The sequence below is a fragment of the Streptomyces sp. NPDC002825 genome (assembly GCF_040295385.1).
In the GTDB taxonomy this organism is placed as follows: domain Bacteria; phylum Actinomycetota; class Actinomycetes; order Streptomycetales; family Streptomycetaceae; genus Streptomyces.
This window is the reverse complement of sequence record NZ_JBEOVH010000032.1, coordinates 1-54,843: the sequence shown is the minus strand read 5'-3', so window position 1 is coordinate 54,843 and position 54,843 is coordinate 1. Positions and strand designations below refer to the sequence as shown.

At 71.2% G+C, this 54,843-nt stretch carries 59 protein-coding genes, 1 pseudogene and 1 riboswitch (1 of these 61 only partly in view); of the genes and pseudogenes, 31 read left to right on the top strand and 29 right to left on the bottom strand.

The annotated features are described in order from the left end of the window. The 4 genes from ABT041_RS31510 to ABT041_RS31495 all read right to left on the bottom strand — a co-directional run. A protein-coding gene (locus tag ABT041_RS31510) for an ABC-2 membrane transporter-related protein (RefSeq protein WP_351190888.1) crosses the window boundary here: on the bottom strand, nt 1–110 show its 5' end (the start). It extends 781 nt beyond the left edge of the window; the window shows 110 of its 891 coding nt (coding positions 1–110); it begins with the start codon at nt 108–110; its stop codon lies beyond the left edge, outside the window. Then, nucleotides 107–1,003 (bottom strand): ABC transporter ATP-binding protein, encoded by an 897-nt coding sequence (locus tag ABT041_RS31505; protein WP_351190886.1) that lies wholly within the window; start codon nt 1,001–1,003, stop codon nt 107–109. The genes ABT041_RS31510 and ABT041_RS31505 overlap by 4 nt, the downstream gene beginning before the upstream one ends. Further along, entirely contained in the window at nt 1,000–1,404 is a 405-nt protein-coding gene (locus ABT041_RS31500; protein WP_351190884.1) for a GntR family transcriptional regulator, read from the bottom strand. The genes ABT041_RS31505 and ABT041_RS31500 overlap by 4 nt, the downstream gene beginning before the upstream one ends. Nucleotides 1,405–1,546: 142 nt before the next feature. Then, nucleotides 1,547–3,844, bottom strand: coding sequence for an FUSC family protein (locus ABT041_RS31495; protein ID WP_351190882.1), 2,298 nt, complete (start codon nt 3,842–3,844; stop codon nt 1,547–1,549). 156 nt (nt 3,845–4,000) lie between these two features. Between ABT041_RS31495 and ABT041_RS31490 the strand changes: the two genes are divergently transcribed. The 3 genes from ABT041_RS31490 to ABT041_RS31480 all read left to right on the top strand — a co-directional run bounded on the left by ABT041_RS31490 (nt 4,001) and on the right by ABT041_RS31480 (nt 6,878). Then, nucleotides 4,001–5,497, top strand: a complete 1,497-nt coding sequence (locus tag ABT041_RS31490; protein ID WP_351190880.1) for an MFS transporter — start codon at nt 4,001–4,003, stop codon at nt 5,495–5,497. After that, a complete protein-coding gene (locus ABT041_RS31485; RefSeq protein WP_351190878.1) occupies nt 5,494–6,111 on the top strand; it encodes a TetR/AcrR family transcriptional regulator in 618 nt (205 codons plus the stop codon). The genes ABT041_RS31490 and ABT041_RS31485 overlap by 4 nt, the downstream gene beginning before the upstream one ends. 110 nt (nt 6,112–6,221) lie before the next feature. Then, entirely contained in the window at nt 6,222–6,878 is a 657-nt protein-coding gene (locus ABT041_RS31480; RefSeq protein WP_351190876.1) for a maleylpyruvate isomerase N-terminal domain-containing protein, read from the top strand. Between the two features lie 190 nt (nt 6,879–7,068). Here ABT041_RS31480 and ABT041_RS31475 read toward each other — a convergent pair whose 3' ends face one another. The 3 genes from ABT041_RS31475 to ABT041_RS31465 all read right to left on the bottom strand — a co-directional run bounded on the left by ABT041_RS31475 (nt 7,069) and on the right by ABT041_RS31465 (nt 10,743). Then, nucleotides 7,069–7,551 carry a DedA family protein gene (locus ABT041_RS31475; protein ID WP_351190874.1) on the bottom strand — a complete coding sequence of 161 codons (483 nt, stop codon included), beginning with the start codon at nt 7,549–7,551 and terminating at the stop codon, nt 7,069–7,071. Between the two features lie 241 nt (nt 7,552–7,792). Next, entirely contained in the window at nt 7,793–8,260 is a 468-nt protein-coding gene (locus tag ABT041_RS31470; RefSeq protein WP_351190872.1) for a hypothetical protein, read from the bottom strand. Continuing rightward, nucleotides 8,257–10,743 carry a molybdopterin oxidoreductase family protein gene (locus ABT041_RS31465; protein WP_351190870.1) on the bottom strand — a complete coding sequence of 829 codons (2,487 nt, stop codon included), beginning with the start codon at nt 10,741–10,743 and terminating at the stop codon, nt 8,257–8,259. The genes ABT041_RS31470 and ABT041_RS31465 overlap by 4 nt, the downstream gene beginning before the upstream one ends. 584 nt (nt 10,744–11,327) lie before the next feature. On the opposite strand from ABT041_RS31465, the gene ABT041_RS31460 reads away from it, so the two are divergent. Both ABT041_RS31460 and ABT041_RS31455 read left to right on the top strand, forming a co-directional pair. Beyond that, entirely contained in the window at nt 11,328–12,101 is a 774-nt protein-coding gene (locus tag ABT041_RS31460) for an IclR family transcriptional regulator (protein WP_351190868.1), read from the top strand. After that, the gene (locus ABT041_RS31455; protein WP_351190865.1) at nt 12,098–12,943 is read left to right on the top strand and encodes an SMP-30/gluconolactonase/LRE family protein; all 846 of its coding nucleotides are present in this window, start codon (nt 12,098–12,100) and stop codon (nt 12,941–12,943) included. The genes ABT041_RS31460 and ABT041_RS31455 overlap by 4 nt, the downstream gene beginning before the upstream one ends. A 209-nt stretch (nt 12,944–13,152) precedes the next feature. Here the strand turns inward: ABT041_RS31455 and mmsB are convergent, their stop codons facing one another. From mmsB to ABT041_RS31425, 6 genes are all read right to left on the bottom strand, one after another. Beyond that, complete coding sequence (gene mmsB, locus ABT041_RS31450; protein WP_351190863.1) at nt 13,153–14,373, bottom strand: multiple monosaccharide ABC transporter permease; 1,221 nt, start codon at nt 14,371–14,373, stop codon at nt 13,153–13,155. Continuing rightward, the gene (gene mmsA, locus ABT041_RS31445) at nt 14,363–15,997 is read right to left on the bottom strand and encodes a multiple monosaccharide ABC transporter ATP-binding protein (protein WP_351190861.1); all 1,635 of its coding nucleotides are present in this window, start codon (nt 15,995–15,997) and stop codon (nt 14,363–14,365) included. Before mmsA ends, mmsB begins: the two co-directional genes overlap by 11 nt. 16 nt (nt 15,998–16,013) lie before the next feature. Next, a complete protein-coding gene (gene chvE / locus ABT041_RS31440) occupies nt 16,014–17,123 on the bottom strand; it encodes a multiple monosaccharide ABC transporter substrate-binding protein (protein ID WP_351190859.1) in 1,110 nt (369 codons plus the stop codon). A 5-nt stretch (nt 17,124–17,128) separates the two neighbouring features. Beyond that, nucleotides 17,129–18,112, bottom strand: coding sequence for a hypothetical protein (locus ABT041_RS31435; RefSeq protein ID WP_351190857.1), 984 nt, complete (start codon nt 18,110–18,112; stop codon nt 17,129–17,131). A 128-nt stretch (nt 18,113–18,240) separates the two neighbouring features. After that, nucleotides 18,241–19,269: a zinc-dependent alcohol dehydrogenase gene (locus ABT041_RS31430; RefSeq protein ID WP_351190855.1), complete on the bottom strand. Its 1,029-nt coding sequence runs from the start codon at nt 19,267–19,269 to the stop codon at nt 18,241–18,243. Then, entirely contained in the window at nt 19,266–20,429 is a 1,164-nt protein-coding gene (locus ABT041_RS31425; protein ID WP_351190853.1) for a mandelate racemase/muconate lactonizing enzyme family protein, read from the bottom strand. Before ABT041_RS31425 ends, ABT041_RS31430 begins: the two co-directional genes overlap by 4 nt. Before the next feature lie 515 nt (nt 20,430–20,944). On the opposite strand from ABT041_RS31425, the gene ABT041_RS31420 reads away from it, so the two are divergent. Beyond that, nucleotides 20,945–22,042: a baeRF2 domain-containing protein gene (locus ABT041_RS31420; RefSeq protein ID WP_351190851.1), complete on the top strand. Its 1,098-nt coding sequence runs from the start codon at nt 20,945–20,947 to the stop codon at nt 22,040–22,042. Between the two features lie 156 nt (nt 22,043–22,198). On the opposite strand, the gene ABT041_RS31415 is transcribed toward ABT041_RS31420, so the two are convergent. Next, a complete protein-coding gene (locus ABT041_RS31415; RefSeq protein ID WP_351190849.1) occupies nt 22,199–22,651 on the bottom strand; it encodes a YbhB/YbcL family Raf kinase inhibitor-like protein in 453 nt (150 codons plus the stop codon). Between ABT041_RS31415 and ABT041_RS31410 the strand changes: the two genes are divergently transcribed. The 4 genes and pseudogenes from ABT041_RS31410 (at nt 22,626) to ABT041_RS31395 (ending at nt 26,123) form a co-directional block, all read left to right on the top strand. Next, nucleotides 22,626–23,279, top strand: a complete 654-nt coding sequence (locus tag ABT041_RS31410) for a nucleoside-triphosphatase (RefSeq protein WP_351190847.1) — start codon at nt 22,626–22,628, stop codon at nt 23,277–23,279. The two genes, ABT041_RS31415 and ABT041_RS31410, sit on opposite strands and share 26 nt — an antisense overlap. A 261-nt stretch (nt 23,280–23,540) precedes the next feature. Next, nucleotides 23,541–23,653 (top strand): annotated as a pseudogene (locus ABT041_RS31405) (transposase); the annotation flags it as partial. A 169-nt stretch (nt 23,654–23,822) separates the two neighbouring features. After that, nucleotides 23,823–24,326 carry a DUF2716 domain-containing protein gene (locus tag ABT041_RS31400; RefSeq protein ID WP_351190845.1) on the top strand — a complete coding sequence of 168 codons (504 nt, stop codon included), beginning with the start codon at nt 23,823–23,825 and terminating at the stop codon, nt 24,324–24,326. Between the two features lie 1,026 nt (nt 24,327–25,352). Further along, nucleotides 25,353–26,123, top strand: coding sequence for a hypothetical protein (locus tag ABT041_RS31395; protein ID WP_351190843.1), 771 nt, complete (start codon nt 25,353–25,355; stop codon nt 26,121–26,123). Nucleotides 26,124–26,309: 186 nt separating this feature from the next. Here ABT041_RS31395 and ABT041_RS31390 read toward each other — a convergent pair whose 3' ends face one another. Then, nucleotides 26,310–26,999: a TetR/AcrR family transcriptional regulator gene (locus tag ABT041_RS31390; RefSeq protein ID WP_351190841.1), complete on the bottom strand. Its 690-nt coding sequence runs from the start codon at nt 26,997–26,999 to the stop codon at nt 26,310–26,312. A 99-nt stretch (nt 27,000–27,098) separates the two neighbouring features. Between ABT041_RS31390 and ABT041_RS31385 the strand changes: the two genes are divergently transcribed. The 3 genes from ABT041_RS31385 (at nt 27,099) to ABT041_RS31375 (ending at nt 30,126) form a co-directional block, all read left to right on the top strand. Beyond that, on the top strand, nt 27,099–27,722 hold the full coding sequence (locus ABT041_RS31385; RefSeq protein ID WP_351190839.1) for a hypothetical protein: 624 nt from the start codon (nt 27,099–27,101) through the stop codon (nt 27,720–27,722). Further along, a complete protein-coding gene (locus tag ABT041_RS31380; RefSeq protein WP_351190837.1) occupies nt 27,719–28,678 on the top strand; it encodes an NAD-dependent epimerase/dehydratase family protein in 960 nt (319 codons plus the stop codon). Before ABT041_RS31385 ends, ABT041_RS31380 begins: the two co-directional genes overlap by 4 nt. Before the next feature lie 77 nt (nt 28,679–28,755). Continuing rightward, complete coding sequence (locus ABT041_RS31375; RefSeq protein ID WP_351190835.1) at nt 28,756–30,126, top strand: HEAT repeat domain-containing protein; 1,371 nt, start codon at nt 28,756–28,758, stop codon at nt 30,124–30,126. 934 nt (nt 30,127–31,060) lie between these two features. Here ABT041_RS31375 and ABT041_RS31370 read toward each other — a convergent pair. Further along, nucleotides 31,061–31,891 (bottom strand): barstar family protein, encoded by an 831-nt coding sequence (locus tag ABT041_RS31370; protein ID WP_351190833.1) that lies wholly within the window; start codon nt 31,889–31,891, stop codon nt 31,061–31,063. Between the two features lie 172 nt (nt 31,892–32,063). Further along, nucleotides 32,064–32,267 carry a cold-shock protein gene (locus ABT041_RS31365; RefSeq protein WP_147981444.1) on the bottom strand — a complete coding sequence of 68 codons (204 nt, stop codon included), beginning with the start codon at nt 32,265–32,267 and terminating at the stop codon, nt 32,064–32,066. Nucleotides 32,268–32,609: 342 nt separating this feature from the next. Between ABT041_RS31365 and ABT041_RS31360 the strand changes: the two genes are divergently transcribed. Together ABT041_RS31360 and ABT041_RS31355 are read left to right on the top strand one after the other, a co-directional pair. Beyond that, on the top strand, nt 32,610–33,020 hold the full coding sequence (locus ABT041_RS31360) for a hypothetical protein (protein ID WP_351190830.1): 411 nt from the start codon (nt 32,610–32,612) through the stop codon (nt 33,018–33,020). Further along, nucleotides 33,017–33,718, top strand: a complete 702-nt coding sequence (locus ABT041_RS31355) for a hypothetical protein (protein WP_351190828.1) — start codon at nt 33,017–33,019, stop codon at nt 33,716–33,718. The genes ABT041_RS31360 and ABT041_RS31355 overlap by 4 nt, the downstream gene beginning before the upstream one ends. A gap of 93 nt (nt 33,719–33,811) precedes the next feature. Here the strand turns inward: ABT041_RS31355 and ABT041_RS31350 are convergent, their stop codons facing one another. After that, nucleotides 33,812–34,264, bottom strand: a complete 453-nt coding sequence (locus ABT041_RS31350; RefSeq protein WP_351190826.1) for a hypothetical protein — start codon at nt 34,262–34,264, stop codon at nt 33,812–33,814. A gap of 86 nt (nt 34,265–34,350) precedes the next feature. Then, on the bottom strand, nt 34,351–34,827 hold the full coding sequence (locus tag ABT041_RS31345) for a hypothetical protein (RefSeq protein WP_351190824.1): 477 nt from the start codon (nt 34,825–34,827) through the stop codon (nt 34,351–34,353). 1,036 nt (nt 34,828–35,863) lie between these two features. On the opposite strand from ABT041_RS31345, the gene ABT041_RS31340 reads away from it, so the two are divergent. After that, entirely contained in the window at nt 35,864–36,193 is a 330-nt protein-coding gene (locus ABT041_RS31340; protein ID WP_351190981.1) for a hypothetical protein, read from the top strand. 203 nt (nt 36,194–36,396) lie between these two features. Here the strand turns inward: ABT041_RS31340 and ABT041_RS31335 are convergent, their stop codons facing one another. Together ABT041_RS31335 and ABT041_RS31330 are read right to left on the bottom strand one after the other, a co-directional pair. Continuing rightward, nucleotides 36,397–36,789: a hypothetical protein gene (locus ABT041_RS31335; RefSeq protein ID WP_351190822.1), complete on the bottom strand. Its 393-nt coding sequence runs from the start codon at nt 36,787–36,789 to the stop codon at nt 36,397–36,399. Between the two features lie 281 nt (nt 36,790–37,070). Further along, nucleotides 37,071–37,367 carry a hypothetical protein gene (locus ABT041_RS31330; protein ID WP_351190820.1) on the bottom strand — a complete coding sequence of 99 codons (297 nt, stop codon included), beginning with the start codon at nt 37,365–37,367 and terminating at the stop codon, nt 37,071–37,073. 360 nt (nt 37,368–37,727) lie between these two features. Between ABT041_RS31330 and ABT041_RS31325 the strand changes: the two genes are divergently transcribed. Further along, on the top strand, nt 37,728–38,495 hold the full coding sequence (locus ABT041_RS31325; RefSeq protein WP_351190818.1) for an SDR family NAD(P)-dependent oxidoreductase: 768 nt from the start codon (nt 37,728–37,730) through the stop codon (nt 38,493–38,495). An 86-nt stretch (nt 38,496–38,581) separates the two neighbouring features. Here the strand turns inward: ABT041_RS31325 and ABT041_RS31320 are convergent, their stop codons facing one another. Further along, on the bottom strand, nt 38,582–39,700 hold the full coding sequence (locus ABT041_RS31320) for an alkene reductase (RefSeq protein WP_351190816.1): 1,119 nt from the start codon (nt 39,698–39,700) through the stop codon (nt 38,582–38,584). A 69-nt stretch (nt 39,701–39,769) separates the two neighbouring features. Between ABT041_RS31320 and ABT041_RS31315 the strand changes: the two genes are divergently transcribed. The 6 genes from ABT041_RS31315 (at nt 39,770) to ABT041_RS31290 (ending at nt 44,153) form a co-directional block, all read left to right on the top strand. After that, nucleotides 39,770–40,132, top strand: a complete 363-nt coding sequence (locus tag ABT041_RS31315) for a MerR family transcriptional regulator (protein WP_351190814.1) — start codon at nt 39,770–39,772, stop codon at nt 40,130–40,132. 430 nt (nt 40,133–40,562) lie between these two features. Next, a complete protein-coding gene (locus tag ABT041_RS31310) occupies nt 40,563–41,831 on the top strand; it encodes a Cmx/CmrA family chloramphenicol efflux MFS transporter (protein WP_351190812.1) in 1,269 nt (422 codons plus the stop codon). Next, entirely contained in the window at nt 41,800–42,555 is a 756-nt protein-coding gene (locus ABT041_RS31305; protein ID WP_351190810.1) for a S1 RNA-binding domain-containing protein, read from the top strand. Before ABT041_RS31310 ends, ABT041_RS31305 begins: the two co-directional genes overlap by 32 nt. Nucleotide 42,556: 1 nt before the next feature. Next, nucleotides 42,557–42,694 (top strand): hypothetical protein, encoded by a 138-nt coding sequence (locus tag ABT041_RS31300; protein WP_351190979.1) that lies wholly within the window; start codon nt 42,557–42,559, stop codon nt 42,692–42,694. Between the two features lie 185 nt (nt 42,695–42,879). Then, nucleotides 42,880–43,314: a hypothetical protein gene (locus tag ABT041_RS31295; RefSeq protein ID WP_351190808.1), complete on the top strand. Its 435-nt coding sequence runs from the start codon at nt 42,880–42,882 to the stop codon at nt 43,312–43,314. A 566-nt stretch (nt 43,315–43,880) separates the two neighbouring features. After that, nucleotides 43,881–44,153 carry a hypothetical protein gene (locus ABT041_RS31290; RefSeq protein ID WP_351190806.1) on the top strand — a complete coding sequence of 91 codons (273 nt, stop codon included), beginning with the start codon at nt 43,881–43,883 and terminating at the stop codon, nt 44,151–44,153. A 90-nt stretch (nt 44,154–44,243) separates the two neighbouring features. Here the strand turns inward: ABT041_RS31290 and ABT041_RS31285 are convergent, their stop codons facing one another. Then, complete coding sequence (locus tag ABT041_RS31285) at nt 44,244–44,873, bottom strand: hypothetical protein (protein WP_351190804.1); 630 nt, start codon at nt 44,871–44,873, stop codon at nt 44,244–44,246. A gap of 180 nt (nt 44,874–45,053) precedes the next feature. Here ABT041_RS31285 and ABT041_RS31280 point away from each other — a divergent pair, with 180 nt between their 5' ends. The 3 genes from ABT041_RS31280 to ABT041_RS31270 all read left to right on the top strand — a co-directional run bounded on the left by ABT041_RS31280 (nt 45,054) and on the right by ABT041_RS31270 (nt 47,747). Continuing rightward, on the top strand, nt 45,054–45,881 hold the full coding sequence (locus ABT041_RS31280; RefSeq protein ID WP_351190802.1) for an alpha/beta fold hydrolase: 828 nt from the start codon (nt 45,054–45,056) through the stop codon (nt 45,879–45,881). 290 nt (nt 45,882–46,171) lie between these two features. Then, complete coding sequence (locus tag ABT041_RS31275) at nt 46,172–46,672, top strand: hypothetical protein (RefSeq protein WP_351190800.1); 501 nt, start codon at nt 46,172–46,174, stop codon at nt 46,670–46,672. 25 nt (nt 46,673–46,697) lie between these two features. Then, nucleotides 46,698–47,747 carry a hypothetical protein gene (locus ABT041_RS31270; protein WP_351190798.1) on the top strand — a complete coding sequence of 350 codons (1,050 nt, stop codon included), beginning with the start codon at nt 46,698–46,700 and terminating at the stop codon, nt 47,745–47,747. Nucleotides 47,748–47,892: 145 nt separating this feature from the next. Here ABT041_RS31270 and ABT041_RS31265 read toward each other — a convergent pair whose 3' ends face one another. The 3 genes from ABT041_RS31265 to ABT041_RS31255 form a co-directional block, all read right to left on the bottom strand. Continuing rightward, nucleotides 47,893–48,327: a protein-tyrosine phosphatase family protein gene (locus ABT041_RS31265; protein ID WP_351190796.1), complete on the bottom strand. Its 435-nt coding sequence runs from the start codon at nt 48,325–48,327 to the stop codon at nt 47,893–47,895. A 146-nt stretch (nt 48,328–48,473) separates the two neighbouring features. Next, entirely contained in the window at nt 48,474–48,932 is a 459-nt protein-coding gene (locus tag ABT041_RS31260) for a hypothetical protein (protein ID WP_351190794.1), read from the bottom strand. Continuing rightward, on the bottom strand, nt 48,922–49,413 hold the full coding sequence (locus ABT041_RS31255) for a plastocyanin/azurin family copper-binding protein (protein ID WP_351190792.1): 492 nt from the start codon (nt 49,411–49,413) through the stop codon (nt 48,922–48,924). Before ABT041_RS31255 ends, ABT041_RS31260 begins: the two co-directional genes overlap by 11 nt. 155 nt (nt 49,414–49,568) lie before the next feature. Here ABT041_RS31255 and ABT041_RS31250 point away from each other — a divergent pair, with 155 nt between their 5' ends. Together ABT041_RS31250 and ABT041_RS31245 are read left to right on the top strand one after the other, a co-directional pair. Next, complete coding sequence (locus ABT041_RS31250) at nt 49,569–50,135, top strand: RNA polymerase sigma factor (RefSeq protein ID WP_351190790.1); 567 nt, start codon at nt 49,569–49,571, stop codon at nt 50,133–50,135. A 470-nt stretch (nt 50,136–50,605) separates the two neighbouring features. Then, on the top strand, nt 50,606–51,085 hold the full coding sequence (locus tag ABT041_RS31245) for a hypothetical protein (protein WP_351190788.1): 480 nt from the start codon (nt 50,606–50,608) through the stop codon (nt 51,083–51,085). A gap of 13 nt (nt 51,086–51,098) precedes the next feature. On the opposite strand, the gene ABT041_RS31240 is transcribed toward ABT041_RS31245, so the two are convergent. Continuing rightward, entirely contained in the window at nt 51,099–51,479 is a 381-nt protein-coding gene (locus ABT041_RS31240) for a hypothetical protein (protein ID WP_351190786.1), read from the bottom strand. A 92-nt stretch (nt 51,480–51,571) separates the two neighbouring features. Between ABT041_RS31240 and ABT041_RS31235 the strand changes: the two genes are divergently transcribed. Then, nucleotides 51,572–52,228 carry a YdcF family protein gene (locus ABT041_RS31235; protein WP_502976627.1) on the top strand — a complete coding sequence of 219 codons (657 nt, stop codon included), beginning with the start codon at nt 51,572–51,574 and terminating at the stop codon, nt 52,226–52,228. On the opposite strand, the gene ABT041_RS31230 is transcribed toward ABT041_RS31235, so the two are convergent. After that, complete coding sequence (locus ABT041_RS31230) at nt 52,192–52,779, bottom strand: SMI1/KNR4 family protein (RefSeq protein WP_351190782.1); 588 nt, start codon at nt 52,777–52,779, stop codon at nt 52,192–52,194. The genes ABT041_RS31235 and ABT041_RS31230 overlap by 37 nt on opposite strands. Before the next feature lie 159 nt (nt 52,780–52,938). Then, nucleotides 52,939–53,080, top strand: a riboswitch (SAM riboswitch). A gap of 210 nt (nt 53,081–53,290) precedes the next feature. Between ABT041_RS31230 and ABT041_RS31225 the strand changes: the two genes are divergently transcribed. Continuing rightward, nucleotides 53,291–54,013, top strand: a complete 723-nt coding sequence (locus tag ABT041_RS31225; protein ID WP_351190780.1) for an IclR family transcriptional regulator — start codon at nt 53,291–53,293, stop codon at nt 54,011–54,013. A 113-nt stretch (nt 54,014–54,126) separates the two neighbouring features. Further along, entirely contained in the window at nt 54,127–54,522 is a 396-nt protein-coding gene (locus ABT041_RS31220; RefSeq protein WP_351190778.1) for a thiol-disulfide oxidoreductase DCC family protein, read from the top strand. Between the two features lie 87 nt (nt 54,523–54,609). Here ABT041_RS31220 and ABT041_RS31215 read toward each other — a convergent pair. Beyond that, the coding region (locus ABT041_RS31215; RefSeq protein ID WP_351190776.1) for a substrate-binding domain-containing protein at nt 54,610–54,843 on the bottom strand (234 nt) is incomplete at its 5' end.

Here is a 54,843-nt window from a genome sequence, read left to right as displayed (position 1 = left end):
AGCTCGGCCAGCTGCGGACCGGTGGCCCCGAGGGTGGCGGCGAGCACAGCCACGACGGCGAACACCACGGCCGCCTGGGTACGGAACTGACGCCAGCTCAGCCAGATCATCGGAGTACCTCCAGTGCGGGGCGGGTGTCACGTGCCGCGTCGGCGGGCCGGGCCATGTAGGCCAGGACGATGTCTTCGAGACCGAGCGGGCCGACGGTCCAGGACGGATCGTGGACCGCGGTGTCGGTGCGTACCAGGAGGGTGGTCTGCCGTTGGGTGTGGCTGGCGGTGATGACGTGCTGGCCGGCAGGAAGCGTGTCCGGGTCCCGGCGTGGTCCGGTCAGCCGGTGGTGGCAGGCGACCAGGTCGTCGATCTCGCCGGCCACCTGGACCCGGGAGTCGACCAGGACGATGACGTAGTCGCAGGTCCGCTCCACGTCGGAGACCAGGTGGGAGGAGAGGAGGACGCTCAGCTCGTGCTCGGCGACGGCCTCCATCAGATCCTGCATGAACTCCCGGCGGGCGAGCGGGTCCAGAGCCGCGACCGGCTCGTCCAGGATCAGCAGCTCCGGGCGCTTCGCGATGCCCAGGGTGAGAGCGAGCTGTGCCCGCTGACCGCCGGACAGCTTGCCTGCCCGCTGCTTCGGGTTCAGACCGAGGCGACGGATCCGGTCGCGCGCCACGGCGTCGTCCCAGTTCGGGTTGAGGCGCTTGCCGAAGTCGAGGTGGTCGGCGACGCTCAGCGAGGAGTAGACCGGGGTGTCCTGGGCGACGAAACCGACCTTGGCCAGCTGTTCCGCACCCTCGGCAGGACGGCCACCACACACCTCGATGCTGCCGGCCGTCGGGGTCAGCATGCCGGAGGCCAGTTTCAACAAGGTCGACTTGCCGGCGCCGTTAGGGCCGACCAGGCCCACCACCCGGCCGGCGGGGACGTCCAGGTCGCAGTTCTGCAGCGCCCAGCGCTGCTTGTACCTCTTGCCCAGACCCCCGGCTCGCAACACAGCGCTCACGCGACGTCCTCTCCTGCGGCGTTACGGAACGTGCTCACGAACAGCGCCTCGATGCTCTCGTCGTCGAGGCCGGCCAGGCGGGCCTTGGTCAGCCAGCGCTGCAGGTCCTTGCGCAGCGGCCCCTGGGCGGCGAGCGTGCCGTCGGCCAGCGTCCGGGTCACGAACGTCCCCACGCCGGGACGGGCGGCCACCAGACCGTCGTGCTCCAGCTCCCGGTACGCCTTGAGGACCGTGTTCGGGTTGACCGCCGTCTGCTTCGCCACCTCCTTGACCGTCGGCAGCCTGTCCCCCTCCTTCAGCAGTCCCAGGCGCAGTGCGTGCCGAACCTGCTGGACCAGCTGTTGGTACGGGGACAGGCCGGACTGGCTGCTCAGGTGGAACTCAATCACCGGTTCCTCCATTTATCTAGTTGCCTAGCACTATAGCTCTCTAGGTCACCCAGCCGGCAAGGTGCGCGCTCGCCCGATGCGGAAGTGCCGGGCGCCGGCATGCACGTCGAGGTCTCGGCGAACTCCGCGCCCCGGAAGGCGAATCCGATGAGCCTCAGGCTCTTCTGTGACGCGGACGATCGAGCCCGGGCTCCTCGTTGCCGCCCTCGTCGCCACCGCCACCCCCGTCGCCGTCGCTCTCGCCCGCCAGCCGTGCCAGGTCCGTCGTCAGCGAGGTCAGCCAGGAGACGGCCGCGTAGTACGCACGCGGCGCGCCGGGGGGGTCGTCGGTGCTGCCGGCGGAGGCTCTCGGGGCGCGCAGCGGTGCCGCCGTGTCCATCGGGTCCCCGAGGGGATCCGTCCAGGCGGAGGTCAGCAGCATCCGCGCCGCGACCCGCTCACCCTGGCGCATGACGGACTCCGCCGCCTCTCGCCCGAGCGGCGGAGCCACGACCGGCTCGGGAGGTACGAGCAGCCGGTCGGCGCCCCACAGTGTGTGGTGCCCGGCGATCAGCGCGGCCTGCCAGTCCTGACCGACCGGCGCCGGCACAAGCCCCTTGGGTTCGCTCTGGTACTGGGCGTACGCCGACTCCGCCAGGACCAGGGCGTGCTGCAGCGACCGGTGGCCCGGCGCGGTGGCCGACGGCACGCGCCGTCCGCCCGCCCCGATCTGCCCCGTCGTGGCCACGACGATCTCCGCGGCGATCCGCAGCAACACCGCGACCGACCGCCGCAACTCGTCATGGGCGCCCCGCGGCCAGGCCAGCAGTCCGAACACCGCCCCGATCACGCTGCCGGTCAGCACGTCGAGCAGCCGGAACTCGGCGAGCTGCCAGGTGGCCGGTGCCAGTTGCGCGAAGACCAGGGCGACCACCACCGTGAACAGCGCCTGCGCCCACCCGACGCCCTTCACCGGCCCCAGCGTGAAGGTGACCAGCATCAGGGGCGGAAGGGCCACCGCGTAGACCTCGATGTCGGTACCGACCAGCGCCAGCAGCGCCGCCGCGACCAGCGCGCCGACGAGTGTGCCGGTCAGCGCCGTCCGCATGGCCGTCCGGGTCTCCCGTACCGTCGTGCGCGTCAGCGTCAGGGTGGCCAGCAGCACCCAGAAGCCGTGCGGGAGGGTGTCGATGCCCGCGATCAGCCGGGCCGCCGCGAGGGCCAGACTGATCCGCACGGCGTTCTGGAAGAAGACCGACCGGCCGCCGACGTGGCCCGACAGACGGCGCCACCACAGCCGTGGGGCCCGCATGCGCGCGTACCAGAAGCGGCCTTGCGCCGGTGCGTCGGCCGCCCGGCCCCGTACGGCGATGTCGGCCGCGGTGGACATCGCGAGCGCCGCGTCCGTCACCTCCAGGAGCGCCGCGTTGCGTCGCAGCACCGCGGGAGGCGCGTCATCCGCTGCTGTCAGCGCCTGACGGACCTCCAGCAGGTGCGCGTGTGCCCGGCCGTCGGGCGATCCGCCCCGTAGCCGGGCGGCGGTCTCCCTCGCCGCCTCCCCCACCGCCCGCAGCGGCTCCAGGCCTCCTGCCTCCGGCGCCTCAGCCGTTCGGGCCGTCCTGTCTTCCCGGCCCACGCCTCCTCCCGAAGTGCCCGTCGTCCGGGTGCCCTCGCCGTTGCTCCCGGCACCCGCTTCCCCGCGCGGGACGGCATCCCGCGGAGGCGGCGGCAGGACCGTCAGCCGGCCGAGCAGCGTGCGTGTCGCCAGGCCCGTGTGGGCCAGCGCCCTGGACCGCAGACCCGCCCCGGCCGGGCGTTCCGCCTCCGGGACGTGGGAGGAGCGAAGCCCCGTGCTCAGGGCACGGGCGGTGCGCAGGGTGGCCTCCGGCAGCGTGTACGGGGCGGTAATCAGCCGGTCCGCGCAGCGCGCCGCGCCCTCGGCGGCCCGGGCGGCCCTTTCCCGGTAGGGCAGGGCAGCCGGCTCGGGCAGTACGGTCAACTCCGCGAGGATCAGCAGGAGGAGCCCGACGGTCGCCCCCGCCAGGCGTTCGCCCAGCGAACCCGGGTCGTAGGGCGGGAACGACGGCAGGATGTACATCAGCTGCAGCCCCGTGGCCGCACCCGCGAACCGTGGTCCTCCGACGGCCGTGAACGCGAGCGCGAACCCGACGGCCAGCATGCCGAGCACGGCACTCCACGTCTCCGCGGACAGGTACGTGCCGAGCGTGATCAGCACCCAGCACACCGGCACCACGCCCAGCAGCAGCGTGGCCCGCCGGCGCCCGGAGCCGGGAAGGCGCGACAGCCCGGCCATGGCGATCGCGCCGAAGAGCGCGTACGTGGCGGCGGTCGCCGAGTCGAAGCCGTAGAGGAGCGCGTAGAAGCCGGCCGTGGCGGTGAGGGTGACGCGTAGGGCGCCCCGCGCCGCCGCCCGGTAGGCGGGCGACAGCCTTCGCGGGAACGCGCCACCCATGCCCCCAGCATCACCCGGCCCACCGCACCCGGCACGACGGACAGGCGCCGGGCGAGGTGCGGGGGCCCCGGCCTTGACCGGGGGTGCACAGTTGTTCACCCTGGGGGTGAACGCCCGTACACCCCTCTCCCGGCCTCGCACCGACTCTGGAGCACGATGACCCCCGCCGAATCCGCGCCCGGCACGCCGCCCGGACACATCCGCTCCCGGCTCGTCGTCCCCGTCCTCGCCTTCTGCGGCATGGTCGTCGCCGTCATGCAGACCCTCGTCGTACCGCTGCTGCCGCACGTGCCCGAGCTGACCGGCGCGAGCCCGGCCGCCGCGGGCTGGCTCGTGACCGTCACCCTCCTCACCGGTGCGGTGTTCACTCCGGTCCTCGGCCGGGTCGGCGACATGTACGGCAAGCGACGCGTCCTGCTCGCTTCGCTCGGCGTACTCACCCTCGGTTCCGTACTCTGCGCGGTCAGCTCCGACATCGGCGTACTGATCACCGGCCGGGCCCTTCAGGGCACGGCACTCGCGGTGATCCCACTCGGCATCAGCATCATCCGCGACGAGCTCCCGGCCGAGCGCGTCCTGCCGTCGATCGCGCTCATGAGCTCCACCCTCGGCATCGGCGCGGCGATCGGCCTGCCCCTGGCCGCCGTCGTGACGGAGAACTTCGACTGGCACACCATGTTCTGGGCATCGGCCGCACTCGGCCTGCTCGACCTTCTGCTCGTGCTGGGGATCGTGCCGGAGTCGGGCGCGCGCTCCCGGGGACGCTTCGACGTGCCGGGCACGTTGGGCCTCGCCGCCGTACTGGTCGGTGTGCTCCTGGTGATCACCCAGGGCTCCGGCTGGGGCTGGACCTCCGCGCTGACGCTCGGCCTGCTGGGCGCCTCGGCGGCCGTGGGACTGCTCTGGGGCTGGTACGAACTGCGTACCACGTCCCCGATCATGGACCTGCGCGTGTCCGCCCGCCCCGCCGTTCTCCTGACGAATGTCGCCGCTCTGCTCATCGGCTTCTCGTTCTACGCCAACTCCCTGGTCACCGCCCAGCTCGTACAGGAGCCCACGACCACCGGCTACGGCCTCGGCGCCTCCATCGTCGTCAGCGGGATCTGCCTGCTGCCCGGCGGGCTCGCGATGGTGGCCCTTTCCCCTCTCTCGGCGCGGATCTCCGCCACGTACGGACCCCGCACCGCGCTCGCTCTCGCAGCGGTCGTCATGACCGCCGGCTACCTGATCCGCTTCTTCACCAGCCACAGCCTCTGGCTGATCGTCGCCGGCGCCACCGTGGTCTCGTGCGGCACCGCCATCGCGTACTCCGCGCTGCCCGTCCTCGTCATGCGGGCCGTCCCGGTGAGCGAGACCGCGTCGGCCAACGGCCTCAACACGCTGATGCGCTCCGTCGGCCAGGCGTCCTGCAGCGCCGTGGTCACCGCCGTACTGGCCCGTGTGACCTTCGTGGCGGCGGGGCGCACCGCGCCGACGCTCCACGCCTACCTGCTGATCTTCCTGATCGCCGCCGGAGCGGCCCTCGCCGCCCTCGTCGCCGCCCTCCTGCTGCCGTCCGACCGGCCGGGTCGGAGAGCTCCGCGCGACGGCGACCGGTCGGGCGGTACGGTCGCGGTGTCGACTCCCACCAGCACCGCCCGAGGGAACGCATGAGCACCCCCGACGAACCCGTCTCCCCGGCCGCCACGACCCCCGAGGACCGCATCGGGGGTGGTGGGGAGGAAGGGCCGGAGACCGGACGCGATGCCATCATCCGCGCCGCACGGCGGGCGTTCACGCTCAAGCCGTACGCCGAGGTCACCATGCGCGGCATCGCCGCGGCGGCCGGCGTGAGCCCCTCCTTGATCGTCAAACGCTTCGGCACCAAGGAAGCCCTGTTCAACACGGTCGTCGACTTCCGCCCGGCCGCCGCCGAACTCTTCAGCGCTCCGCTTCCCGACCTCGGCCGGCACCTCGTCCTGACCATGGTCGACCTCCGCGACCGGCTCCGCGGCGACCCGCTCCTGCGCGTGGTGTTCTCGCTCGGCATCGAGGACGAGCGCACCCTGCTGCGCGCCCGCTTCCGCGAGCAGATCACCGGCCACCTCACCGCGGTCCTCACCGGTCCCGACGCCCGACTGCGCGCCGAACTCGTCGCGGGTCAACTCCTGGGCCTGGGGGCCACTCTGAGTCTCCATCGACCCGACGGCGCCACCGCGCACACCACCGCCGATCGTCTCGCGGACCTCTACGCCCCCGGCATCCAGCACCTCATCGACGCCGGCTGAACGACGGCGCGGTCGCCCCCGGGCCCGCTCGCTGCCCGGTCTCCGCGTTCTCGGATCCGTCCGGCCGGGCCGCGCCCCCGCCGGACCGTCCGGGTTGGTAGCTTGCGGGCGTGGACGACTTCTCACGCTCGTGGACCGCGCTGCGCGAGGCCGTCGCCGGTCTCGCCGACGAGGACTTCACCCGGCCGTCGGGCTGTGCGGGCTGGCTCGTACGCGATCTGGTGTGCCACCTCGTCATCGACGCCCAGGACGTCCTGATCACCCTCGCGACGCCTGCCGGTACGCCACCGACGCGCGATGCCGCGTCCTACTGGGAGGTCGCCGAGGAGCCGCCGGACGGCGACGACCCGCTGGACGCGCTGACCGTACGGCTCGCCGCCGCGTACGGGGACCCGGCGCTGCTGAAGTTCCACCTCGACGACGTCGGCTCCGCGGCCGGACGCGCCGCCGTGCTCGCCGACTCCGGCCTCGCGGTCGGAACGCGCGGCGAGGTGCTCAGCGTCGGTGACTACCTCTCCGCGTACGTCCTGGAGTGGACGCTGCACCATCTGGACCTCGTGGCGCACCTGCCCGACGCGCCGCGGCCGCCGGCGCAGAGCCCGGCCGCCGCGCGTGACCTCCTCGAGCGGATCGCCGGCGCCCCCTTCCCGGCCGAGCTGTCCGACACGGACGCGCTGCTCCTGGGAACAGGCCGCCGCACGCCGAACGCCGCGGAACGGGCCGTACTGTCCGGGACGGGCGCGCGGTTCCCGCTCTCGCTCGGCTGAACGGGGCCGAGCCGCTGTGCGAGTAACGCGCGGTCACCCGCTCCCGTACGCACCCCCAGCCCCGCCCCTGGCGTCGCTCGCTGAGCTCGCCCCCGAACGCGCCTCACGACGCGCGGCATCCGCCCGCGCAAGGGCGGGCCGAGGCTCGTGCGTCCTCATTTGGCGCGGCACCCGCCCTCGCGGGGCGGGCTCACGAGGCGTCGGTGGCGCTGTCGCCGGAGGGCAGGGCCGCTCTTCTCCTGCGGTACAGGACCACCCCGCAGACCGCGAGGAGGAGGACGGCCACGGCGGACACCCCGAGGGCCGTCCGCTCGGCGAAGAGCCTTCCCAGCACTTCCAGCGCGCCGATTCCCGCGGTCGCGTAGATCAGCGCCCAGGCCGCTCCGCCCACGAACAGGGCGGGGAGATAGCGCGGCAACGGCATGCGCATGCTGCCCGCGAGGAAGTTGGCGGCGGTCTGGAAACCGACGGTCAGGAAGGAGACCGCCACCACCGGCGCGCCCCACCGCTGGATCGCCCGCTCGGCGCGCAGGAACTTCGCCGATGAGATCCGCCCGGCGAACCTGCTGCGCCGGGCGCCCGCGCCCGCGAGCCAACCGACGGCGAACGTCCCCGCGGCGCGCAGCAGCACGATGACGTACAGGGCTCCGGCGGTGAGCGCGATCTTATCCACGGCGCCTCATTCCGGGCACCGGTCCGTCACCCGCGCCTCTCGTGCGCCCGCCTGGGCGCCCCGCCGTATCGGGCGCGCGACGCGCACGAGCCCGGTCACCGTCTCTCACCTGCGCCCACCTCTGCCCGTTCCGTCGGGAACCCGTACCCGTACCCCTGATCCACGCTCCAGGAAGGCCAGCCTAACCTAATGCTCAGACGGCGGATCCAGGGCAGCGAACAGACGGCCGACTCCGGTCGGGTCACGAGGTGGTCAGGAGCTGCGGCGACAGCGTGGTGATCACCGAGCCGGTCCAGCGGATCTGCCGCCGAGTCCTCTGGTGGCAGAAGGTCGTGACCTCCAGCAGTCGGGAGTCCTTCGCCGCTCGGGCGCCTTGCGAGAGCATCTCCCAGTACAGGGAGTTCTCACAGGCGGCGAGGTGGAGGTCTCGCAGGTCGGTCAGCAGAACCAGGCCGGGCTGGGGACCGAGTACGGCCCCGCTTTCCTCCCGCTTCTCCCGCGCAGGGGGGCCGGGAAGGTCGAGGGCGTAGTCCCGGCCGACGTCGGCCAGGCGGACGGCGTGTTCGTGCGACCAGCGCGCCACGTCCCTGGCGACGTGGTGAATCTCGTGGTCGTCTCGGTGGCGCTCGGCGACGGCCAGGAGTGCCTCCCCGAGCGCGCGTTCGCCGTCGTGCACGGCGCGCAGGATGATGCCGATGGATTCGCTCACGGGTGCTGCACCTCATCGCTGGACCTGCTGGTGGCGCTCTGGCTCGTGTGCGCGGCCGGGCCGCCGGTGGTCGCCGGCACCCGTTGCGGGTCGACGGGCGCGGAGGCGGTGGTCGTCGGCGCGGGAGCAGGCGTACCGTCGCCATGCTCGACGAGGACGAGGCGTGCGGCGGCGGTCTTGAACAGCGGCTGCTTGGAGGCCGGGTCCCAGTCGGTGATCGTGGTCTCGTTCGCCGCTCTCCCGCCGCCGGTTCCGGGCGGGCGGTGGCCCTCGGCCGTGTCCCAGTAGCCGTAGTGGAAGGGCAGGAAGACCATGCCGTCGCGGATGGCGGTGATCCGCAGCCGTGCCCGCACCGATCCACGGGCGGTGGCCACGTCGACGAGGTCCCCCTCCCCGAGGCCCCGGGCGGCGGCCTCCGCTGCGGAGATCTCCGCCCACACGTCGGGGGCGGCCGCGTCGAGGACCGGGACCCGGCCGGTCTTGGTCCGGGTGTGGAAGTGGTACAGGGTGCGGCCGGTGTTCAGTTGCAGCGGGTACGCGTCGCAGGTGTCCTCGTGGGGCGGCACGTACTCGGCGGCTTTCAGCATCGCCTTGCCGTGCGGGTTGCGAGCCCGGTACTCGGTTTCGTCGACCGGGGCGCCGGTGACCAGGTCCTTGCCGTAGGTCTCGCACAGGTCGGGCGCCGCCCAGGTGGGACCGTCGCCGTAGAGCCGCTCGGTGCCGTCGGGGGCGTCCTCGGTGCAGGGCCACTGGATGCCGCTGCCACCGCGCAGCTTGTCGTAGGTCAGTCCGGTGTAGTCGCAGGGCCGGCCCGCGCTGCACCGCTGCCACGCCTCGAAGGCCCCCTGCGGATCGTGCCAGGACACGAGGCCGGCGCCGTCCTTGTCGCGGAACGCCATGCGGCGGGCGTAGTCGAGGAAGATGTCCAGGTCCGGTCGGGCCTCGCCAGGCGGCTCGACGGCCTTGTCGGACAGGTGGACGGTGCGGTCGGCGTTGGTGAACGTGCCGGTCTTCTCGCCCCAGGTCGCCGCCGGCAGTACGACGTCGGCGAGCTGGGCCGTCTCGGTGAGGAACAGGTCCTGGACGACGGTGAACAGCCGTTCCTGCCCGAGGATGGAGCGGATGCGGGCCAGTTCGGGCAGGGAGACGGCGGGGTTGGTGCCGCTGATCCACAGCATCCGGATGCTGCCTTGCTCGGCGTAGCGGAACATCTGCATCGCGGGCGTCGGCGGCGCGTAGTGCGGGATGTCGTCCGGCTCGACGTTCCAGACGCGGGCGAGGTCGGCGACGTGCTCGTCGTTCTCCCAGTTGCGAAAGCCCGGCAGGTCGCCGTCGGCTCCGCACTCGCGGGTGTTCTGCGCGGTGGGCTGGCCGTTCATCTGCAGGATCCCGGCTCCCGGGCGGCCGAGCATGCCGCGGATCACGTGCAGGTTGTTGACCTGGACGGCGGCCGCTGTCGCCTGGTGCGACTGGTAGAAGCCCTGCAGCACGGTCGACACCAGTCGTTCGGCGTCGCCGAGGAGTTCGGCGGCCTCACTGATCCGCGTGGCGGGGACGTCGCAGATCCGCGCGGCCCACTCCGGGGTGCACGACGCCACCTGGGCGCGGAGTTCGTCGAAGCCGACGGCGTGCTGCTCGATGTAGGCGGAGTCGACGCGGTCGGTACGGATGACCTCGTGCAGCAGGGCGTTGAGCAGGGCGACGTTGGTGCCCGCCCGTGGTGCGAGGTGCACGGAGGCGCGGCGGGCGACCGGGGTGGGGCGGGGATCGACGCAGAGCAGCCTGGGCGCGTCGGGGCCGGCCAACCGGTCCAGGACCCTCATCCACAGCACGCTCTGGGTCTCGGCCATGTTGTGGCCGAACAGGGCGATGGTGTCGGCGTGGTCGATGTCCGTGTAGGAGCCGGGCTGGCCGTCGGAACCGAAGGTCTGCTTCAGCGCCTCCCCGGCGGTGGCGGTGCACAGGCGGGTGTTGCCGTCCAGGTGATTCGTGCCGATGCCGGCTCGGGCGATCACCGCGAGGGTGTAGTACTCCTCCAGGAACAACTGTCCGCTGGTGTAGAAGCCGATGGAGCCCGGCCCGCGTTCGGCCAGGAGCTCCTTGGAACGGGCCACGACACGGTCCATCGCCGTCGGCCAGTCGCACTCCACCAGCCGCCCGCCGTCACGGACCAGCGGCCGCGTCAGTCGGTCGGGCGAGGCGTTCGCCTGCCATGCGAACAGGTCTTTCGGGTCCAGCCGACCGCGGTTCACGCGGTCCGTGGCCCGACCGCGCACGCCGACGATCCGGCCGTCCTTCACCGCGATGTCCAACGCGTCACCGTTGGAGTGCAGCAGGGACGCGCTCTGGACCCACCGGTCCACTTCCCCGGGCGCCACGCCGGCGGCGAGTCCGGTGTCCGTACGCACGGGCCAGCTCGCCCCCTGGGGGTAAGGCGTGCGCCCGCCCCACGGCTCAGCGATCCGGTCGAGCCAGGGCTTCACTGAGCACCTCCACAACTGGGCGGCAGACCGCCGGCGCGCCTGCCCGGCCGGGAGCCGAAGGGACGCCCCCGGTGTCGACGACGCCGAGCCGCACCACACGGATGAGGCACGTCCACGCTAGCCCGGCCGCTCATCGAGGACCGCGTGGCACGCCGTCACCGAGCTCCACGAAGACGAAGGCACACCCGAGGGCAGCCCGACGCTCCGGCGGGACGCATCCGGAACCTCGCGCGGTGGCGCGCCCCTGTGCTGCGCCGCGTACGTCGGCCGCTGGAACGGACGTCGGCCGCAGCCCTCGCGGAACTCCTGGGCGAGCTGGAGAGCTACCCCGCGCCGCCATCGGAAGCCACCGGAGTCGGGACTCACACTCCGACGAGACCGCCATCAAGACCTTTCCCCCTCCGATCCCCGTCCTCGTACGGCGGAACTGGTGCGAGCTGCGGGGACGGTCACCGCTGACCGGCAGGACGTCCCTGGCCCAGCGTGTTCGAATGACCAGCTGACAGGGGGCGGCCCCGGTCAGTAGCCTGTGTTCGTCATTCCGATCGACTGTTGAGATGTCGAACACAAGGGAGGGGGCGGTCGTGGGAAGACTCGTGCCTGCCGTGACCCGGGCCCTGGACATCCTGGAGCTCTTCCTCGACGGGGACGGAACGCTCTCGACCCCCGAGATCGTGCGCCGGCTCCAGCTTCCGCGCACCACCGTCCACGAGCTGGTGACCACGCTGGCCGCCCGCTCGTACCTGGTGCCGGTCCCCGACCAGCCCGGACGCTACCGGCTCGGCGTACGCCCGTACCAGCTGGGCAGCCGGTACGCCGAGCAGCTCGACCTCGCCGCCGAGGGCGGGCAGGTGGCCCGGGCCGTCGCCGAGACCTGTGACGAGACCGTGCACGTCGCCATCCTGGAGGGCACGGACGTCATCTACATCGCCAAGGTGGACTCCACGCACGCCGTGCGGATGGTCTCCGCCGCCGGCCGTCGCCTCCCCGCGCACTGCACCTCCGTCGGCAAGATGCTGCTCGCCTCGCTCCCCGAGGATGAGCTGGCGGCCCGGATCCCCGACGGCGCCGAGCTGGTCGCGATGACCCCGAACAGCCTCACCGAGCCGGGCGCCCTGCGCGAGGCGCTGGCCGAGGTGCGACGGCGAGGCGTTGCCCTGGAGAGCCGCGAGTCCAATCCGGACGTCAGCTGCGTGGCCGCCCCCGTGCGGGACCGCTCCGGCCGGGTGGTCGCGGCCCTGTCGATCTCCGTGCCGATGATCCGCTGGAGCGAGGCGCGCCGCACCGAGCTGGAGGAGCTGGCCGTCAAGGGCGCCACCGAGCTCTCCGAGCGCCTTGGCCACCGGAGCCCGGCGTGATCGAGGTCGCGGTGCGGGAGGAAGCGGAGCTGGGCGAGGGCCCGACCTGGGATACGGGCGCCGGGCGGCTGGTCTGGGTCGACATCCTGGGCTCCCGGGTGCACACGTACGACCCCGCCTCCGGGCGCCGGACCGTCCTCGCCACGGAGCAGCACGTGGGCGCGGCCAAGCCGCGCGTGAACGGCGGCCTCGTCGTCAACCTCCGTGACGGCGTCGGGGTGTACGACGCCCAGGGGGCGTTCAGCTGGCTGCATCACGAGCCGGTTCCCGGCCGCCGGGGCAACGACGCCGCCGTCGCACCCGATGGGGCGCTGTGGGCGGGCACCATGCGCTACGACGAGGCGGCCGGCGGCGGAAGCCTGTCCCGGGTGGCGCCCGACGGTGCGGTCCGCGCGGTCTTCGGCGATGTCACCGTCAGCAACGGCACCGGATGGAGTCCTGACGGGCGGCGGATGTACTACGTCGATTCGCCCACCCGCAATGTCGACGTCTTCGACGTCGATCCCGAGACCGGACTCCCGGTGAACCGCCGCCCGTTGGCCGTCGTCGAGGACGGCGCGGGCTTTCCCGACGGTCTCGCCGTCGACGCCGACGGCTGTGTGTGGGTGGCGCTGTGGGACGGTGGCGCGGTGCGCCGCTACACGCCGTCGGGGGTGCTCGACCGGGTGCTGGAACTGCCCGTTCGCCGGCCGACGGCCTGTGCGTTCGGCGGGCCGGGCCTCACCGATCTGTACGTGACGACGGCGCGGACCGGCCTGGACCGTCCGCACCCGCTGTCCGGCTCCCTGCTGGTCGTACCCGACGCGGGACAGGGCCTGCCCCAGCCGCCGTTCGCAGGCTAGGACAGGTCCGTGCCAGACGCGGGACGGGGCCTGTCCCAGCCGCCGTTCGCAGGCTAGGACAGGTCCGTGCCAGACGCGGGACGGGGCCTGCCCCAGCCGCCGTTCGCCAGCTAGGACAGGCCCGTGCCAGACGCGGGACGGGGCCTGCCCCAGCCGCCGTTCGCAGGCTGGGACAGGCCCCGTCCTCGGTCCGCGGGGGGGGGAACGGTCTACGCGCCGACCCTCCGCTTGTTCCACACGTCGAAGCCGACCGCGGCGAGCAGCACCAGGCCCTTGATGACCTGCTGCCAGTCGGTGCCGATGCCGACGAGGTTCATGCCGTTGTTCAGGACACCGAGCACCAGTCCGCCGATGATGGCGCCGAGTACCGTGCCGACGCCGCCGCTCATCGAGGCGCCCCCGATGAACGAGGCGGCGATGGCCTCCAGTTCGAAGTTGAGCCCGGCCTTCGGGGAGGCCGCGTTGAAGCGGGCCGCGAAGACCAGACCGGCGAGCGCCGCCAGCATGCCCATGTTGAGGAAGACCAGGAAGGTGACCTTCCGGTCCCGTACGCCGGAAAGCTTCGCCGCCGGCAGGTTGCCGCCGATGGCGTACACGTGGCGGCCGATGACCGCGTTGCGCATCAGGTACCCGAAGCCGACCAGGAGCGCGGCGAGGATCAGCAGCACCACCGGGGCGCCCTTGTAGCTGGCGAGCAGCAGCGTGAAGACCAGGATCGAGGCGGTCAGCGCGCCGAGTTTCACCGCGAACAGGCCGGCCGGCAGCACGTCCAACGCGTACTCGCTCTGCCGGCGGCGGTCACGGACCTCCTGGCGGATGACGACGGCGATCAGCACGAGGCCGAGCACCAGGGTCAGGTTGTGGTAGTTCGTGGTGGGGCCCACCTCGGGCAGGAAGCCGTTGGCGAGCTTCTGCAGGCTCTCGGGGAACGGGCCGAGGGTCTGGCCCTTGAGGAAGACCTCGGTCAGGCCCCGGAAGACCAGCATCCCGGCGAGGGTGACGATGAACGACGGCATCCCGGCGTAGGCGATGAGCAGTCCCTGAGCTGCGCCCGCGACGGCGCCGATGGCCAGGCACAGCAGTGCCGCGACCGGCCATGGCAGGTCGTGCTGGACCATCAGCACGGCCGCCACGCCCCCGACGAACGCGGTGATCGAGCCGACCGACAGGTCGATGTGCCCGGCCACGATGACGATCATCATGCCGATCGCGAGGATCAGGATGTAGCTGTTCTGCAGCACCAGGTTGGACACGTTGCGCGGCAGCAGCAGGTCGCCGCCGGTCCACACCGCGAACAGCGCCACGATGATGCCGAGGGCGATCAGCATGCCGTACTGGCGCATGTTGCGGCGCATGCCGTCGAGCAGTGGCCGGGCGGCGCCCCCGGCCGGCCGGGCCACCGGCTTCGCGGTCGTGACGTCAGCGCTCATCGTCGTTCTCCCTCGTGTCTTCCTCGGTCATGCGGCGCGTGAGCACGTCCGTGTCTTCCTCGGTCATGTGCCGCATCGGCGCGGCCGTGTTTTCCTCGGTCATGTGCCGCATCAGCACGTCCTGCGTCGCCTCCGCGCGCGGCACCTCGCCGGTGAGCCGGCCCGCGGCCATGGTGTAGATCCGGTCGCACATGCCGAGCAGCTCGGGCAGTTCGGAGGAGATGATGATCACCGCCTTGCCCTCGGCGGCGAGCCGGTCGATCACCGTGTAGATCTCGTACTTGGCGCCGACATCGATGCCCCGGGTCGGCTCGTCGAGGATCAGCACGTCGGGGCCCGCGAAGATCCACTTGCTGAGGACGACCTTCTGCTGGTTGCCGCCGGACAGCCGGCCCACCGGCTCGAACACCGTCGGCGCCTTGATGTTCATGGAGGTACGGAAGTCCTCCGCGACCCGCCGCTCCTCGTGGGCGTCGACGACGCCCCGGCGGGCGACCTTGGCGAGGGCGCTCAGCGAGATGTTCCGGCCGATGGTGTCCAGGAGGTTGAGCCCGTAGTGCTTGCGGTCCTCGGTGACGTACGCGATGCCGTGCGCGACCGCCTCCGGGACGGTCCGGGTACGGATCTCCCGCCCGTCCTTGAGGACCGTGCCGCCCGCGTACCGGCCGTACGAGCGCCCGAAGACGCTCATCGCCAGCTCGGTGCGGCCCGCGCCCATGAGGCCGGCGATGCCGACGATCTCGCCGCGCCGGACGGACAGCGTGGCCCCGTCGACCACCTTGCGCTGTTGGTCGATCGGGTGGCGGACGGTCCAGTCGCGGATCTCCAGGGCCGGGTGCGGGCCCTGCTCCCCGGCGTAAGGGGTGCGGTCGGGGAACCGGTGGTCGAGGTCCCGGCCGATCATGCCGCTGATGATCCGGTCCTCGTCGGTGGCCGGGTCGGCGACGTCCAGGGTCTCGACGGTCCGGCCGTCGCGCAGGATCGTCACCGAGTCGGCCACCCGCCGGATCTCGCCCAGCTTGTGCGAGATGATGATCGAGGTGACGCCCTGCTCCTTCAACTCCAGAATGAGGTCGAGGAGTTGATTGCTGTCCTCGTCGTTGAGCGCGGCGGTCGGCTCGTCCAGGACGAGCAGCTTCACCTCCTTCGCGAGGGCCTTGGCGATCTCCACGAGCTGCTGCTTGCCGACACCGATGTCCGCGACGCGGGTCCCCGGGTGCTCGGCGAGGCCGACCCGGCGCATCAGCCGGGCCGCCTCCTTCAGCGTCTCGTTCCAGCTGACGATCCCGCGCGTCGCCCGTTCGTTGCCGAGGAAGATGTTCTCGGCGATGGACAGGTACGGCACGAGCGCCAGTTCCTGATGGATGATCACGATGCCGTGCCGCTCGCTCGCCCGGATGTCACGGAAGCGGCACGTGGCCCCCTCGAAGAGGATCTCCCCCTCGTAACTGCCGTGCGGGTGGACGCCGGAGAGCACCTTCATCAGGGTCGACTTCCCGGCGCCGTTCTCCCCGCAGAGGGCGTGGACCTCGCCCCGGCGGACCGTCAGCGCGACGTCCGACAGCGCCCGGACTCCGGGAAAGGCCTTGCCGATCGAACGCATCTCCAGGACGGGTCCGTTCATGGTCGCCTCCTCCCGGCTACTTCAGGTCCGCGGCGGTGTAGTAACCGCCGCCGACGAGGACCTGCTCGTAGTTGGTCTTGTCGACGCTCACCGGCTGGAGCAGGTAGGCCGGGACGACCTTGCTGCCGTTGTCGTACGTCTTGTCGTCGTTGACCTCGGGCTTCTTGTCGTGCAGCACCGCGTCCACCATGTTCGCGGCGACCTTCGCGAGCTCCCGGAGGTCCTTGTAGACGGTCTGGGTCTGCTCGCCCGCGACGATCGACTTCACCGAGGCGAGCTCGGCGTCCTGCCCGGTGACCACCGGCAGCGGCTTGGCCTTCGAGCCGTAGTCGTCGGACTTGAGCGCGGAGAGGATGCCGATGGAGATGCCGTCGTACGGGGAGAGCACCGCGTCGACCCGCTCGGTCTTGTACGCGGAGGTCAGGATGTCGTCCATCCGCTTCTGCGCGGTGCCGCCGTCCCAGCGCAGGGTGGTGACCTGGTTGAGCGCCGTCTGGCCCGAGCCGACCACCAGCTGCTTCTTCTCGATGTACGGGTTCAGCACGCTCATCGCGCCGCCGAAGAAGTACTTGGTGTTGTTGTCGTCGTTGGAGCCGGCGAACAGCTCGATGTGGAACGGACCCTTCTTCGAACCGTCCTTCAGGCCGAGCTTCTCGACGATGTACGAGGCCTGGAGCTTTCCGACCTTCTCGTTGTCGAAGGAGGCGTAGTAGTCGACGTGCTGCGAGCCCAGGATCAGCCGGTCGTAGGCGATGACCGGGATGTGCGCGTCCGCGGCCTGCTGGAGGACGTTGTTCAGGGACTTGTTGTCGATGGCGGCGATGACGAGGGCCTTCACGCCCTGTGTGATCAGGTTCTCGATCTGGGCGACCTGCTGGTCCGGGTCGTCCTCCCCGAAGACCAGCTTGGTCTTGTACCCCTTCGCCTCCAGGTTCTTGACGACGTTCTTGCCGTCGGCGATCCAGCGCTCGGACGACTGGGTCGGCATGGCGATGCCGATGGTGGCACCCTCGGTGCCGGCCGACTCGTCCTTGCCTCCGCCCTCGGCGCTCTGCCCGCAGGCGGCGAGCAGGAGGGAGGCGGTCACGGCCAGGGCGCCGGTCACGGCGGCTCTGCGGTTGCGCATGGTCATCAGTCCTCGTTCTTCTCGTCGTTGAGATCGAAGCGATTCAGCAGCCCCGGCAGCCGGGAGCCGAGCGGCGCCATCGCGCCGTCCGCGCCGTGCCGGGCGAGCAGGTCGAGAGCGAGGCGGCCGCGCCGCACCCGCTCCCGGGCGGTGTCGAGGGCGAGGGTCCGTAGATGGGTGCCGTACGGATAAATCCCGGGCGCCTTCGAGAGGCCGAACTTCAGGTAGATCGGTGCGCCGCGCCGGATCAGCTCGGCGACCTCGTACATCCGCACATAGCCGCCGAGGTCGTCGGGGGCCTCGATGTACATGTCCATGGGGGCACCGGACGCCCGCCGGATACCCGTGAGGTGATCGAGCGTCAGGTCGCTGGGCACGTTGATCGAGTCGGCGCCCAGCCGCTCGTACACGGCGTACGAGGCGGGGTTGACCGGACCGATCAGCGCGGAGACCTTGAGCGTGGTGTCGGCCGGGATGAGGCCCCGGGTACGGGCCCGGTGCAGCGTCCACAGCACGCCCTCGTCGGCGACGAGCAGGCACTTCACGCCCAACTCCGTGGCGCGTACGGCGTCTTCGACGCAGCCGGCGACCGCGTCGTGGCCGCGGGCCCGCAGTCCGGCCCCCCGGGAGTCGGTGCGCACGGAGCCGCCGATGTCCCAGGTGCCGCGCGGGCCGGTGAAGAGGCAGAGCTCGATGGAGCGTTCGTCGGTGGCGGCGACCATCTCGGCGATCTCCGCGTCGGTCAGCATCCACACGCCGCTGCCCTGGCTGATCCGGTGCACCGGCACGTCGAGCCGCTCGGCCTCCTCCAGGACGACGGCCAGCGCCTCGGGCCCCTCGCAGGACGGGATCTCGGTGCGCCACCGGCCGCCGCCGGGGAAGGTGTGCGGGGAGGAGTCGGCCGGGTCGGGGGCGGGCGCCCCCAGGCCGAGTGCGGCGAGCGCCTGCTCGGCGGGCCGGCGGGCGGTCGGGGGGAAGGTGTCGGTCACAGACTGTCCTTCGCGTTCGAAATATCGGACATGGTTCGGAGCTGTGGGCACGAGCTGGTCAGGGTCGGCGCCGGCGGGCTGGGCCGGCTGGGGCCTGTGGCTTACGGGGTTCCGCGGGCCCGCGATTACTACGGATTGCGCCCCACGCTTCCCGGCCGCAGCAGCACCTTGCCGATCTTCGGGTCACCGGCCCCCACGAGCGCCATGGCCTCCCCGAACTCGGACAGGGGCAGCTCGTGCGTGACCAGCGGCAGCGGGTCGAGCAGCCCGGCCGCGAACAGGCGCGTGGCGTGCGCCCAGGCGGCCGGCGGGGCGCCGAAGACGGTGTGCACGGTCAGCTGCCGGACGACCAGGTCGGTGGGGTCGAGCCCCTCGGCGCCGGGCGCGGGGATGCCGGTCAGGACCAGGCGTCCCCCGCGCCGCAGCAGGCCGGCTGCGGTGCGGGCGGCGTCGGCGGAGCCGGCGGCCTCGATCACCACGTCGAGGTCGTCCGGGAGGTCCTGGTCGCGGGTGCGGAATTGGGTGGCGCCGAGCTGCCGGGCGAGCGGCTCCCGTTCGGCCCCCACGCCGACGACGAGCAGCCGTTCCGGGGAGGCTGCCGCGAGGATCCGCACCGCGAGCAGTCCGAGGGTGCCGGTGCCGACCACCGCGACCCGCTCACCGGGCCGGGCGCCCGCCTTGAGCACCGCCGCCGCCACGCAGGCCGCGGGCTCCAGGAGGGCGGCCGCGGTCAGGTCGGCGTCGTCCGGCAGGACGTGCAGCAGCCGGGCCGGGAGGGTGAGCGTCGGGGCCATGGCGCCCGGCAGGGTGAAGCCGGTCTCCTCGTACCCCGCGGTGCAGAGGGTCGTCTCGCCCGCGTGGCAGCGGTCGCAGACCTGGCAGTTGCGGAAGCCCTCCCCCACCACCTTGCGCCCGGTCAGTGTCCCGGGCACGCCGGCGCCGACCCGCTCGACGGTCCCGGACCACTCGTGGCCGGGGACGAGCGGGTAACGGACGTACCCCTCGGGCCGGTTGCCCTCGTAGACCTCGCGGTCACTTCCGCACACCCCGACCGCGTGCACGGCCACCAGCACCTCGCCGGGGCCGGGCTCGCGCGGCACGTGCGGGACGAGCCGGAACGCGCCCGGCGCGTCGATGACGAGGGCCTGGCCGCTCACCGGGTCTCCCGGGGCCGGCGCCGCTCCCAGCCCTCCGACCACAGATCGAACCGGGCCTGCTGCTGCGGGAACTCGGCGACCGCGTCCACGTCGAGCTCGACACCGAGTCCGGGCGCCTCGGAGAGGTGGAAGCAGCCCGTCTCCGGGTCCACCTGCGGAGCGCCCTTGATCACCTTCTTGATCTCGGCGTCCGCGAAGTCGTTGAAGTGTTCCAGGACCTTGAAGTTCGGCGTGGTGAAGCCCACTTGGAGAGAGGCGGCGGTGAGGACCGGGCCGCCGACGTTGTGCGGGGCGACCATCATGTAGTGGGTCTCGGCCGTGGCGGCGAGCTTGCGGGTCTCCCAGATGCCGCCGATGTGGCCGACGTCCGGCTGGAGGACGTCCGCGGCCTGGTTCTCGAACAGCTCGCGGAACTCGATCCGGTCGTGGATCCGCTCGCCGGTGGCGATCGGCATGTCCACCTTCTCGGCGACCTTCTTCAGGGCCCTGAGGTTCTCCGGCGGCACCGGCTCCTCGAGCCAGGCCGGCCGGAAGGGCGCGAGTTCGTGGGCCAGGCGCACCGCGGTGGCGGGAGAGAAGCGGCCGTGCATCTCCAGCATCAGCTCGGTGTCGGGCCCGATGGCGTCCCGTACCGCCTCGACCAGCGAGACCGCGTACTGGCTCTCGGCGTGGCCGAGCTCGTAGTGGCCGTTGCCGAAGGGGTCGATCTTCAGGGCCCGATAGCCGCGCTCGACGACGCCCCGGGCGGCCTTGTGGTAGGCCTCCGGAGTGCGCTCGGTCGTGTACCACCCGTTCGCGTAGGCCTTCACGCGATCGGTGACCTTGCCGCCGAGCAACTGCCAGACGGGGACGCCGAGGGCCTTGCCCTTGATGTCCCAACAGGCCATCTCCACGACCGCGATGCCGGACATCACGATCTCTCCGGCCCGGCCATAGTCCCCGTACTTCATGCGCCGTACGAGATCTTCGACGGCGAACGGGTCCGAGCCGCGGACGTGGTTGACCTCCGCCTCGCGCAGATAGCCGAGGAGCGCGTCGGTGTGCCCCAGCATCCGGGTCTCGCCGACTCCGGTGATTCCTTCGTCGGTATGGACCTGGACATAGGTCAGATTGCGCCACGGCGTTCCGACGACGTGCGTGCTGATTCCCGTGATCCGCACAGCGGTTGACCCCCTGCTGTTCGAGATTTCGTCATGCGTTCGAAATTCTGGCGTGACAGTAGGGAGACCGAACGGGGGCCGTCAAGGGGTCGTGCGGGACGGGTGTGCGGGCGAACGGCGGAAGGGGACCTGAGGCTGTCTTCGTACGCGTATACATCGGCGTCCCGAGGACCGGACCCGGCAGGTGGCGGCGGTGGCTGCGGACACCGGGGGACGGAGGCGGGGGGGTGCTGGTATTTTGCGGGCGGCCGACAGGCGGGGCGGGGGTGTCGGCACTTTGCGTGCGGAGGGCGGGGGGACGCTCCACCCGCTGAGGCACCGTCTCGCCCACCGGTTCCGCGCTCGCCGGCCTCCGCCGGGCTCCGTCGGACTCCGCCGGGCTCCGTCAGGCTTCGCCGGCCTCCAGGCCCTCCGTCGGGCTCCGTCGGGCTCCGTCGGGCTCCAGGCCAGGCATCATCGAAGGTGGGAAGACCATCGGCACGATCGACGAGGAGTGGCGATGAGGAGGAGTGGCGATGAGGCTGTCGTTCCTTGAGCCCCTCTACGCGGAGCCGGGCCCCTACGTCTCCGTGTACCTGGACACGTCCCGCAACGTCGAGCATCCCGAGCGGGCGATCGCCCTGCGCTGGCGGCGACTGCGCGAGAGCCTGTCCCGTCAGGGCGCGGACCGGGGGCTGCTGAACGTGCTGGAGGAGGTGGTCGGCACCGACACCGAGGTGCCGGGGGTACACGGGCAGACCCTCTTCGCCGCCCACGGCACGCTCGTCCTGAACGGGGAGCTGCCCTGGCCGCCGGAGCACGACTCCGCGCGCTACAGCACGCTGCCGGACGCGATGCCCCTGGTCACCCAGCACGTTCCGGAGATCCCTTACATGGCCGTGGTCGTCCACTACGGCGGCCTGCCGACCGCCGAGACCCACGGCTGGGTGACGCTGGAGGCGGAGACCGGCACCTGGCCGGTGTCCACCGTCACGCCGGGTGAGCGACTGCATCGCAGGGTCGCCGTGGCGACCTGGCACCGCACCGCCCTCCGGCTCGGCCACCGGCTGGACGAGCGGGCGCGGCGTGCCCATGCCGACGCGGTCGTCGTGGGCGGCGACGAGTGGGCGTGCAACGTTCTGATCCGCCGCCTGCCGCACACCCTTCGGGACAAGGTCGTACGCGTGGGCGGCCGGACCCCCACCGACACGGGTCGGGCCTTGCTGGAGCCGCAGCTCGACGGCGTCTTCCGGGGCCGGATGGCCGCGCACGACCGGGAACTCGTGGACATCTTCATCGGCCGGCGTGCCCTGGACGGACCCGTGGCGGAAGGGCTGGCCGCCACTGTGGCCGCCCTCCAGCGCGGCCAGGTGGCGGCACTGCTCCTGAACCGCCCGCCCGAGTCCTCGCTGCGGCTCTGGACGGGCTCGGAGCCCACGCAGCTCGCCCTGAGCGAGGCAGAGCTGATGTCCTTCGGCGTGCGGGCGCCTCGCGAGGAGCGCGCGGACGAGGCGCTCGTCAGGGCCCTCGTCGGCACCGGCGCCGAACTGGTCGTCGTACCGGAGAGTGAGCTGCGACTGAACGAGGGCGTGGGCGCCCTGCTGCGGTACGCCGACCCGGGAACCCCGTCCTGACCCCGAGGGACGGCTGACGACCCGGCGCTCCCTGCCCGCGATGGTCTCCGCGCGCCAGGTCTGGGGGCCTGGGGCGGGACCGGACGGAACGGGACCGGCAGACGTCACTGCCGACCCGCCCAGCGCCCACCCGTCGCAGTACCGCCCCTGACGCGCTCAGCGCTGATAGGTCCCGACCAGAACGCCCGAGGCGAGCTCCCTGCCCTTGAGGGCGCGGTGCACGTCCTCGACGCCCGGGTGTTCATGGAGCGGCAGCGGCTCGGAGAGGGCGTACAGGCGGAAGAAGTAGCGGTGCTTCCCGTGACCCGGTGGAGGCATCGGCCCTCCCCAGCCCACCCGTCCGAATCCGTTGGGCCAGTCCCGTCCTCCCTGGGGCGTCCCTCCCTCGGCCACCCCCGTGGTTCCCGGATCGATGCCGGTCACCAGCCAGTGCAGAAAGGTCGTCCCGGGCGCGTCCGGGTCCTCGCAGAGGAGGACCAGCTCGGTGGCGTCCTGGGGCACTCCCGACCAGGTCAGCGGCGGCGAAACGTCCTCTCCCTCACCGCTGTGGCGACGGGGGATCGCCGCTTTGTCGTCGAATGCCGTGCTGCTGATTTCGATTCCGCTCATGCGCGCCGCCCTACCCGCCGGCGACGACGCCGGCACGGGTCCGGACCGAAACCCCCCTTACGGCCGAGCGCACGCGCCGGCGGGAGGGCTGGGCGAAGATGGCAGTGTGCCGACAAGGATCCTGCTGGAGGGCCGCCCTGGCGCGGGCAAGACGACCGCCCTCCGCGGGCTGGCCACGCTGCTGCCCGACCGCCCGGCCACCGGCTTCACCACCGAGGAGATCCGGCAGTCCGGCGTCCGGGTCGGTTTCGCCCTGGAGACCCTGGCCGGGCGACGCGAGGTACTCGCTCATGTCGACTTTCCCGGTCCGCCGCGCGTGGGGAAGTACGGCGTCGACCTGCGCGTCATGGAACGACTGGCGCTGCCGACGCTGAGGCGGGCGGCGGAGTCGTCAGGCCGACTGCTGCTGATCGACGAGCTGGGGCGGATGGAACTGGCGTGTACCGCGTTCCGGGACGCGGTCGACGCTCTCTTCACGGCAGAAGTCGACGTCGTTGCGACCGTCCATAGGCACCACGATCCGTTCACCGACGCCCTACGGCGACGTGCCGACATCGAGGTGGTCCACCTCACCGCAGCAAACCGGGATGCGATCCCCGGCGAGCTCGCGGCCCGGTTGCAGCGATGACACACCGAACTCGCGGGCCGGGGCGTCCTGTTGTCCCCGCGAGGGCTGGGATACCAGCTACCGGAATACGAGCGAAATGAGGTCAGGGCGCGAAGTACCAGCAGTACAGACCGAGGCCTCTTGGCCCACGTGAGAGCGGTAGTCCTCAGCTGATCCGCCCGTGCACCGGCCAAGGCCGTCGAGAGCGCCTGCGGGACAGCGAAGACGGTGAAGCCGTCGTTGGCCATGGGCACCACGTACCGGAGCGGACTCTCCGCACCCGTGGGCGGGATTCCGCACCGGGTGCGGACCGGGGTGCGGTGGCGCGATCTGCCCGAACGGTCCAGGACGTGGAAGACGGCCTACGAACGCCACCGCCGTGGTCGGCCGACGGGGCGGGTGAGACCGACTGGGACACTCGGTCGACTCCAGAACCTGGTCGCCGCCTGGTGGCGACGGCGCTGGAGGCGAGGCCACTCGACCCGAGCGCGGACGGCCGCTGGCTCCCTGCGGCGCCGCAGAATCCGGCACACGATCCTGGATCGAGTCATGATGCAGGGTCCCGTGGCCGAGCTGCCAGAGGCTGAGTACCGACGCGTCTGGGACCGCTTCTACGAGGACTTCGATTTCCGGCCGAGCACGAGTTCGTCCGAGTGGCCATCCATCAAGGAGCCTGTGGCGTCGGTCACCTGGAGCGTCACCGCGCTTGACGGCGATCCGGAGTACGAGCGCCTGGACCGGCTGGTCGAGGCGGTCGAGCAGGGGCTGACCTTGTGTGCCGGCCCGCAGGGCACGCTGCTCGCACTCGACTGGCAGCACACGTCCTATCGCTTCGCACCGCACGAGGTCGGTGGAACTGGGCAGCCGGCTTGGCCCCTGAGCCCGTACCCCGACGGGGATTACTTCATCTACCTCTCGGAAGACTTCCGCTACGGCAGTTTCGGGCACCCTTGGGAAGGGTCCCTCTGCCTGTTCGGTGAGGAACTCCTGAGCGCCGTTTCCGGCGAGGTCGACAAGGTCCTTGGATCTCCGATCCGCAGATCCGGCAAGGCAGAGGGGCCGGCCTGACACTGCAGCCGTGGATGGTGATGACGAGCGGCTGTGCCCAGCTCATCAGCCACTACGGGGAAGACCTACTGCCCACCAAGTCGGAGTGCAGCAACCACGTACAGGCTCCCCGCTGCGGTCAGAAGCAGAAAGGCGAGAACTGTATGGACGACGAGCCCTCGCCCTGGGCCAAGGCCCAGATACGCCCGGGCCGCACGGCTCACACGGGGCCTGGGCCCACCTCGCGCGGCGTTCGCTTCCGCCCTCTCGATCGCGCGGCGTAGTTTCCGGCGGCTTCTCTCGGTCGTGATACCCAGGCGCACGCCGCCGGCATCGCGCACCAGCAGGGTCCGGTGTGCGCCGCCGTACGAGAAGGTCGTCAGCAGTCGGACGGAGGTGATCCGGTCGAGGTCGACGGACCGCTCACCGGTCCATGTGCGCGCGGTCAGGTACGACGATGAGTGCCGGAACGGGGCTCGCTCCTCGCACAGTGCGGGCAGGAGAACGTAGCCGGCGATCACGGACAGCAAGCCGAGCGCAATGGGTGTCCCTTCCGGGGCTACTCCGGCGCTGGCCAGCCCGTAGCCTGCGAGAGGCAGCAGAAGAACCGTCACCGCCAGGCCCGTTCCCATGCGTGCACGCGTCACGCTGTGGGTTGTGGCTGCTTCCACGGATGCCCCCGTTGTTGTCGGCGGAGATCAGCATGCACGTGCAGCGGACCTCTGCGCATTGCCGATGTCCGGCAATCTTCGGATCAGGATCTGTCGGAGCCAGGGCCCGACGCCTGTTCCGAAAGTGCACGAAGATGCGGGATGTGTCGTCCCCTCCGCATCCTCAGCCCGACGCGCGCCGTTGACTCGTGACGAACGACCTGGTGCGTGAGCGTGGACTCCACCGCCTGCCGCCGGGCCTCGAAGCCCATGCCAAGCTCGTGATCACCGCCCGGCCCGCGCAGGAACCCGCCACCCCATCCACTCGTCATGTCCATGGGGGTCGCCAAAGACCCGACGTCGTTTCGCTCTTCACCACCTAGGTCCGAGGAGATCCATGGTCGACACCGTCAACTCACTGGCTGCCCGTCTTCACGAAGTGATGGTGGAGTTCCTGACCAAGGGCCCCGCCGCGGCGGGCACCGCGGGCTTCCACGACGTCGTCGCGCGGGCCACGGCGCTGGGACCCGACGGCGCGTGGCTCGTCGCCGCGGGCCACGCGAGCCTCGGCAGCCTGGCCGGCGCACACGGACAGACGGACCAGGCGATCTTCCACCTCGACGCCGCGGTGACAGCCGGCTACAACGACTGTGTGGCGCTCCACGTCGCCCACCTCCGCCCGCTGCACCACGATCGCCGCTTCCAAGCTCTCTACGGGCGGTTGCGCGTCACCCAGGCCGACCTCGACGAGTTCCTCTGGCTGCACCAGGAGATGCAGATCATGTCGCAGGACGCCCAGCAGGCGGCTGTCGACAACATCGGCCGCCTCGACACCGGGGTGTCGCCCCTCCCCCAGGCCCCCCTGCCGACCCGTGTACCGAACACCCTCGGCGTCCTGGTCACCCGCACCGAGCTCGCCGCGGTCCAGACCGCGCTCCAACGGGTCGTCCTCAAGGCGGAGTTCCAGCGCAGTGCCGGCAATACCAGCCTCAGTCTCATCGACGACACGTGGGACTACGCCCGCGCCAGGCACGATACATGGGACGCCGACGAGCTGGACACCCGGCGCCTCCGGGCGGCCGAAGCCCGGGCCTTCGTCGCACGGCCCGGTGCCGGCACCACGCTCACCGCCTGCCCGCCGCTGGGCTCGATCACCTACCCGAGCTGAGGAAGGGGGCATCGGCTCGGCAGCCGGATAGCGCTGGCGGGGGACACAGCTCGGCCGCCGGGTCGCCCCCTCTCCTCAGTCGGCCGCCGCCTGCTCATCGTCGGCGGGTAGTCGGGCGACGGGGGCGGCCCACGGCATGGATGCAGGACTCTGCGCGCGCCCGTACCAGTCCAGCAGGAAGGTGCTTCAGCCCTTCGCCCGCCCCGCGATGCCGTCCAGGACCCGGTCGAGCCCCCACGCGTACTGCTCGTCGGAGACGAACTGCGCGATCGTGTCCGCCGCCTCGGCCGTACGGGGGTAGCGGTCGGCAGGGATGGCGCGGAGCTGCTCCCGGCGGGCCGCGACCCGTTCGGCGAGGGGCGGGGGCGGTGCGGGTGAGGGGAGTTCGGCGGCTTCGAGGGCGATCGCCCCGAGGACCTGGACGATCAGCAGGTACGAGGCTCTCGCCGCCTCCGCCTGGTCGAGGCCCGCGTCCGCGAGGACCATGAGGAGCGCTTCGCCGAGCGCGAGGGCGTGGGGGCCGTCCATCGGGCCGGAGAGCAGAAGGTTGACCGCGCCCGGGTGGGCGAGCAGACGCTGCCGCAGGTCGGCGGCGAGCGTATGGATGCGGTCCCGCCAGGGGGTGCCCGGGGCGGTGAGAGCCGCGAGGTCCGTCTGGCCCAGCAGGTGCTCGACGACGGCGCGTACCACCGCGGCACGGTCCGGGAAGTACGTATAGACCGCGTTGGGCGCGAGTCCCAGCTCGGCGGCGATGCCCCGGATGCTCACGGCGTCGGCACCACGGGTGCCGAGCAGCCGCATGGCCGCCGCGACCACCTCGTCCTCGCCGACCGCCCGCTTCCGGCCCCGCTTCGCCGGCGGCGTGTCCTGTGCCATCCGTACGCCTCCTCGCCCGTCCTTGCTCCACTCCTTGACGAGTCATTTTTGCACGGCGTACATTAATTGGACGGCGTACAGAAATCGGAGGTGTTCTCCATGCGTGTTCCCATGCGCGCTCCCCTGCCTGTCTCGGTACGCGGCTCCGGCCGCCCCGCCTTGCGCTTCTGGGTCCGATGGACGGCCGGCTTCCTGGCGTTCCCGATCGGCGGGCTCGCCGGCCGTGCGGCGGCGGGTCCGGTCGACGACGCATTGAGCGCCCTGGTGGGCGGGGGCGTGGCCGGCGCGATGATCGGCGCCGGACAGGCGCTCCTCTCCTCCGGTCGGCTGAACCCGGCGCGCTGGTCCGTGGCCACCGCGGTCGGCAGCGGGCTCGGGCTCATGCTCGGCGCCGCCCTGGTCGGCTACCGGACCGATCTCGGTTCGCTCGCGCTCATGGGCGCCGTCGAGGGCGTCCTGCTCGGCACGGCGCAGGCCTGCGCCCTGCCTCGCGACGCCCGCCGCCGCCCGCTCTGGGCCATGGCCATGCCGGCCCTCTGGGCGGCAGGCTGGACGGTGACCACGCTCGCCGGCGTCGGCGTGGACGCGCGGTACACCGTCTTCGGCGCCACCGGCGCCCTCGCCTTCTCCGCCCTCTCCGGCGTCCTGCTCCACCGACTCCTGCCCGCCACCGCTCCCGGCCGGACCACCGGCCCGGACTCCCTCCGCGAGGTCGACGCATGAAGCACACCACCACCCCCCGTCACGTGATCTTCGGCTCCGGCGCCGTGGGCACGGCCGTCGCCGAGGCGCTGGTACGCCGAGGGGAGTCCGTCCGCGTCGTCAACCGGTCCGGCCGCGCGGACGTCCCCGACGGCGTCGAGGTGGTCGCGGGCGACGCGGCCGACCCTGCTCTCACCACGGCCGTCGCTACCGGAGCGGCCGTCGTCTACCAAGCGCTCAACCCGCCCTACCACCGCTGGCAGCAGGAGTTCCCCGCGCTGCAGGCCGGGGTGCTCGCCGCTGCCGAAGCGGCCGGCGCCCGTATGGTCTCGATGGACAACGTCTACTGCTACGGTCCGCCCGGGGGCCGCCCGTTCACCGAGGACACCCCCGACGCCGCCACCACCCGCAAGGGCCGGCTCCGGGGCCGAATGGCGCAGGACCTGCTCGCCGCGCACAGGGCCGGGCGCGTGGAGGTGGCGATCGGCCGCGCCTCCGACTACTTCGGGCCACGCGGCGGGGCCCAGTCCAACCTGGGCGACCTGGTCTTCCCCGCCCTCCTCGCCGGGCGCACCGCGACAGTACTCGGCGACCCGGACCAGCCCCACACGTACACCTTCATCCCCGACATCGGGGAGGCGCTGGCCCTCCTGGGCAGTCACCCGGACGCCCCGGGCCGCATCTGGCACCTCCCCAACGACCCGCACACCCGCACCACCCGCGAGCTCGTGGACCTGGCCCACCGAGCCACCGGCCGCCCCGGCACGGCTCGGCTGCGCCGGATGCCGACGTTCGCCCTGTACGCGATGGGCGCGGTCAACCGCACGGTGCGCGAACTCATCGAGATGCAGTACGAGTTCGCCGAACCGTTCGTCGTCGACTCCAGCCTCGTCCGGGACCGGCTCGGCGCCGTCGCCACCCCGGTCGAGGAGGCGCTCGAGCGGACGGTGGCGGCCTACCGCGCCCTCGGAAAGTGAGCGAGCGCGGGCGTGCCCCCTTCGCTGCCGACCAGCAGACAACCCCACTGTCAGTGCCGCGACTTAGGGTTCCCACCATGGACATGGAACTGCTGACCGAATCCCTCACAGGTTCCTGGGACTTGACCCGGTCGGCGCGCGATGCGCTCGTGGAGCAGGGAGCCGCTGTCGTCGGGGCGGTGCTGGACGTGCTCTGTGAGGAGCAGTCGCCCGTCGACTGGACGGTCTCGGCGGACGTTCTGTGCCGGATCGGGGAGCCCGCTCTGCTGCCCCTGGCGCACGCGACCGCGGCCGCGGGCTCGCCCGAGGTCGCGAGAAGGACGGGGTGGACGCTGTCGCGACTCAAGGTGGATGATCCGGCGGTCTACGAACCGCTGCTGAATCATCCTCACCCCCGGGTTCGGAGCGATGCCCTCTTCGCCTTCCAGACCCGCGGTGAGACGGCGGTACGGTTCGTCGACCGCCTCATCCCCTTGCTGGGCGACCCGGAAGCGGAGGTCCGGCAGCGAGCGGTCTGGGCTTTCAGGGCAATCGGCACCACCGCTCTGCCCGACCTGAGCCGCGTCCGCCGCATGCCCTCCTCGGGTCCCCGGGTGCGAGCCGGCGCGCTCGAGGCCCTCGCGGCAATCGCGGGACCCGACGGCCTCGACCCCAGGGACCGGGACGCCTGGCGCCGGCTGACGGCGATCAAGCTGCTCGACGAGGTCCCGGAGGGCATGCACCTGTGCGGGTCCTGGTACGCGGTGCCGACCACTGACCAGGACGCCGTACTCGAAGCGTTCGACCTCGGCAGCCCGCAGCCGGTCACCCTCCGCACGGGTGCGGCGGCCTGGAACCAGGACCACCACGACCGGGACCGCGACCATCCGCACGCCGCCTGTTCCCGCGTCTTCGTCAGTCCCGCCCTGGACGGCTGGACGCTCGTCTTCGGCGACTCCTCCCGCGACACCCACCGCATCGAGGACGCCGACGACGAGGACGAGGCGCTTCCCCTCGTCGTGAGACAGCGGTGCACCGACCTGAGCCGCCGCTTCGGATCCGCCCAGTGGTACGGAATGAGCTGCGGCGACGGCTGGACCGCCTGGTGCATCGCCGAAGAAGGAGAAACCGTGCGCCACTACGACGCTGACGACGCCGAGGAGAACGGCGACGAAGGACCCTCGCACCCGGCCGAGGCCGGCTACCTCCTGCCGCACGAGGACGGCTTCCCCGACGACGCGTTCGACGACGTGGACACCTCGGACTCCGACGCGTTCACCACTCGCTACAACCAGCTCAAGGAAGAGCTCAAGATCCCCGACACCTGCTACGCCAACGACATCGCGGCACGACTGTCGGTCGATCCCGGGGCACTGGGAGCCCACACCGCGACCTCGGGCCGGGGAGTCCTCGCCCTCACAGCCTGCGGCCGCGAACACGGCCACCCCGCCGGCGCCCTGCCCGTGTGACGCATCCGACCACACTGCACGCCGCGGGTACGGCGGCGCCGGCTCCACCGGGCTCGTCGATGGACCGCTCTCGACGGGCGCTGCCGTCATTGACCACCCAGGACTCGGTCACGACCACGACGATCTCAGACGGACGGGTCTGTGAGGCAGCCCGACATCCCGGTTCCAAAGCCGCCGGCTCAGGAATCACCACTGAGAGTGGTGGGGTGACGAGTTGTCAGTGGCGACTGCTTGGATGGGCTGGTCGCGCAGGGAGGCGCGGCACGAGCAGGGAGGGTCCAGGACTTGCCGTTCATCGGGCAGTACACCAAGAGCAATGGGAATGTGGTCCGCGGGCACTGGCGGGCGCCGGCGGGGACGGCGCGGCAGACGGCGATCGCTGCGGGGATCGTGGTGGCCGTGGCCGTGCTCGGGAACACTGGTGCATCGGCGGGCAGCGGACCGAGCACGGAGCGGTTACCCAAGCCGAAGCCCTCCTCCCAGGTGACGTATCCGATCAAGTGGCCGGGCTGGGACAGGCCTGTTCCCCGCTCGACTCCTGCGGTGAAGTACCCGATACCGTGGCCGGGCGGGGCGAAGCCGGTGTCGAGGCCGACGCCGACGGTCTCGTACCCGATCAAATGGGACCGCGGCGGGAACGGCCGGTGAGCCGGCGGGTGTCCGCGAGACGGCGGTCGGGGCATCGACAGTCGGGGCGTCGGCGGTCACGCACGCCGGTCGCTGCCGAGCAGCTGGTCGCAGCTGTGGAAGAAGGGGACCCGATCCTGCGATGCAAGCGGGCCGAAACCGAAGGGTAGCGGGGAGAGATCGACGGCATCGGCAAGACCCTGACACCCCTCCGAGCCCCGCGCATCGAGGCCGAGAGGATCAGACAACGAACGGCCGTCCACCTCGCTCTGCCCCACGTCCGCCGTCCCCAGCACTGGTCAAGCTGTCACCGAAGGACGACGCTGACGCCCCGTTCCGCGAAGATCTCCAGGAGCAGGTCGAACAACGCGACCTCGCGCTCTCCGGAGGGCACAGGCTCTCGCAGCCGTGCACTCGCCCGGGCCGAGAAATCCCAGTGCAAGGTGAACGGCGTTCTGGCACCCCAGCCGCCGATCAGGCAGTCGTCCAGAGCGTCAAGGTTCCAGCCGAAGTATCCGCCGGGGCCGTTGACGGCTTCACCGATCGCGCAATAGAAGCTGTCTTCGTCAACGATGCGCCGACCGTCCAAGGTGAACACCTGGCCCGCAGGAGCGTCGGCGATCCCCCGCCGTCGATACCTCCGGGACCACAGCATCACCGACAGCCACGCTCGTCTGTCCTCGGTGGCGAGGTCGTGCCACATGCCGGTGCGGTTCAGATGACCCGTGCGGATCAGGTCCCATGCTCTTTCCGCTCCGGCCATGGCGTTCTCGCACCACAGCGTCATCGTGAGGTCGACGAGGCCGGCCCCCGTCGCAGAGGGCTTGACGTCGATGACGGTGACCTCGCTGACGAAGTAGGACCCCATGGTGACGCGGTCACCGTCGAGGAGATCGAACCAGGCGTTCCCCGCCAACGCGCGACGACTGCCGACGTGGCCGACGCTCCTCAATAGGCCACCCTGCGGGCGGCAGCCCGTGAGGTGCACTCGGCGTGCCCCCTCTTCGTCCGGCAGCGGCGTGAACAACCCCTCGGCCTCGAGAGCAAAGCCCCAGAAGTCGGCGTCGTCGTCATCCGAGTTCAGCGCGTACCTCGGCCCGTCACCGCTCCGCCCTGATGTTCGCCTTGCAGTTCCCATGAGAGCGCTGATCCTATTGGCGCGCCCCCATGACCTGCCGCACAGTCGCCGGAGCGCTCCACCTGCTGACCGTCGTCCTGACGGCGCAGCAGTGGCGTAGTAGTCGGCGGCGCCCGACGGGCCGGCGGCGCCTCCACAGGGTGCAGGCGCCGCCGGAAGTGGGTGCGGGGGCTCAGCCGCGGATGATGTTCTCCGCCTGGGGGCCCTTCTGGCCCTGGGTGATGTCGAACGTCACCGTCTCGCCCTCGGTCAGTTCGCGGTATCCGTTTCCGGAAATGTTGGAGTAGTGAGCGAAGACGTCCGGTCCGCCTCCGTCCTGGGCGATGAAACCGAAGCCCTTTTCGGAGTTGAACCACTTCACGGTGCCGCTGGCCATGCTCGTCCTTCTGATCAATTCAGCGGTGGCCCGGATTCGAGCCACCCCGGGCATCCCCTTCGGACGCCCGAACCAGTCCTCCCCCGACAATCTCGCGCTTACACCCATTCACCGGATCTTGTTCGGATTCCTTACCCGCGGCCACCAGCTCGCGCGCCGGCGTCCCCGGGGGCACCGCGCTGGAACTCGTTGCTTCCCTCGCGGCCGCGCCGTCTCTGTCCAGCACCCCTGACACTTCCGTACCGTCACGGACCTCCCCAGCTTTCCGGGACTCTCAGTGACGAGCAGCTACGGTGAGGCGTCAGCAGATCGTCCTGGATCACCGCCGTCCGGAGGCCGTCCTTGCTTCGTCTCAGCGCACTCGCCGTCACCGCAGCCCTCTTCCTCGGCGGAACTCCCCCCGAGGCCGCGGACGGGCCGCAGGAGGTGACCGTGATGTCGAACGAACAGTACGAGCAGATGCTCAGCAGTCAGGCGCGACCGAGCCCACCGTGTGTGGCCGCGCCCCAGACCGACAGCGCGAGCTTCACCTCGGCAGCCCCGAGCTGGGCCACGGCAAAACTCGACAGCGACGGCCGGCGGGGCGAACTCGTACCCGCCCGAGCCGCGAACGGCAAACCGGGCTGGAATCACTTCTACGGGCCGCCCAACATCGCCGACCCCAATGCCGTCAAGAAGATCCTCGGCGCCCTCACGGCCTACTGCCGCAAAGCCCCCCTTCACCGCCTCCCCGACAAGGCCAACCAGCCATGACGGAGAGCCCTCCATCGGAGTGGGACGACGACGGACTGACGGACCTGCACCGCATCCTGATGTGGCAACTGCTCCGCTTCACCTCATCACCCCTCTCGGGAAGCACCGACGCGGGGCTCGTCCGCGGCGTGCTGCTCCCGCCGGAGCGCCGAGGCGTCTCCCGCGTCGTCCTGTGGGACGGACACATGCTGGAGAGCTCGATGGCGTACGACGTGCCTCTGGTGCACCCCCAGGGGGACAACATCCCGTGGACCCATCTGATCGCAGCCTTCCGACAGGTCCTCGTCCATCCCCCCGTAGCCCACGGCACCGACCCCGTGGGCATTCCACTCGCCGACGCCCGTCGGCACATGCTCGACACCCTCGACCACGTCACCTTCGAGCTCGGGGACGCACTCCACGCCGCCGCCTTGATGCTTCAGCCCCAGGACGATCCGGGGGACGACAGCCGCCTGCGTCTGGATGGCTTCCTGCTGCTGGACCACACCACCACGCGTCTGTACGTCACCGCCCCTGGCACCACCGACCGTCTCGGGCTCGACGTCGCCCTCCACCACAGCCACGGCCGCGTACGGGTCGGCAGCACCGCCCTGATGGCCGCACTGCCCTCCCTCGTCTCCGAGGAACTCGACAGCAACCGCTCCCCCGCCCCGGATCCCTACGCCGATGCCGGTGTCCACGACTTCACCCATTGGTGAGACATCCGGAGCAGCCACGTGCGAGTCCTGCTGTGACGCATCCGGGCCTGGTCCAGACCCTCCACTTCTCGCTCCCCGCTCCCCGCTCTCCGGTCAGTGGCCGAACGTCTCGAGGTGCCGCCGCAACAGGTCACTGATGTCTTCGCGGCCTCCTTGTGCCGGCAGCGGCGAGGGCGTGTCCTCGCCATTCGTCATGGCGAGGCTGCTGGCGAATCGGACGAGGTTCGGCGCCGGGACGAAGGAGTCACGCAACCAGACGGCGAACCAGCCGGCCTCGTCCGCGGTCACGTCGGTGAGGGTGATGTACGCGTAGTCGGGCGCGGTGATGGCGGCGGTACCGCCCACCCACGCGTCCGATGCCAGCTCGATCTCGAAGTCCAGCACGGTCATCTCGTGGACACCGGACCTCCGATGCCCGATCACGGGCTCGGGGAACGCATCCCGCAGCGACCGCTCCAGCGTCTGGAGCGTGGCGCGCCAGGCTCCGCCGTCCTCCTCCGGGGGGTGGAAGGCGAAGTTGGTACGGGGGTTTCGTTCCGTGGTCATGGTCTTCCTTCTACTGAGAGCTGCACCGGCGCCGCGGACAACGGGGACGAGCATGCAGCGCAGGGCCTCGCACTCCCCACCTGACATCACGGCGATTCAGGCTCCGCCTCCAGAACGGCCAGCAGCTCCGCGAAGCGCCGGTCCTGTGCGGTTCCCGCAGCCAGCTCGCTGAGTGCGTAGGCCGTGGTCTTGAAGCCGTCTCCGTGATGGAACTCCGCACCCCACGCACCAAGCCGCACCGACGCCACCTCGTCCAGCGCCAGTCGTTGGGTCCCCCACGGATTGATCGCCACGATCCCGTCAGGACCGACCTCAAGCCGGACCCTCAGAATCGCCCACCAGAAGAACAACGCGACGCCGATCGCCAGCCCCGACCACAGCCCGGCCAGTCGTGCTGTCTCCGCTCCCGGAGAGGAAATCCACCCAGCCCAACCGAAGAGCGCCTTCACCCCTACAACAGCCGGAATGGCACAGCCCGCCACGCGAGCCGCCCCACCCACCCGCCACACCGACACCGACACCGACACCGACACCGACACCGAGCCCCCGCCCTGGTCACCCATGCCCGCATTATGGGCCCCGATAGCGCGACTCCGTCCGGCCCTCACGGCCTCGTCGTGCCGCCACCGCCGATCAGCGCCTCTGGCGGACCGATCGGTACGCCACAGCCACGACGCACCCGCAGCGGCACCGCCGAGCACGACGGCACCGAGGCGGTAAGGCCAGAGCAGGCTCCAGAAGGCCACCACCGCAGCGCTGCTCACGCCCGCCGCGATCGCGCCGCACTTGAGTCGCTGCCGACGACGCTTGCGCGCAGCCGATACCCGCCGTTTCCGTGCCGTCGCCGTGGCCCTTTCTCTGGTTCGGCACAGCCGGATCAAGGACGCGTCGCCAACCCGTAAGGGCGCAGATCAGCACTGGCCGATGGGAGGCGGGCTCCTGAAAGCGGAAGACGAGAAGGCAGTGCGGGCTCGGCCCGGGCAGTCCGATAATCCCTGACTGCGGGGGCCTGAGGCTGGCAGGATGTCGGCCATGACCGCGAACCGAAAGGCCGATGCCGCGTAGACGGCCCGGCGACCTGCGCGCCCAGCACCCTGGCCCTCGCCTCTGGGAGGACCCTCCGCCGAGTCGGATCCACGGGCTCTCCGCCCGTACCAGCCTGGAGGTACACCGAGTAGAGCGCCTCTCGGGCGACTACTACGTCTTCCCCGGTGCCACGGCCCACGCGCTGCAACGCTATCGAGCGTTCCTGCAGCCGCCTGGGCGGCGGCCCTTGTATCCCCAGGACGCCTTTTGCTCCTGCCGCGGATGCTCCTTCAACGATGTGCGCCACGCCCGTGACGTACTCGAGGAGGTTCTGCAAGAGCTGCCTCCCCGGCCCCGCGCTGAGCTGAAGCACCGGGTAGCCGCCCTGGATGCCGTGTACCTCGCTCGCACGCTGCCCGATCCGTTCGCCGATCACTGGCACTGGCGTGGCGACCTCTGGTGGCATCGCCGTCTCACGGTAGGCGGAGAGGCGATGTAGGGATCGCGGTGATGTCGGTACACAAAGATGGGGCGATGGCCGATCAGATTGTCGAGGGTGAGGGAGAACCAATGATGGGGGCTCAGTACTACGCCGCTGACAGCGAGAATGGCGACCGCATCGACGACCCCTCCGAGGGCGCGCTGTTCATAATGATCAGCGACCTCAACAACTCCGACAACACCTTCGTGGTCGTGCAGCCCGACGAGGACGAGCCGGTCTGGTTCGCCTCAGTGGCCGTCCTGGACGAAGGCGGCTACGAGATCGTCCGCCGCGACGCCTCCCACAACGAACACAAGGTCACCACCGCGACCAGCGCCGGCGACATCGCCCTCGACCTCACCGTCTGGATGGCCGCCCGCGACTTTCCCGGACGGCCAACCAGACAAGTCGTCGACTTCTGAAACGCGACCTCGGGGTGAGGGCTCGGGCGGCAGGGTGGAGGCCGGCGTGGCGCTGGCGGCAGTCGCGGAGGATCTTGTGGGAACGCGGCGGTGACCAGCTCGGGGTCGGCATCGACGACGACCTGCAGGTGCGCTGAGAACGGGAGTTGCGCGGGGACGTCCCGGCGGTGCTGCAGCGCCCGCAGAACGCTTTGGACGTCACCTCATTTGGTGAGGTGACGTCGGATGCGCGGTGCCGTTCCCAGGACTAGCGCGGCGAAGACGGCCAGTCGTTGGAGGCCGGGCTGTGCGGTGACGTCGCTGTGCTGGATGCCGTATACCGCGTACCAGTTGGCGGCAACGTCGGTGGCCATGATGGCGCAGGCGAGGTCGACTCCTCGGCGTTGCCCCCTGATCAGGAACGCGGCGGCGAGCGCGTCGAACAGCGCCAGCGACGACCAGTAGAGGTTGAGCCAGCCCGGCGCCCATTCGTAGGGGTGCAGACCGTGGCCGAGGAGGTCGGTGACGTGCACGGAGGCGCCGACGACGAGCAGGGCAGCGATGAGACAGACCGATATGACCGCCCATCGCGGGGCGTGGCGCATCCATCCGATCACGCTGTGAATCGTCCCACCCGCGGGCCGCTGTCCGTAGGGCCGTCTGCTTGCGGCCGCAGATGAGTGCGGCTGCGATCGGCGAGGCGCCGGCCCAGCCGCATGGAGGTTCCGACGCCTGTTGGCGATGGGCTGTGGGAGCGCCCCCGGTACAGGAAGCTCCGCTCAATCACTGGCAACAGCGGCTGGACACGAGCTACCGCGACCGGGCGCCCACAGAGTGATACCCCGGACTTGGCGAGTCCGGGGCAAAGAAGGAACGTCAGGCGCCGCCTGAACCGTCCCTATCGGACGACGACGTTGTACGCCGGAATGATCACGGGTTGCACGTCCGCGAAGCCGAGGTCCGCCAAGATCGGACCGAACGTCTTCGCATGGGTTTCCAGCGCCTCTGCACTGTCCCAGACCTCGGTCACGCGGAACCCGCCGCCGTCGACCGGACCAGCCGCGTGAGAGATGAGCCCTGGATTCGGCAGGTCCGCGAACTGCGTGAAGCCCTGTCCACCGGTCACACGTTCAATGACTGCGTCGTAGAGCTCCTGTCCGGCGTCAGGGAAGTCGAAGGAAACGATGATGGCCATATGGATGCCCCTGCCTCGGTCCGCCGCACGGCTGCGGCTGCGCGGGTGATTCTAGCCATAAGTAATCGACTGTATTCATAGGGTGATATACGGGATGTTCGTTGACGCCTATCACCCTGGACAGCTGGGCCCGGGAGCCATTGACGGTGCGAGTGCGGGATCGTCACGCCTGGGCGGCTCCTGTCGGCCCTACTGGCGCCCGGGTCGCCCCGCTGCTCAGGGCTGGCCCCGCCTCACCACCCCATCCCGACACCCCCGCGCCCAAGTCGCCGACTACGCTGCCCACGACGGGCGCATCCGAGCCGCCCTGGCAGCTCCGGCAAGCAGGCGGCATCACGAGGCCGTTCGGAAGGAATCCGTATGAATCTGCCCGCGTCAGGCAGGCGCGTCCTCGTCAGCGGGGCGTCGCGGGGGCTGGGGCGCGCGGTGGCCCAGGCGTTCGCGGACAACGGCGACCGGGTTGCCGTCCACTTCGGTTCACGCGCCGAGGAGGCGCGCGAGACCCTGAAGTCCCTTACCGGAACGGGTCATGTACTGGTCGGCGGCGACCTCGCGAACCCGGCCGGGGCAGCCGACGTCGTGGACAAGGCGGCGGAGGCACTCGGCGGGATCGACGTGCTCGTGAACAACGCGGCCGTGAACATCCGCCACCCTCTCGCCGAGACCCCGTACGAGGAGTGGGCGGCAGTCTGGCAGCAGCACGTCGCGGTGAACCTGCTCGCCACGGCGAACCTGAGCCATCTCGCCGCGCGGCTCATGATCGAGCAGGGTGGGGGAGGCCGGATCGTGAACATCGGCTCCCGGGGCGCCTTCCGCGGTGAGCCGGACCATCCGGCGTACGGGGCGACGAAGGCCGCCGTGCACTCGCTGGGTCAGTCGCTCGCGGTCTCGCTCGCCCCGTACGGGATCGCCGTCGCCTCGGTCGCTCCCGGCTTCTTCGCGACCGAGCGCGTCGCGCCGCGCCTGGAGGGGTCCGAGGGCAAGGCGATCCGGGAGCAGAGCCCGTTCGGCCGGGTGGGCTCGGCCGAGGAGATCGCGGCGGCGGTGCTCTGGCTCGCCTCCCCCGCCGCCGAATGGTCCTCGGGCACGATTCTCGATCTCAACGGAGCCTCGCACCTGCGGAGTTGAGGACCACAGGGCGGCGCCGCTCGGCCCCCATGGCGCGGTCGGTCGAACCTTGCGTGCAGTGAAGCTCCGACTGCCGTCCCTGAGCCTCAAGCGGCCGCGAGCGCGGGCTCGTTCAGCGTCGGGTAGTCGGTGTAGCCCGTCGCCCCGCCCGTGTACATCAGGTACTGATCCCGTACGGCGTTCAGCGGCGCCCCGACGCGCAGGCGTTCGACCAGGTCCGGGTTGGCGAGGAAGCCCCGCCCCAGGGAGATCAGGTCGGCTCCGGCGGCCAGCAGCCGTTCGCCGGCCCCGCGGCCGCCGTCGGCGGGCAGCGGTCCTCCCCAGCCGAGGACGGGGTTGGCGATCAGCGTGCCCGGCCATGCCTTGCGGATCTCCTGGAACAGCGCCTGGTCCGGGTCGGCGAACACGACGTGCAGGTAGGCGAGGCCCTTCTCGGCCAGAGCGGCGACGAGAGCCGGGTAGATGCTGTCGGTGTCGCCTTCCTCGATGCCGTTGACGCCGACTCCCGGGGAGATGCGCACCCCGACGCGCTCGGGACCGATCGCGTCCGCGACGGCCTGGACCACCTCGACCGCGAACCGGATCCGGTGCGCGACCGAACCGCCGTACGCGTCGGTGCGCTGGTTGGTGTTCTTCGCGAGGAACTGGTGGATCAGGTAGCCGTTGGCGGCGTGCACCTCGACGCCCTCGAAGCCGGCGTCCACGGCCCGTCGTGCGGCGGCGGCGAAGTCGGCGACGGTGGAGCGGATCTCGTCGGCCGTCAGCTCGTGCGGGACCACGGACGCCCGGCGGCCGTCCGTGGTGTGGATCTCCTCGGGGAGCGCCACCGGCGAGGGCGCGACGGGGACATGACCGCTGGTGTCCGGATGGCCGACCCGCCCCCCGTGCTGGATCTGCACGAACATCCGCCCGCCGGCGTCCCGTACGGCGTCGGTGACCTTTCGCCATCCGGCCACGTGGGCGGAGGTGTGGAGCGCGGGGATGTTGGCGTAGGTCTGGCCGACGGCGCTCGGCGTGGTGGCCTCGGCGATGATCAGACCGGCGGAGGCGCGCTGTGCGTAGTACGTGGCCATGAGCGAGGTCGGCGTCCCGTCGGCGTCGGCGCGGTTGCGCGTCAGCGGGGCCATGACCAGTCGGTTGGGGAGGGAGAGAGGGCCGAGGTTGGTGGCTTCGAAGAGGCGGGATCCGCTCGCGTTGTTCGTCATGCCGGTACCGTAGAACTTGACATTGGTGTCAGATTCAAGCGGAACGCGGGATGCGGAGCGGAGCGGACGATGCGGATCGGCGAGCTGTCACGGCGCTCCGGGGTGAGCGAGCGGTCCCTGCGGTACTACGAGCAGCAGGGCCTGCTGCAGTCGGAGCGGACGCCCGGCGGCCACCGCGCGTACGGCGAGTGGGCGGTCGACCGCGTCATCCGCATCCAGGCCCTGTTCGCGGCGGGCCTGGGCAGCAAGAAGATCGCGCTGCTGCTCCCGTGCATGCGGGACGTGGACGGCGGCCCGACCGAGCTCACCACCGGTGAGCTGGTCGAGGAACTGATCGTCGAGCGCGAGCGTATCGACCGCATGATCCTCGACCTGGTCCGCTCCCGTGACGTCCTGGACGAGGTCATCGACGCCGCGACCGCCAGGACCTGAGACCCGCCAGGACGTGAGACCCGCCAGGATCTGAGACCCGCCAGGGCGGGGCTCCCCCGCAGGACGTGAGACCCGCCGGGACGGGGCTCGCCGGCAGGTGATGAGGGCGAGACGCAGGGGCAGCGGAGATGCCGGAGTGTGCCGGCCACCGCGCACGGGGTGTTGCGAGGCGGGCGTGACGCTGCCGGCTGGGGCCCGGCGGTCGTGAAACCCACGTGCCTCGGGTACGCGGGTCGGGTACCGTGCGGGCCATGTCGAGTCCTGAGTCAGACGAGGTGGGGGCTTTCGGTCACGCCGTCGGCCCCCTGAGCCACTGAGTTCGTAGTTCTGCCGTCTCGCCGCGTTCTGCGGCCGGACGAGTGCGCCCTTGGGTGCTGACCGCGGTGACGAGTTGACCTTCTCGTGCTTCTCCTCACCTCGGAGCCACTCGATGCCTCTCCCGCTCTTTCTGCTCGCCGTGGCGGTCTTCGCCATGGGTACCTCGGAATTCATGCTCGCCGGCCTCTTGCCGGACATCGCCTCGGACCTCGACGTGACGGTCGGTACGGCAGGCACGCTCACCTCGGCATTCGCGATCGGAATGATCGTCGGCGCCCCCCTCATGGCCGGACTCGCCCGCAACTGGCCTGGGCGGTCAGGACTCTTGGGCTTCGTCCTCGTGTTCGTCGCCGCCCACGTGGTGGGCGCTGGCACCTCGAGCTTCCCGGTCCTGGTCGTGTCCCGGATGGTCGCCGCGTTCGCGTACGCGGGGTTCCTCGCCGTCGCGCTGACCACGGCCACCATGCTGGTCTCGCCGGACAAGAAGGGACGCTCGCTCGCCGTGCTGCTGTCGGGCACCACGATGGCCACCATCGCCGGGGTCCCAGGGGGATCGGTGCTCGGGACGATGCTCGGCTGGCGGGTCACCTTCTGGGCGGTAGCCGCTCTCTGTCTGCCCGCTGCCATCGGCATCGTCAGAGGGATTCCGGGCTCGTCGTCCCGCGCCGCCGGGTCGGCCTCCTCCAGGCCGGCGCGCCGTGTGCGGCGGAACGCCGGTGACGGGCCGGCCTTGGGGTCGGAACTCGCGCAGCTCAAAAGGCCGCGGCTGCTCGTGGTCATGCTGCTGGGCACCGTGGTGAACGCGGCGACCTTCGCCGGCTTCACGTTCCTCGCCCCCGTCGTGACCGACACCGCCGGGCTGGGAGAGCTGTGGATCTCTGTGGCCCTGGTGCTCTTCGGCAGCGGTTCCTTCGCCGGGGTCACGGTCGCCGGCCGACTGTCCGACCGGCATCCCGGCCGGATCGTCGGGATCGGTGGGCCCCTGCTGCTCATCGGCTGGCCGGCGCTGGCCGTACTGGCCGAGAGGCCGGCCGCACTGCTCGCCCTCGTTTTCGTCCAGGGCGCGCTGTCGTTCGCGCTGGGAAGCACGTTGATCACGCGGGTCCTCTACGAGGCGGCAGGAGCCCCCACCATGGCCGGCTCCTACGCGACCGCCGCACTGAACGTGGGCGCTGCCGTCGGCCCCCTCATCGCCGCAACCACCCTCCGCCCCCCGGCCGGAGAGCTGGGGCCGCTGTGGACAAGCGGAGTCCTCGTCCTCGTCGCGCTGCTCGTCGCAGTTCCCCTGCGCGGTGTGATCACAGGCGGAGGGAGCGCGGGGCGCTCAAGTGACGTACAGGAGTGTCCGCTTGACCGTCGAGAGACCCCAGAGGACGGTTGAACGCGCCACCGCAGCGGGCCGTCGACGCTGGGCTTCCTTCATGCCCGAGCCTGCCCGCGATCGTCGATTGGACTCCTTGATCAGCCGGCTCCAGCCCGGACCCGTGAGAACGGTGAAAGTCATCGGGTTCGACGGTGCAGACGTCCTGGTTCAGCTCGTCGATGCCGCCGGGGAGGAGACCGGGGTCGGGCGGATTCCGCGGCACGAGGGCTCGATGCCTCGGCTGGAGCACCCGTCCGAGCTCATTCGGATCGGTCAGAACATGAAGGCCGAGGACATCGGGCGTGGACATGCGGGTCACCTTCTCTTCTCCGCCAGGGCGTGCGAGATTCCGGCTCTGCGGTCCTTTCTCCTCGCGATGGAACGAGGCCAGGTCGTCACGGGAACGGTCTCCGGTGTTCACGACTTCGGGGTCTTCGTCCACGTCGATGGCGAACCGGACGGCCTGTGCACCGGCTTCATCCGGGTGCCGGACCTGACATGGACTCGTATCGATCACCCCTCCGAGGCCGTCGAGGCGGGCCAGCGGATCACGGCGGAGGTGATCACCGCCGAGCCTCGCTGCGGACAGGTCACGCTCTCGCTGAAGGCTCTTCAGGAAGATCCCCTCGTTCGGTTCGCGGACCGGGCGGACGAATCGCCGCGGGTCCGATCACCAAGATCGTTCCCTTCGGTGTCTTCGTACGGCTCGCACGGACGTCGAGGGGTTTCTTCACCTCTCTGAGCTGACCGACGAGCCGGTCGACACCCCTGCCCAACTCGTCGCGGAAGGCCAGTCGATCACTGTGAAGATCGCCGGGGTCGACCTCCGGCGTCATGTGAGGAAACTGTCCGCTGCTGACGGAGCAGGCGCCCCGGACTGACGGTGACCGGCCGGGGCCTGTCGCTCAACCACCTCGTCGACCCCTGCGTGGCGCGCTGGTTCGACTCGTCCGGAGCCCCGCGGCACCACGGGCCCCGTCCGGCGGGCGGGGCCGCGGCGCGGGAGCACCGGGGTTCGGCTTACCAGCAGGGCTTCTGTCGGAGGCCGCCAGTAGGGTTCGCAGACATGGGAGCGAGCAGATGGTCGTACTTCACGCCCTTCCGGCAGAGCGAGCAGGAGGCGCTGGACGATCTCCGCGAGGCGGAGTTCGCCCGGGATGCCGAGTACTACCGGGAAGGCGGCATCGAGACCCTGCACGCGCTGGTGGCGAGCGGGTGGTTGGTGGAGGAGCCGGCGCATTCGGTCCTCGACGTCGAGCGGGTGGTCCGTTGCGAGGAGGACATGGAGGAGCCCGGCGACGTGAGGGTGGTCGAAGGGACAGAAGTCGTCGAGCTCTTCGGGACGGCGCAGCCCGGGCGGGAGGTTGTCGAGCAGTCCCTGAAGCGGGCCGGTGACGGCTGGTTCCCGCCGTTCGATCGCGGATCCGGCTGCTGCACGATCGTCCATGACGCCGAGGGCCGCCCGGCAGAGCTGTGCTTCTGGGGCTGCACCGGCGACTGATCCAGGCGCCGCTTCCCAGGTCCCTGTGCGGCCTCGTCCTGGCCGGCCTCGCGGTCGCCCGTGACCGCGGCCTCACGTTCGCCGGCCCGTTCCGCTCGCCGACTCCGCCTGGCGGGCCGAGGTCGGCCCGTACCTCCCCGCGTCTGTTCCGGAAGCACGTCCGTCCAGCATGGGTGTGGCGCCGGCGACGGAACGATCAGACGAGGTGGGGCGCATGACCGGGGCGGGACTGGACGATCTCTTCCGAGCTTCGAGCCTTTCTGACCTGACTGCTCGGCTCTTCCGGCCGTTCGAGGGCGAGTGGCGGGACGCTGCTTGGGTCGCGCGGGACGATCGACATCGCGGCTGAGGTTGGTGATCAACGCCACGCGGGGCGTACGCGTCAGCTCGTCGTGCGCGATCCGGTGCGGGCCCTTCACGGCCGAGCTCGTCGCGCTCTGCGGCGTCGAGCGGGCAAGGGCACGGGTGGCCGCGGCTCGGCCTCGGTGCAGAATGGTCGCGTGCTTCCTCCCCGGCTTCTGTGGCGAGATCCGCGGCCCATCCCCCGGTTCAATCGACAGGAACCCGTGACCCTCATCGTCCGTGATCCCGGCTTCCACGAGCCGAGCGACGAGGACGACTGCTCGAGTTTCGGGTACTACTGCCAGACGCATGACCGCCACTACCGGCACGAGTCCTGCGGGGAAGGGCCGCACCTCATCGCCCTGTACTGCTCGGAGCACGGGCTGGAGAGCATGTGGCCGCAGCCGCTCACGCTGCTGTTCCCGGAAGGGTTCACCCCTCCGCTGAGCGACGTACAACTGGCCTGGGCACAGGCGGACGACGACGTCCAGGCGTGATCGGAAGGACGCGTTCCTCGACGACGCCGCGGCCACGGTCCGCGAGTCACACCCGGGCCGCCACCGCGTCCCGCGCGTGCCGCCGGTGAGTCAGCCGCGGTTGATCGTCTCGCAGGTGTTCGTGACCTGGTCCAGGGCCGCGAGGTCCGCCGTGACGACGTCGTTCGTGCCGCCCTCGCACTCCACGCGGTCGTAGCCGCCGTTGCGGCTGATGATGACGTCGTTGCCGGCGAGGCCGCGGAAGGTGGCCAGGTCGGGGCGGGTGGGCCAGCCGTCGGGGTCCTGCAGGTGGTCGTCGGCACTGCCGCCGACGAGGACGTCACGGCCGGGACCTCCGTCGAAGTCTACGGGGATGTTGAGATCCGCCTCGGCCGCGAGTCGGTCGTCCCCGTCGCCGCCGTCGGCGTGGATGCCGGTGATCCCGTCGATCGTCCCGCAGGTCGCGGTGCGCGGGCTGGTCTGGGTGCAGCCGGGGCCCGCGGTGATTCCGGCCGGGTCGGACACCCGGAGGAGCGGGGCCGTGGCGACGTAGAAGGTGACCTGATTGGCCGCGCCCGACCGTGGTTCGAACGTGACGGTCCCACCGGAGCGGCTGACGGTGCCGGTGCCGGTGGACGGGCAGGCTGCGGCGGGGGTCGCTGACGCCAGCGGCATGGCCAATGCGGCGGCCAGCGCGGGCACGACGAGGCCGAGACGCCCACGGTCGGTACACAGACCCATGTGTGACTCCTATCCATATGTCCCTGATTGCCTGAAAGGCACTCTTGGCTGGCCGTCAGGGGATGTCAAACGCACGCGGCGCGTCGGGATGGCTCCACCCCCGCCGCACCACGGGCCCGGGGAAAGGCGGCGGGATGCGGGGGATGCGGGTCGGGAGTCGGCCGTGGCACGGTGGTCTCCGTGTCAGCGACCATCCCGTCCGAGCCTGTCCGCGCTGCCCTGTCGATCTCGGGGCGCCGTCTGTCCTACCTCGATTTCGGCGGTCCCGGACCGCTCGTGCTCGCCCTGCACGGGCACTTCGGTGAGGGGCGGACATTCGCGCACCTGGCTCGGCGACTGGCGCCGGACTGGCGAGTCGTCGCCCTCGACCAGCGTGGGCACGGGTACTCCGACCAGCCGTCGGACTTCTCCCGCGCCGGCTACGTCGCGGACGCGGCGGCGGTACTGCACCACCTGGACGCCGGTCCGGCGGTCGTCCTCGGCCATTCCTTGGGCGGCGTCAACGCCTACGAGCTCGCCGCCCGCCATCCCCGGCTCGTACGCGCCCTCGTCATCGAGGACATCGGCGCGGAGGTGGAAGGGGACTTGTCGTTCTGCCTCGCCTGGCCACACCGCGCACCCACGCGTTCCGCGCTCGTCGAGGCGCTGGGGGGATCGGCCGCCTACCTGTCGGACGCGATGCGCGAGTACGGGGACGGTTGGGGACTCGCCTTCCGGCCGGAGGGCATGGTGGCGTCCCAGCGCAATCTGAACGGCAGTCACTGGCAGGCATGGCTCGGCAGTGACTGCCCGGCCCTGCTGGTCCGCGGCAGCCGCAGCAGTGTTCTCTCCGCCGATCACGCCCAGGAGATGGCAGCCAAGCGCCCGGCCACGCGGCTCGTGGAACTCCCGACCGGCCACACCGTGCACGCGACCGATCCCGAGGGGTTCGCCGCGGCCGTGCGCACCTTCCTGAGCGGTCTCGCCGAGGGCCGGCCAAGAGGAGCCCGCCGACCCTTCCCGAGATGAGGCGGGACGTCTCGGGACAGCCGTTCGCGGCTCCAGGCCCTACGCTCCACGCGAGAGCAGTCGGCCGGGCGACGCGACACGCCGAACAAGATCATCCGGCATGCACCTGACACCTCGACCTGCTAGCTTTCCGCCGGAGCGGTGATCGGGGGCCCGCTTCTCTCCGGCGTGCGCCGCGCTCCGCCGGTTCCTCAGGCCCCCTCGAAGTTTTCGAAGGAGACCTGACGCACATGCACGACACCTCGGCAGAGCCGACCCGCCCCGTTCAGCGGACCCGTCGGACCCGTCGGATGCGGATGACAGCCCTCGCGGGCGTCCTGGCCGCCGCGAGCCTCAGCCTCACCGCGACCCCGGCCTCGGCCGAGGACAACCCGATGTACGACAGCAACTACGACCAGTGGTGGGACGTGGAGCCGGACGGCGTGACGTTCTCCCGGTGTGCCGACCACACCGACAAGTTCCGCTTCCGCTTCTACTACAACTCGAACTACGCCGGTTCGTGGATCAACATCGGCCACCCCCTCTGGGACCTCCTGAACGTCTACCGAGGCGACGGAGCCCACGCCCTCACGTTCTGCGACGGCAAGGGCAACGGCGCCGGACAGGTCGTCGGCAACAACGCAGCGTCCGTCTACAACTGGTACGACGGCTTCTGCGGCACCGTCTACTACAACTCCGGCTACAACCGGAAGGGCCCCTACCGGACCTACTGGCCCCGCAGCGGCGGCAACCTCGCCGACGCGGGCCTGCGGAACGACAACCGGTCCATCGACTTCGCCACCTGCTGGTGACCTGAAGCCCGGGCGAGGAACAGACATGAGCACATGGCACCGCCGCCGAAGGCGCGTCGCCCCCCTGTCCCTGACCGTGGCGGCGGTCGCACTGGCCGCGGGCTGCGCGAGCGACCCGGCCCACTCCGCCGCCCCGGCGACGGCCTCGCCCGGCCTCCCGGCCCCTTCGGCCTCCCCTGTGTCCCCGGCCAGGGGGAACGCAGGGGGCACAGGAGATCCAGCGGGAACGAAGAACACGGCAGCCACAGGGGACCCGTCCACCTGGACGCTCCCGCTCCAGGCCTATCAGCCGACCGAGCAGCAGGCCGCCGCCATCGCGACCGCCGAGGCCACCCTCGTACAGCGCTGCATGCGCTCGTTCGGCAAGGACTGGCGCCCCGCACCCGCCCTGCCCCGGATCGGGCCGCGGAACATGATGGACTGGCGTTACGGAATCCACGACGAGGTCCTGTCCTCATGGCGCGGGTACCAGCCGGACGCCGCCGAACAGGCGCGTTACGACGCCGCCGTGCGCGCCCAGTCCGAACGCCCCGCGCCGTCGCCCGACGAGGAGCTCCTCCTCGGCGGCTCGGACCTGCCCGACAGCGCCCGGCAGCAGGCGGGCCCCGAGGCCCGGAGCGGCACCATCGACGGCCGGAAGATCCCCGCCGGGGGCTGCTTCGGCCAGGCCCGTACCACCCTCGGCAGCCAGTCGCGGGGCGTCTCCCCACTCGTGGAGCGGCTCAACTTCGCTTCGTACGAGGCCTCCCTGCGCGACCCGGCCGTCATCGAGGTCTTCGGCCTGTGGTCCGCGTGCATGCGGGAGAAGCACTACTCCTATGCCGCACCGCTGGACGCCGATCAGGACCCCCGCTTCCGCCCCGACCCCCGACGACGTGTCTCGGCGCTGGAGATCGCGACCGCCGTCGCGGACATCTCCTGCCGGCGCCGCCATCGCGTCGCCGAGACCTGGCACGGCGTCGAAGTCCGCATCCAGGACCGGTACATCCGCGAGAACGCAGCCCGACTCACCGCCGACCGGCGCACCTTGGACGCGGTGATCCGCAACTCCGCGACTGTCGGCGGCGGTTCGTGACGCAAGGGCGGCACGTTTCCGTCCGCGGCGGTTCGCGGGCGGGGACGGCACGCGTCCGTCCGCGGTTCGCGGGCGGGGACGGCACGCGTCCGTCGGCGGTGGTTCGTGAGGCGAAGACGGCCGGCGCGCCGGAGGATCGGGCCGTTCAGGCGGGCGTGAAGGTGCGTACGTATCGGCGCTGCCAAGGCGTCTCGACGGCGTGGGCCTCGTAGTGGCGGCGGACGTACGCCACGGCTTCGGCGGGCGGGACGCCATCGAGGACGGCAAGGCAGGCGAGGGCCGTGCCCGTACGGCCCCGGCCGCCGTTGCAGGCGAACTCGAGCCGCTCGTCGGGCGCCCGTCGCCAGGCATCGACGAGAACCGTGCGGGCCTCGGCGCGGTCCGACGGCAGCCTGAAGTCCGGCCAGCGGAGCCAGACGGACGGCCAGGAGGTCACGGGCGGCTGGTGGCCGAGCAGATGGACGGCGAACGTGGGTGCGGGCCCCTCGGGCAGGGGCCGCCGCAGGGCACGGCCGCGCACCAGGCGGCCGGAGGGCAGCCGCAGCACGCCGGGGGCGCCCATCGGCCAGGATTCGGTCATCGCGCCACCGTACCGTCCTCTTCGTCTCGAGAGCCTCCGTGCTGACCGGAGAGGCGGCCCTGCCCCCTCCGGTCCCCGGTCCCAAGCCGCTGGCACCAGCGTGGTGGGCGGAGGGAAGGCGGGCGACGGTCCGGCGCAACTTGCGATCACTGCCTACGGGTCGGAGCTTGCGCAGGCCGTTCGCGCTGCTCCCGCGGGTGGTGATGGTGCCGGTGGCTGAGTGCGGACACCCCCAGGGTGGTCAGGACCAGGACGCCCGCCGTCTCGACCGCGATGGTCGGGCGGACCAGGTCCGCGTCCGCCGATTCCTGGAAGCCGAACAGGCCCGTCGTGAGGCTCAGGAAGAGCGCTCCGAGAGTGCCCGCCATGAACAGCGCCGTGGCGGCGGCCACCGGTCCCAGCCAGCGGTACGGGGTGAGCAGCAGGGCCCCGGCGAGGAGGCAGCCCAGGACGCCGTTCAGCAGGAACAGCCCGCCGATGGTGGCCAGGTCGCGGTAGCCGTCGGCCCACAGGGAGAGGTGGATGGCGCCCATCGTCGCCGTCAGGGCCGCGGCGGCCAGCCGCAGCACGAGCACGGCGATCCGACGGGTTCGGTCAGTAACCATTGCCTGGAGTGTTCGGGGTCGTCGGGGTGGTGTCCGGCTTGTTGACGGGGGCGCCGGCCACCGTGATCTCGGTCTTCATGCCCAGGTCCTTGTGTCCGTCGACCGGGCAGTAGATGTCGTACGTCCCGTCCTTCAGGGTCACCGTGAGGGTGGTGGACTCCCCTGGGCCGATGGTGCTGGAGCGCTTCTCGCCACCCGGTCCCTCGACCTCGAGGGCGTGGTCGTGATCGCCGGTGTTCGTGGCGACGAAGGCGTACGTGCCGGGTGCGAAGGTGCGCTGGGACAGCGTGATCCGGAAGTCGGCCAGGTCCGCCTTCACCCGGGTCGCGCCGGCAGGTGCCGAGCTGTTCTGATCGGGGGGCGGTGTGGTCGTACCGCTGCTCGAACCGCCGTCGCCGCCGCCGCAGGCGGCCAGGAGGCCGGCCAGCGCGGCGGCGGACAGGCCGAGCAGCGCGCGGGTACGTGGTTTCGGGATGGTCATCGTTCCGTCCTCCGGCTCGGTCCTCGGGTTCGGTCCTCCGGTTCGCCCCCCACTGGGGGTACGGCGCGCGACCGCGCCCGGATTGCGGTCCAGGCGGACAATGGGCTCGAACCATCCCTTCGGGCACTTCGGACGTATCCACGAGTGTGGGACGCATGGGCCTTCCGCTGGAGCGGGTTCCCGACGAAGCACTGCTGTCCGGCCTCGCCACCGGCGATCCGGAGATCGCGGTGGCGTTCGTACGCCGTTTCCAGCGCTCCGTCTACGGCGTCGCCGTCGCCGTCGTCGGCGATCCACGGCTCGCGGAGGACGTGGCCCAGCAGACCTTCGAGCGGGCGTGGCGGCACGCCCAGGTGTACGACGGCAGACGGGGATCCGTACGGACCTGGCTGACGGCCATCGCGCACAATCTGGCGATCGACGCCGTACGGGCGCGGCGCGCGACCCCTGTGGCCCCGGAGGACCTGGAGGCCCTGGTCGGGATCGTGTCGGAGACGCCGGAGCGGCGCGCGCTCGCCGATGACGCGGCCGAGCGGGTCCGGCGGGCGGTGGCGGCGTTGCCCCGCGAGCAGGCGCGGGCGCTGGTGATGGCCGGGATCTACGGGATGACGGCGCGGGAGGTGGCGGCCTTCGAGGGCGTACCGCTGGGCACGGCGAAGACCAGGATCCGGACGGGGACGATCAAGGTGCGGGCGCTCCTGGAGAGCGAGGAGACGCGGTGAACGGCATGGACTGCGAGCGGCTGCGCGAGGAGGGTGCCGAGCTCGCGCTGGGGATCCTTCCCGCGCGCGAGCGGGCCGATGCGGTGGCTCATCTGGACCGCTGCCCGGATTGCCGTGCGTATGTGGAGCGGCTGACGGTGGTCGGGGACGGGCTGCTCGGGCTGGTGCCGGGGGCGGAGCCGCCGGTCGGGTTCGAGAGTCGGGTGGTACGGGCGATGGCCCCGGATCGTGCGTCGGCCCCGGCCGGTGCGTCGACTCCGGACCGCGCGTCGGCCCCGGCCGGTGCGTCGACTCCGGACCGTACGTCGGCCCCGGACCGTACGTCGGCCCCGGACCGCGCGTCGGCCCCCGCCCGTACGTCAGGGTCCGCCCGTATGTCGGTCCCTGCTGTTGCCCCTGCTCCCGCGCCCACCTCCGTGACGGCCCGGTGGCGGATTCGGGGTCGCCGCTTCCGGATCGCGGCGGCGGGCGTGGCCACGGCGCTGGCCTTCGGGTTCGGCGGTTGGGCGGTCGGTACGGCGGTGCAGGGCGCGCCCCCGGTGGTGGCCCCCGCGCCGCAGGTCCTGGAGGCGGCGCTGGTCTCCTCGGACGGGACCGGCAGGGAGGTGGGCCGGATCTACGCGCACCCGGCGGACGGCGCGGGCGGGAACGGCTGGGTGTACATGTCGGTCGACCTCGGTGAGGGACGGGCGGGCGACGGACCTGTGCGATGCCTCCTGGTGCGGGCCGACGGCTCCGCCGTATCGCTCGGTTCGTTCCCCGTCAGGGCCGGCTACGGCTACTGGGGCGCCCCGGCCCCCGTCGATCCCGGCACCGTGAGTGGCGCCCGCCTGGTGGCACCGGACGGTACGGTCCTGGCGACGGCCCATTTCGCCGGAGCGGGATCCGGCGGGGCCGGCGGGTCGGGCGGGCCAGAGGGCTCGGAGGATGCTGCAGCGGCGGCTCGGTGAGCCGTCACGAGCCCTACGGGCGTACGGGGTGTGGCAGCGGCTGGCGCCAGTCTCCCAGCGTGCTGACGAGGAAGCGACGGGCGAGACGACGGATGTCGTCCCAGGCCGGATCCGTGACGAGGGCGTCGGCCCAGCGGCCGACGCGCCGCGTGGCGTCGATGGCGCCGAGTCGCCGGCCGACGGCCTGGAGTTTGCGCAGTTGCTCGGGTTCGAGGACACCGCGCTCGGCGAATCCCTCGCAGAGGCGGCAGAAGAGCTCCACTTCTTCGACGACCGGCTCCGTGTCCAGCTCGCGCTCCCGCAGCCAGGACAGTTGATCCCGGCTGTCGGCTGCGAGGAGGGCCATCCACCGCAGCGTCCCGTAGCGCACGCGCGCGTCGCCGCATTCGTTCATGAACGGAGGATCGCACGGAGCGCGGCGGGGACGCGGGGGGATTTTCGCGCCCTCCCACGACGGTAAAGGCCTCCATCCTAGGATCCTTCGTCATGCGAGCGTGGACGTTGCCGGCCGCCGGAGTCGCTCTCCTGGCCTGGGGTGAGTGGTTGAACCGGCGTTGGTCTCGAACCCTGGTCGAGCCTGACGGCCGGGGTTCCAAGGCGGTGGTCGTGCTCGGGTACCGCAACCCGTCCGAGTCCATCAACCTCATCAACCGCTGGCGGGTCCGGGCCGGGATCCGGACCATCGACGCAGATGCCGACCACGACACCGTGGTCGTCTTCAGTGGAGGACCGGTGGGCGGCGGCACCGCCGAGGCGCGGCTGATGGCCGACTACGCGCTGTCGGTCCTGCGCTACGAGGGTCGCGTCGTCGTCGAGGACGAGAGCAGGACCACCTGGGAGAACATCACCCATGTGGTCCCGCTGCTCGAGGACGCGGAACGCATCGCCATCGCGTCCCAGCCCGCACACGCGCTCAAGGCGCGCGCCTACCTGCGCCGCCAGCGGCCTGATCTCGCCGCCCGGCTGGTGCGCGCCGCCGACTACCGCGTCGGGGAGTGGACGCTGGTCAAGCCGTTGCTGGCCGCGTACGGGCTGTGGACGCTGCGCGGTCTCACCGCGGCCGAACGCAAGGGCTGCCCCCTGCTCCACGCCGTTCCCGGGCAGGGTCAGATCCGCGGCGAGAGACGGTACTGCCGCGGATGAACGTGCAGCCGCGGCGAGGTGAGAAGCAGGGCGCGGTTGTCCTGGCCGGCGGCCATCTGGTCCAGCCAACGCTCGTACCAGGCGAGGAAGTCCGGGGCCGAGGAGACGTTCGGGCCCCAGAAGCCGTCGGTGTTGCCGACGAGGACGCGCCCGGTGAGAGGGCCGGTCACGCCCAGGAGGACGAGATCGCTGCAGCCGCGTTCGATGACGTGCAGGAAGAGGTGGCCCTGGCGTGTGGGGCGGTAGGCCCGGCTGAACCCTCTCGTCGGTGTGTCGGCAGCCGCGCGATTCATCGTGAAGAGGGCACATCGTTCGAGGGGGATGAGGCCGTAGTACGGGGAGGCGCCGGTGCCGCCCATGTTCGTGAGGAAGTCGCGATAGGGCTGCGGGAGTTCCACGTCATGTTCGGCTTCGAAGGCGTCCGCCCGGGCCTGGGGCAGACGGGGGCCGAGACGGAATTCGTGCCGTTCCTCGCCGAAGGAATGGCTTCGGTCGGGCGTGTAGGGAATGCGTGCCAGCTTGCGTCGCAGCCGCGGGATGCGGGAGTCCATGCGAGCTCTCTTCTCGTGTCGCCCGTAACGTATCGCGCGTCGGCCGACCGGAGCAGCCGGGCCGGACATCGGCATGCGGAGCGGTCGGTCCGGTCTGTCCGTTCACGTCTCCGGGGGGTCGCTGGCAGCTCGTCCCCGGAGTCTTGTATGGTTCTCCGCGAATCATCCAGAGGGGTGGAGGGACCGGCCCTACGAAGCCCCGGCAACTCCCCGGTCGACTCGGCGCTCCATGTTCGCGCCGTGCCGCCGGGATCAGTGCCAACTCCGGCCTGCGCCAACGTGGCGCGGGAAAAGATGAGGAGACACGGTGCTCTCTGTGCTGCCTTTCGCCCCGGCTCTGTCCTTCCCGGGCTTTTCGCGTACCCGTCTCGTGATCGTCGCGGCATGTCGGCCGACCGCTTCGGCCCTTTCCCGCTGACCACCCCCTTCCCTCACCTTCCTTCCCCCTGCCCTCCCCCGGGTGAGGTCGCCGCGAGCCTTGGCTCGCGGACCGAGACTGGAGTACCCCCTCATGGACATTTCGGATGTTTCCAGCGGCGTCGGCGTCCTCGACAAGGCCGCGGTGATCTTCGATGCGCTGGCCTCGGGCCCGGCCAATCTGGCGGAGCTGGTCGCCACGACCGGCTTGGCGCGGCCCACGGTCCACCGACTCGCCACCGCGCTCGAACGCCACCGTCTCGTCGGCAGGGACATCCACGGCCGATTCGTCCTCGGCCCCCGGATCGCCGAGCTGTCGGCCGCCTCGGACGAGGACTGCCTGCTGGCCGCGGCCGGCCCGGTCCTGACCTCCCTTCGGGACGCCACCGGCGAGAGCGCGCAGCTCTACCGGCGCCAGGGTGAGGTGCGGGTCTGCGTCGCCGCCGCCGAGCGGACCTCCGGTCTGCGCGACATCGTGCCGGTCGGCTCCACGCTCCCCATGAAGGTCGGGTCCGCCGCCCAGGTCCTGCTGGCCTGGGAGGAACCCGAGCGCTTCTACCAAGGCCTGCAGGGCGCCCGCTTCACCGCCACCGCCCTGAGCGGCGTACGGCGCCGAGGCTGGGCGCAGTCGATCGGTGAGCGCGAGCCCGGCATGGCGTCCGTCTCGGCCCCGGTCCGCGGCCCGTCCTCCCGTGTGGTGGCCGCCGTCACGGTCACGGGCCCGATCCAACGCCTCACCCGGCACCCGGGCGCCCGGCTCGCGAAGGCCGCCGTCGACGCGGCCGACCGCCTCACCGAGGTCGTGTGCCGCTCGTGACGCGAGGAAGCCGCCGGCACCGCATGCGTACGGTCAGGACTGACGTCGCCGCCTCCTGGCTTGTACTCGTCGGCGGAGCAGCCGCTCCGCTCCGGGCGCGCCATGATGGGGTCATGCGAAATCAGCCTGTGCTCGTTTTCGACGGGGACTGCGGATTCTGCACCACCTCGGCGAGGTTCGCCGAGCGACGCGTGAAGCCCCGGTGCGAGACCATTCCTTGGCAGTTCGCGGACTTGACGGATCTTGGTGTCACCTCGACGCGGGCCACGCACGAAGTGCTGTGGGTGACTCCCACCGGTGTCGTGTACGGAGGCGCCCAGGCCGTCGCGAAGGCGCTGTTGAGCGCGGGCGGAGGGTGGTCGGTGGCGGGAGCGTGTCTCCTGCTGCCTCCCGTGCGGTGGGTTGCCCGCGGTGTCTACCGGCTCATCGCGGACAACCGTCATCGCATGCCGGGCGGCACATCCGCCTGCGCTCTCCCCCGCCGCCGGGCGGCGCCACGGCCCGAATAGCGCGTCGCCCGCGAGCCGGACGAAGCAGCGTCACCGTACGGGAGGAAGCAGCGTCACCGTATGGGGTGAACACGGCCGAGCCGTCCCTCACGGACGCAGGGGCTGCATGTGGATCGACCGGGCCGGGACGATCGGTCGTGGGGCGGGATCGCCGCGGGTGGAGGACGCGCGGACGATCAGCTCGTACGGCATGACGATCGAGTCCGGGTTGTACTCCCCCACCTCTTCGATGGCGTCGATGAGGAGCTGGACGACGGCCGTGCCGATCCTGCGGGGCTTGAGGGAGAGCGTCGTGATGGGTGGTTCGGTGGTGGCGTAGAC

Bases quoted from the DNA above. Each gene is read 5' to 3' on its own strand.
- ABT041_RS31500 (WP_351190884.1), bottom strand. From the start codon at position 1,404: ATGGAGGAACCGGTGATTGAGTTCCACCTGAGCAGCCAGTCCGGCCTG.
- ABT041_RS31495 (WP_351190882.1), bottom strand. From the start codon at position 3,844: ATGGGTGGCGCGTTCCCGCGAAGGCTGTCGCCCGCCTACCGGGCGGCG.
- ABT041_RS31490 (WP_351190880.1), top strand. From the start codon at position 4,001: ATGACCCCCGCCGAATCCGCGCCCGGCACGCCGCCCGGACACATCCGC.
- ABT041_RS31485 (WP_351190878.1), top strand. From the start codon at position 5,494: ATGAGCACCCCCGACGAACCCGTCTCCCCGGCCGCCACGACCCCCGAG.
- mmsB (WP_351190863.1), bottom strand. From the start codon at position 14,373: ATGAGCGCTGACGTCACGACCGCGAAGCCGGTGGCCCGGCCGGCCGGG.
- mmsA (WP_351190861.1), bottom strand. From the start codon at position 15,997: ATGAACGGACCCGTCCTGGAGATGCGTTCGATCGGCAAGGCCTTTCCC.
- chvE (WP_351190859.1), bottom strand. From the start codon at position 17,123: ATGCGCAACCGCAGAGCCGCCGTGACCGGCGCCCTGGCCGTGACCGCC.
- ABT041_RS31420 (WP_351190851.1), top strand. From the start codon at position 20,945: ATGAGGCTGTCGTTCCTTGAGCCCCTCTACGCGGAGCCGGGCCCCTAC.
- ABT041_RS31415 (WP_351190849.1), bottom strand. From the start codon at position 22,651: ATGAGCGGAATCGAAATCAGCAGCACGGCATTCGACGACAAAGCGGCG.
- ABT041_RS31395 (WP_351190843.1), top strand. From the start codon at position 25,353: ATGGTCGACACCGTCAACTCACTGGCTGCCCGTCTTCACGAAGTGATG.
- ABT041_RS31390 (WP_351190841.1), bottom strand. From the start codon at position 26,999: ATGGCACAGGACACGCCGCCGGCGAAGCGGGGCCGGAAGCGGGCGGTC.
- ABT041_RS31385 (WP_351190839.1), top strand. From the start codon at position 27,099: ATGCGTGTTCCCATGCGCGCTCCCCTGCCTGTCTCGGTACGCGGCTCC.
- ABT041_RS31380 (WP_351190837.1), top strand. From the start codon at position 27,719: ATGAAGCACACCACCACCCCCCGTCACGTGATCTTCGGCTCCGGCGCC.
- ABT041_RS31375 (WP_351190835.1), top strand. From the start codon at position 28,756: ATGGACATGGAACTGCTGACCGAATCCCTCACAGGTTCCTGGGACTTG.
- ABT041_RS31370 (WP_351190833.1), bottom strand. From the start codon at position 31,891: ATGGGAACTGCAAGGCGAACATCAGGGCGGAGCGGTGACGGGCCGAGG.
- ABT041_RS31365 (WP_147981444.1), bottom strand. From the start codon at position 32,267: ATGGCCAGCGGCACCGTGAAGTGGTTCAACTCCGAAAAGGGCTTCGGT.
- ABT041_RS31355 (WP_351190828.1), top strand. From the start codon at position 33,017: ATGACGGAGAGCCCTCCATCGGAGTGGGACGACGACGGACTGACGGAC.
- ABT041_RS31350 (WP_351190826.1), bottom strand. From the start codon at position 34,264: ATGACCACGGAACGAAACCCCCGTACCAACTTCGCCTTCCACCCCCCG.
- ABT041_RS31345 (WP_351190824.1), bottom strand. From the start codon at position 34,827: ATGGGTGACCAGGGCGGGGGCTCGGTGTCGGTGTCGGTGTCGGTGTCG.
- ABT041_RS31340 (WP_351190981.1), top strand. From the start codon at position 35,864: ATGGGGGCTCAGTACTACGCCGCTGACAGCGAGAATGGCGACCGCATC.
- ABT041_RS31330 (WP_351190820.1), bottom strand. From the start codon at position 37,367: ATGGCCATCATCGTTTCCTTCGACTTCCCTGACGCCGGACAGGAGCTC.
- ABT041_RS31325 (WP_351190818.1), top strand. From the start codon at position 37,728: ATGAATCTGCCCGCGTCAGGCAGGCGCGTCCTCGTCAGCGGGGCGTCG.
- ABT041_RS31320 (WP_351190816.1), bottom strand. From the start codon at position 39,700: ATGACGAACAACGCGAGCGGATCCCGCCTCTTCGAAGCCACCAACCTC.
- ABT041_RS31315 (WP_351190814.1), top strand. From the start codon at position 39,770: ATGCGGATCGGCGAGCTGTCACGGCGCTCCGGGGTGAGCGAGCGGTCC.
- ABT041_RS31310 (WP_351190812.1), top strand. From the start codon at position 40,563: ATGCCTCTCCCGCTCTTTCTGCTCGCCGTGGCGGTCTTCGCCATGGGT.
- ABT041_RS31295 (WP_351190808.1), top strand. From the start codon at position 42,880: ATGGGAGCGAGCAGATGGTCGTACTTCACGCCCTTCCGGCAGAGCGAG.
- ABT041_RS31285 (WP_351190804.1), bottom strand. From the start codon at position 44,873: ATGGGTCTGTGTACCGACCGTGGGCGTCTCGGCCTCGTCGTGCCCGCG.
- ABT041_RS31275 (WP_351190800.1), top strand. From the start codon at position 46,172: ATGCGGATGACAGCCCTCGCGGGCGTCCTGGCCGCCGCGAGCCTCAGC.
- ABT041_RS31270 (WP_351190798.1), top strand. From the start codon at position 46,698: ATGAGCACATGGCACCGCCGCCGAAGGCGCGTCGCCCCCCTGTCCCTG.
- ABT041_RS31265 (WP_351190796.1), bottom strand. From the start codon at position 48,327: ATGACCGAATCCTGGCCGATGGGCGCCCCCGGCGTGCTGCGGCTGCCC.
- ABT041_RS31260 (WP_351190794.1), bottom strand. From the start codon at position 48,932: ATGGTTACTGACCGAACCCGTCGGATCGCCGTGCTCGTGCTGCGGCTG.
- ABT041_RS31255 (WP_351190792.1), bottom strand. From the start codon at position 49,413: ATGACCATCCCGAAACCACGTACCCGCGCGCTGCTCGGCCTGTCCGCC.
- ABT041_RS31250 (WP_351190790.1), top strand. From the start codon at position 49,569: ATGGGCCTTCCGCTGGAGCGGGTTCCCGACGAAGCACTGCTGTCCGGC.
- ABT041_RS31240 (WP_351190786.1), bottom strand. From the start codon at position 51,479: ATGAACGAATGCGGCGACGCGCGCGTGCGCTACGGGACGCTGCGGTGG.
- ABT041_RS31235 (WP_502976627.1), top strand. From the start codon at position 51,572: ATGCGAGCGTGGACGTTGCCGGCCGCCGGAGTCGCTCTCCTGGCCTGG.
- ABT041_RS31230 (WP_351190782.1), bottom strand. From the start codon at position 52,779: ATGGACTCCCGCATCCCGCGGCTGCGACGCAAGCTGGCACGCATTCCC.
- ABT041_RS31225 (WP_351190780.1), top strand. From the start codon at position 53,291: ATGGACATTTCGGATGTTTCCAGCGGCGTCGGCGTCCTCGACAAGGCC.
- ABT041_RS31220 (WP_351190778.1), top strand. From the start codon at position 54,127: ATGCGAAATCAGCCTGTGCTCGTTTTCGACGGGGACTGCGGATTCTGC.